Consider the following 55,096-nt stretch of genomic DNA (forward strand, 5'->3'; position numbering starts at 1 on the left):
GCCTGCTTTTGTGGGAGCGCGCTTGCGCGCGATGGGGCTTGCCGCAAGCACCCATCGCGCGCAAGCGCGCTCCTACATGGTTTGTTAGCCGCTCGTTTCGATGCGCTCGACGCGGCGCAGGCCGCGTGGCAGCACGCCACCACGGGTGGCGCGGTTGCCGCCGTATTCGACCAGGTCGGCCCACTTCAGCGTGAGCTTGCGGGCGCCGGCGTACATGGTGACCTCGCCCTTGCCCTCGGCCACGACCGCGACGCCCACCACGCGTTCCTCGCCCGAGGCCAGCTTGGCCTTGGGGATCTCGATCAGCTTGTTGCCCTTGCCCTTGTCGAGTTCAGGCAGTTCGGCCACCGAGAACATCAGCAGGTGGCCCTCGCTCGTGACCACGACGATGCGGTCGCGCGAAGGGTCGGCCGTGATGGCCGGCCCCAGCACGCGGGCACCGTCGCTGAGCGAGATGATCTGCTTGCCCGCCTTCTGCCGGCCCGTGAGGGCCTCGAAACGGGTGACGAAGCCATAGCCGAAATCGGTGGCCAGCACGATGCGGGTATCGTTGTCCGCGGCCACCACGGCGTCAAAGCGGGCACCGGATGGCGGGCTGAAACGGCCGGTGAGGGGCTCGCCATTGCCGCGCGCGGATGGCAGCGTGTGCGCCGGCGTGGCGTACGCGCGGCCCGTGGAGTCGATGAAGGCCACCTGCTGCGTGGTGCGGGCACGGGCGATGGCGAGCATGCTGTCGCCTTCGCGATACGACAGCGCCTCGCCGTCGATGTCGTGGCCCTTGCCGGCGCGCACCCAGCCCTTCTGCGAGACGACGACGGTGATGGGCTCGGACGCCACCAGGGCGCTCTCGTCCAGTGCCTGCGCCACGCTGCGTTCGATAAGCGGGGAGCGGCGTTCGTCGCCGTACTTCTCGGCGTCGGCGCGCAGCTCGTCCTTGATCAGGCTCTTGAGCTTGGCCGGCGACTTGAGCAGCACGTTGATGCGGGCACGCTCTTCCTCGAGCTTGTCGCGCTCCTCGTTGATTTTCATCTCCTCGAGGCGGGCCAGCTGGCGCAGCTTGGTTTCGAGGATGTAATCGGCCTGTTCCTCGTCGAGGCGGAAGCGGGCGATGAGCACCGGCTTCGGTTCTTCCTCGGTGCGGACGATGCGGATCACCTCATCCAGGTTGAGGTACGCGATGCGCAGTGCCTCGAGCAGGTGCAGGCGGCGCTCGACGCGGCCCAGGCGGTGGTTCAGGCGGCGGGTGACCGTATCGGTGCGGAAGCGCAGCCACTCGGTGAGGATGCTGCGCAGGTCCTTCACCTGCGGGCGATCATCCAGGCCGATCATGTTCATGTTGACGCGGAAGCTCTTCTCCAGGTCGGTCGTGGCGAAGAGGTGCTGCATCATCTCGTCGACATCCACGCGGTTGGAGCGCGGGACGATGACGAGGCGGATGGGGTTTTCGTGGTCGGATTCGTCGCGCAGGTCCTCGATCATCGGCAGCTTCTTCGCACGCATCTGCGCGGCGATCTGCTCGAGGATCTTGGATGGCGACACCTGGTAGGGCAGGGCGGTGATGACGATGTTGCTGTCGTCGCGCTCGTAGATGGCGCGCGCCCGCACCGAGCCGGTGCCGGTCTGGTACATGGCCACCAGCTCGCGGCGCGGCGTGATGATCTCGGCGGCCGTGGGGTAATCGGGGCCCTGCACGTGCTCGCACAGGTCGGCGATGGTGGCGTCCGGGTCGTCGAGCAGGCGGATGCAGGCGCTGGCCACCTCGCGCAGGTTGTGCGGCGGGATGTCGGTGGCCATGCCCACGGCGATGCCCATGGAACCGTTGAGCAGCACATGCGGCACGCGTGCCGGCAGCCACGTGGGTTCTTCCAGCGTGCCGTCGAAGTTGGGCGACCAGTCGGTGGTGCCGTGGCCGAGCTCCGAGAGCAGCACCTCGGCGATGGGCGTGAGGCGCGACTCGGTGTAGCGCATGGCGGCGAAGCTCTTCGGGTCGTCCGGCGAGCCGAAGTTGCCGTGGCCATCGACCAGCGGGTAGCGGTACGAGAATGGCTGGGCCATGAGCACCATGGCCTCGTAGCAGGCCGAATCGCCGTGCGGGTGGAACTTGCCGATGACATCGCCGATGGTGCGTGCCGACTTCTTCGGCTTGGCCTGGGCCCCCAGGGCCAGTTCGCTCATGGCGTAGATGATGCGGCGCTGCACGGGCTTCAGGCCATCGCCGATGAACGGCAGGGCGCGCTCGAGCACCACGTACATGGAATAGTCGAGGTAGGCCCGCTCGGCGTACTCCTTGAGCGGGATCTGTTCGTAATTGGCTTGCAAATTCATGGATTTAGCGGTCCGTCAGCGCGCCACGGCGCGTCATTAGCCGGACGATGTTGCCAGAAAGAAGTCTCAGGAGCGAAGACCGGCATGGTTCCAGGAGGTGGCCCCACATTCCTGTGGGAGCGCGCTTGCGCGCGATGGGGCCGCTCAGGGCCTGCCAGCATCAGTGTCTTTCAGGAACCCGATCAAGCCACTGAAGTAAGTCGCCTGGTCGTCATACATGGCCAGGTGCGCGCCCTTCGGGCACAACAGGAAATGCCCTTTCGGCAGCTTCTTCGCCATCACCGCCATGTACTTCGGGTCGATCGTGTCGTAGGTGGCGCCGATGACCAGCGTGGGCACGGTGATCTTCGCCAGGTCCTTGCTGCGGTCCCAGTTCAGCAACTTGCCGCTCGCACCGAGCTCGCTGGGGCCCTGCATCGAGACATAGATCTGCTCGTTGATATGGCCGAACGAACGCGTCACCGGCTCGGGCCACTGGGCGGCGGGCATGCGCAGCACGTGCTGCTCGTAATGCATGGGCATGAGGATGGCCATGTAGGCCGGGTCGCTGGTCTTGTGCTCGCGCTCCATGCGCTGCACCTGGGCCAGTTTCGCTGGGTCCATGGCCGGCATCAGCACCGTCTTCGCGTACTGGTTGTACGCCGGGATGCTGTCGACCATGTTGGAGATGACCAGGCCCTTCAGGTGTTGCTGGTACTTCAGCGCGTATTCGATGGCCAGCACGCCGCCCCACGAATGGCCAAGCAGGTAGAAATTATCCTTGTCCAGGTGCAGCGCCTGGCGCACCTGCTCCACTTCCTCGACGAAGCGGGGCGTATCCCAGAGGGATTCATCGGTGGGCTTGTCGCTGAAGGCCGAGCCGAGCTGGTCGTAGTAGTAATACTCGATGCCCGCGCCCGGGAAATAGCTGTCGAATGCTTCGAAGTACTCGTGCGTGGCGCCCGGGCCACCATGCAGCAGCAACACCTTGATGGTGGGGTTGTTGCCCACGCGCTTGGTCCAGACGCGGAATTTGCCCTTCGGCGTGTCGATGGTGATCATCTTCACGCCCCCGGCCAGCACGTCGTCGCGGCCGGTGTGGTCGAAGTACGCCGGCGGTGGGGGCGCGGCCTGGGCCACGAGCGCGGTGAAGGCCAGTAACAGCAAGGTATACAGGCGGCGCATGGCGTGGCTCCCCTCGGTTGGTGGGCTGACTATCGCGGGCCGTGCCATCGCCCGCAAGCGGCGCGTGCCACGCGCTCGCTTCACCCCATCAGCGACTGGTGCGCGCCCACGCCCGCGAGGGTGCCTGATGCCATGGCCAGGCTGGCGTTCTGCATCGCCTGCGTGGCATCGCCACCGGCATAGACGCCGGGAACGCTGGTCGCCTTCCACTCGTCCACCTCGATGTACGGGCCCATCGGCCCCTCGGTGATGGCGCAGCCCAGCTGTGCCGCGAGCGGGCTGGCGAGGCTGGTGCGCGGCGCGACGAACAAGGCGCCAAGCTCCACCACCCGCCCATCGGCGAGTTCCACCGCGTTGAGGCCGGGTGCGTCACCACGCAGCCCGACGACAGGCGTGCGCTCGATGCGGACGCCGCGGCGCTCCAGGATCGCGAGCTGCTCGGTATCGGGCTCGTACTCGCCCTGCGTGAAGAAGGTGGTCGGGCCCCAGTCGGGCAGCATCCTCGCCTGGTGCCACGAATGCGGCGAGCTGGCGAGCGAGCCGAGCGGGCGGTCGCGCACTTCGTATCCGTGGCAATACGGGCAATGGATGACCGTGCTGCCCCAGCGCTCCCACAGGCCGTCGATGTCGGGCAGGTGGTCTTTCACGCCGGTGGCCAGCACCAGGCGGTGGGCCGTCTCGCGGCGGCCATCGGCCAGCGTCACCTGGAACACGTCGTCGATGCGCTCGGCCTGCACGGCCTCGCCGTCGAGGAACCCCGCAGTGGGGTAGGCGAGTAGCTGGCGCGTCGCTTCCTGCACGATGGCCCGCGGCGGCTTGCCGTCGTGGCCCACCAGGCCGTGCGCGCCCCTGGCAAAGCGGTTGCGCGGCGCGGCCGCGTCGATGACCAGCACGCGGCGGCGTGCGCGGGCGAGCTGGATCGCCGCGGCCTGGCCGGCGAAGCTGCCGCCCACCACGATGACGTCGTATGGCATGTCAGGCTCCCTTGAGCTTGTGGCCGGTGACGGCCGAAATGTGCTGCACGCGGTGCGCGAGGTCGGCCAGGCTGAGGCGGGCAAGCCGTGCCTCCACGACTTTCTCCGCCTCGCGCAGGGCGTCGTCGACAGCCTCGACCACGGCGCGCTCCACGAGGCAGCCGGGCGACTCTTCGCGGAGCGAGAGGGGAACGATGGATTCGCCGAGGGCGCGCTGCACGTCGGCCAGGGCGATGTCCGCTGCTGGCCGCGCGAGGCGCCAGCCGCCACCGTGGCCCTTGTCGGAGGTGACGATGCCCGCTTCTCGCAGGCCGGCGAACGTGCGCCGTATGACGACGGGGTTTGTCTCGACGCAGGCGGCCATTTCGGCCGAGGTCATGGGGGCGCCGTTGCGCTCGGCCATGTGCAGGAGCACGTGCAGCGCGACGGACAGTCGGTCGTTCCGTTTCATGTAACTAAAACTATTACATGAAACGGAACGACGCAAGGGGCGGGCTTAGATCTTGAAGTCCGCCTGGACCGGGAAGTGATCCGACGGGTAGCGGCCGTCCTTCGAGATGGTGATGGTGCGGACGCTCTTCGGTTCCAGCCCGCGATAGAGGATCCAGTCGATGCGCTTGTCGGGGTTGCCGGTGAAGTTGTGGAACGTCTTGTCCGGGCCGGCCTTTTCCGGCGCGGTGTCCCAGGCATCCTTGAACGTGGCCGTGAGCGCCTTGTGCGATTCGCTATCGGGCCCCGTGTTGAAATCGCCCGTGATCACCACCGGCACGCCGGCCGGCAGCTTCTTCACCCACTCGGCCATTTCGTGCGCCGACTTCGACCGGGCTTCTTCGTCGCTATCGCGGTATGGGTAGTGCGTATCCAGCAGATAAAACTGCTTGTGGTCGGAAAGGCGCTCGAACAGCGCCCAGTTCACCATGCGCGGGAAAATGTTGCCCCAGGTGATGCTGCCGACCTTGTCCGGCGTATCGGAGAGCCAGAAATCCCCCGACTTGATGAGCTTGAGGCGGTCCTTCCGGTAGAAGATGCCCATGTGCTCGTCCTTGTGGCCGCCGAAGCGGTCGCGGCCGAACCAGGTGAACTGGGGCAGGCGGGCTACGGTGTCGTCGCCCTGCTGCTGGCCAAGTTCCTGCGTGCCGATCACGTCAGGATCCATCTGGCGGATCGTGTCGGCGAAGAGATCCTTGCGCATCTCCCAGCGGTTCGGGCCATCCGGGCCGGTGATGGTGCGGACGTTGAAAGTCATCACCTTGAGGTCGCCGGCGAGGGCCGGGCCGGTGAACGCCGCGGCCAGCGCGGCGAGGAGGGCGAGTTTGCGCAAACGGAACATGCGGGTCGGCTTCCTTCGTGAGAGCACCCGACTATAGCGACGTAACGCGGCAGGTGCCCGTTACCCGGGTCACGGTGCCGCAGGGCCCGCCCAACGCCCAAGCCTGAGGCACAATGGCCGCCTTGCCTTACCAGGAGCCCGCGATGGCGGAGCAGAACAACCCAGCCCGCCCCGCAGGCAACGGCCGCCGTACGGTGGCTATCGTGGTGGGCGTCGCTTTCCTCGCCTCCGTGACCACGCTGATCCTGGCGTTGACGGCATCGCATGGTGCGCGCCAGCGTGATGCCGTGGCTATTACCGAAGACAGCAATGACTTGCAGGGCGTGGTAAGCGACTGGCAGGCACAGGTGGCGCAAGCAAGCGCTTTGCCTGATGGCCAGCGTGATGCAGCCATCGACGGGTTGAAGCAGCGCGCCGATGCCGCAAGCGCCTGGAAGCCGCGCACACCGTGCGGGCAGGAAGCGCGCGATCGCCTCCGCGCCGCCATGGATACGCGCATCACGAGCCTGGCGCGCGTCACACCCGGTACCGTGCAGGACGAAATGGGCATCGTGGACGACGCGCTGCGCACCTGCGCTGCGCAAGCAGGCAGGGACGTGCCGGGCTAGCGATACTGGCGCTGTTTACTCAAACCACCGCGCCATGGCCTTCGCACCACCCTGGATCAGCCACGTCACGGACGTGGCCGACGCCGCCACCGTGGCCGCGGCCCCCGTGACAAGGCCACGCCAGGTGGGAATCGTGTTAATGCGGGCGGCGATTTCGCCAACACGCTGGTTGAGCTGAGCCGTTTGCATGCGCATTTCACCGAGTAGAACGAGGTGTGCTTGGGCATGCCCGACCCTTTCGCTCAAGCCGATGACGGTTTCGTTGAACCGATCAACCGCGGTTTCGACACGACAGGTACGAAATTCGAGGCCTTTCAGTTCGGAACCAACGCTTGCCACGGCGACATCAAGCGCGCCAAGGCGCGTCTCCACCCGCTCAAAGCGTTCATCCATTTTGTCGAAGCGGGCATCCATTTTCTCGAAGCGCGCATCCATCCGATCAAAACGTTCGTCCATCCGGTCGAAACGCTTATCAATGAGGTCGAAGCGCTTGTCCATACAGCCGAGGCGGGCATCGATGTTGCGCAGAAGTGTTTCGATCATGGGATTGTCGATCTCCAGACTCGGGTGGACGTGAGCGCCATGGTAGGTGCTGCAAAGCGGTCGCGGCATGAGATCGCCGGACAGTGTGTCGTGGAATGATGCGTGGCCGTCGGGCATGTGGCGTGCTCCTCTCTAGGTGGTCACGATCCCATGTTTCCAGCGTGCTGTATGTCAGCGTGACGCTCGACGTTAGCTCTCTTTTGTAGTCCTTGCCTGTCGGGTCGTTGTTTAGCCCAGCGGCAGTACAAGAACGGCGCGCAAGCCACCGTCGGGGCTATCGCCCAGCGTCACATCGCCGCCGTGGGCGCGGGCGGCGGAGCGTGCGGCTGCCAGGCCAAGGCCCACGCCGCCCGTTGCGCGATTGCGCGAGCGCTCAAGGCGGAAGAAGGGGCGGAAGACGGCTTCGCGATACTCCGCGGGAATGCCAGGCCCATTGTCGTCCACGCGGACTTCCAACCTTTCGTCGCGTACATCCACGTACACCCGCACCGCGTCACCGTACCTCACGGCATTACCGACAAGGTTGGCAAGGGCGCGGCTGAGGGCTACAGGCCTGCCGAAGTAAGCCACGCCATCGGGTATATCGTCGGCGATGGCGTAACCCTGGTCGCGGAAGTCGTCCACCACGGTATGCACCAGTTCGGAAAGCATGAACCGTGTGCTGCCTTCGGCTTCGCTTGAGTCGCGGAAGAAGGCGAGCGCCTCTGCGACCATGGCCTGCATCTCGTCCACATCGCGGAATAATTTGCGCTGCTGTTCCGCATCCTCGATGAACTCGCCGCGCAGGCGCATGCGGGTCAGCGGTGCACGCAGGTCATGTGAAATGGCAGCGAGGATTTCTGTTCGCCCCTCGACATAGCGCTGGATGCGCTCCTGCATGGTGTTGAACGAAGAAGCGGCCACGCGGAACTCTCGTGGCCCTTCGGCCGTCATGGCAGGAGCATGCACGTCGCGGCCAAAGAGCTCCGCCTGCGCGGCGAAGCGTTGCATGGGCCTGGCCAGTCGCCGGCCCGCGACGGCGGCCACGGCAAGGCTGGAGACGATGAAGAACGCCGATGTGAGCAGCAGCCGCGCATGGGCGGAAAGCCCCCAGCTGCGTTCCGTGGCGACGAAGCGTGTCCACGATCCATCGCTCATGCGGATAGCCAGCGCGTAGAACGTGATGGGCTGTCCATCAAGGCCCGGGTCGCCCGGTTCGAACGCGAGTACGCGCGCATCGGGCCGCCCGAGCAGGGTGCGCACCTTGTCCTGGCCGTTATGGAAGGTAGCGCCAAGCGTCGGCATGGGTAGGGCGGCATCGGATGCGAACCACTCCACGGTGAAGTTTGGCCCCGACGCGGCTGCCGCGAGGTGGGCACGCAGGCTGTCGGGGGCACCATCCAGCACGCGCGCCACGCCGGCCGCCTGATCGATGACGCCCACGGCCGTGAGGTTCGGCCTTGCCCATACGCCCGCCAACGCCATGAAGGCGGCGTTGGCGGCAGCGGCCGCGAGCACGGCGATAAGGATGTTGACGGCAAGCCAGCGGCCAATCGTGTCGGTTGCCCTCTCGATCATGAGCGCTGGACCTGCGTCGAAAAGATGTACCCGACATTGCGGACGGTGCGGATGATGTCCGGGTCGCTGGGGTCTTCCTCGATCTTGCGGCGGAGGCGGCTCACTTGCACATCGATGCTGCGGTCGAACGCATCGTGGTACCTGCCCCGCGCCAGGTCGATCAGCTGCTCACGCGTCAGCACACGCTGCGGATGCTGGGCGAAGGTGACAAGCAGGTCGAATTCCCCGGTCGATAGGGGCGTGAGCGTGTGGTCCGACGAACGCAACTCGCGCTTGAGGATGTCCAGGCTCCAGCCGCTGAAACGCAGTACGAAGCCAGGCTCTGCCGTCTTCGGTGATGCCGATGTCCGCCGGATGACGGCGCGCACCCTGGCCAGCAGCTCGCGCGCATCGAAAGGCTTGGTCACGTAATCGTCCGCGCCAAGTTCGAGGCCGACGATGCGATCGGTCGTCTCCGCGACGCCCGTTAGCATGATCACCGGCGTCTGCTGCGCTTCGCGGATGCGCCTGCAGATGCTGAAGCCATCCTCGTCCGGCAGCATCACGTCGAGGATGATCAGCTGGAATCCACTCCTCGCCAGTCGGGCATCCATCTCGGCGCCCGATGCGCAGCCCTCGACGTCGAAACCGTGCTTCTCGAGGAAGCGCGAGAGCAGGGCGCGGATGTCGTCGTCGTCATCGACGATCAGGATGCGTGGCATGGCTAGGCGTTCGTGGTGGGGCAGGCCGTAGTTATAGACCCTTGCTGGGCCCGGGTGGCGTTTGTGTCTGGCCGGAAACATTGTTGCGGGCGGCTCACCATGCCGACACAAGCGGTTTGCAGGGGGCGCGCAGGCTCGTCGCATCCACCCAAGGAGCCCTGCGATGCTGCCCATGCGATACCGTCCATCCCCCGCCACACCCGTGCGCGCCGCCGCGTTGTTGCTGGCCGTCGCCGCCGCCCCCGGTTGCTCGCATGCGGTGCGCAAGACGCACGACGAGCCGGTGAATCGGGCTGTGTTCAGCTTCAACCGAGGGCTCGATACCATCGCACTCAAGCCGGTCGCCCGCGGCTACAGCCACCTCCCCAGTGGCGTGCGGCGAGGTGTGCGCAACGTGGTGTGGAACCTGCAGGAACCGCTCGTTTTCGCCAACGACCTGTTGCAGGCGAACTTCACTCGTTCGCTGAACACGGCGGGACGGTTCGTCGTCAACAGCACCGTGGGCGTGGCCGGCATCTTCGACGTCGCCGGACATTGGGGGATGCCGCACCACGGCGCCGACCTGGGCCAGACGTTCGGCGTGTGGGGGATCGGCCCGGGCCCGACGGTGGAGTTGCCCGTATTCGGCTCTTCCAATGCGCGCGACGCGGTGGGCCGCGTGCTGACGATGGGCTTCTACAACCTCGGCGACAACTCCGACACTGTCGCCATGCTGGACACCGTGCGGACCGTCGGTGGCATCGTGGATGGCCGGGCGCGTGCGTTGCCCCTGACCGACCGTCTCGAACAATCGCCCGACTACTACGCGGCGCTGCGGGATGACGCGGCGAAACGCCGGGCAGCCCTGGTGGAGGAGGGGCGCGTTGGTGCGGTGAGGTCGGCCGATGAAAGGGCCGATGACCGTGCAGCCACCGGCTTGCCCGTTAACCCGTGAGGAGGCGCCATGTGGATCGCGTTGCGTCGTTTCGTTCCGATCTGGTGGCCGCGGCCGACCAATGATCCGCACCGCCTGCCGGCAACACTCATGGATATGCTGGCAGTGCTTGACCAGGCATCGCGCATCGACCCCGACCGCGGCCGCGTCTACCGGTGGTACGCGGACGACCCCATCGCGGGGTTGGGTGACCGCACGGCGGCCGACCTGGTGCGAGCAGGCGAGACATCACGATTGTTGGCGTTGTTGCGCGAGATCGAGGCCGCTGAACGTTCAGCCCGCCACGTGCGGGGCAAGTGACTCAAGGTAAGGCTTGGCGAAGAACTGGATGGCAAGCCACATGGCACTGATGACGGCGCCAGCCGCGACGGCGACGGTTCGCCACAGGTCGGCGCGCGTGGGCATGCCGCTTACGCGTTCCTCGATGGTCGATACCTCGGTGGCGACGTTACCGAGGCTGGCCTCGAGGCGGGCGACGCGCGCGGCGAGGTCGTTGACGAATTCGGCGTGCATGGCGGTTCCTTTGGAGCGCGTGCCCCTGTGGGTTGACGGGGGAGCACGATGGCATGTGGCAGCCATCCTGTATGTAGGCGCCGAGCGCGACATTCGTCGGAAAAAAGCCACAGGGACACGGAAAAAGAAAAAGCCCGCTCAAGGAGCGGGCTTCGAAAGAATGGTGGCTCGGGACGGAATCGAACCGCCGACACGGGGATTTTCAATCCCCTGCTCTACCAACTGAGCTACCGAGCCACGAGTGCCTGCAGTATCCCTTGCGGCGTGTGGAGCCGCGTATTAAATCGGGTAGCGGCCCCGGCGTCAAGCCCCTTCGGCAGGTGGGACGTAGCCGGCGGGCTGCACCACGTCGCCACCGAAAAAGTATTTCTCCATCTCGCCCGAAAGGAACGTGCGCGTCTTCGGGTCGAGGGGCGAAAGCCGCATCTCGTTGATCAGCATGGTCTGGTGCGACAGCCACGCGGCCCACGCTTCCTTCGATACGTTCTCGTAGATGCGCTTGCCCAGTTCGCCGGGCCAGGGCGCGAAATCGAGGCCTTCGGCGTCGCGGCCGAGCTTGATGCAATGGACCATGCGGGTCATGGGGTTATCTCCGGGAGGTTATCGAGCAGCGAGCGCACCGGGGCGGGCAGGCCGAGCGCGGCCAGGTCGGCCGGGGCGCACCAGCGCCGCTCGGTGCCCTCGGCCACGCGGGCGAGCGGGGCGGCATGGTCGAACAGGATGGGCGAAACGTCCAGCCGGTAGTGGCTGAAGACATGCGTGAACGCGGGCAGGGCATCGATGGAGCGAACGCGGGCGAGGCGCGCGGCCGCGGTGGGTGCCGCATCGGCGTCCGGTGCCTCGGGCAGGCTCCACAGGCCAGACCACACGCCGGTGGGCCCGCGACGCTCAAGCAGCACGCGCCCCTGCCTGTCGCGCAGCAACAGCATGGCGACGGCACGTGTAGGGATTTTCTTGCCCGGCTTCACCGTCGGCAGCACGGCCGTGAGGCCGTCACGATGCGCGACGCACGAGGCTGCTTGCGGGCACAACAGGCATGCTGGCTTGCTGCGCACGCAGACGGTGGCGCCCAGGTCCATGATCGCCTGCGTGTAATCGGCGGTGCGAACGGCCGGCGTGTGCTCGTCCGCGTGCACCCATAGCCGCTTCTCGATCGCGCTTTCGCCCGGGAACCCGGCCACGCCGTGGTAGCGCGCAAGCACGCGCTTGACGTTGCCGTCGAGGATGGGGAACCGCAGCCCGTGCGCCTGCGCGAGGATGGCGCCGGCGGTGGAACGGCCAATACCCGGGAGGGCCATCAAGGCGTCGAGTTCGCGCGGCAGTTCACCGCCGTGCCGCTCGATGCACAGCTTCGCCGCGGCATGCAGGAATCTCGCGCGGCGGTAGTAACCAAGCCCCGACCACAGGGCGAGGACGGTGTCTTCGTCGGCCGCGGCAAGGTCGCGCAAGGTCGGCAGCCGTTCGACGAACCGCTGGAAATAACCGATGACGGTGACCACCTGCGTCTGCTGCAGCATGATCTCCGATAGCCACACCCGGTACGCATCGCGTGGGTGTTGCCAGGGGAGATCCTTGCGGCCGTGGTGGTCGAACCAGCGCAGCAGCTCGTCGGCGAAACGGTTCACGGCGCGCCAGCGGGTGCCGCCGTGCTGGTGGCGGGCACGGGCACATTGGGCGTGGCGCGGATGCGCAGGCCCTTTACCTGCACGCCCGCCGCATCGATCGATTGCACGTCGGCGCTGCCCAGCAGCGGGGGAAGCGCGGGCGCGCCGCTACCATGCATGCCAGCCCACCAGTCGGCGAGTGCCAGCGGTGGCACGCGCAGGTCGGCGTGGCCTGCGTCGCCGTCGAGCTTCATGGCGATATACAGCGGACCGTCCTGGTTCGCCGGCGTGACATCGAGCACGACATCGAACGGCGACGCGGCCGCCCGATCGAGCCTGCCCGATAGCGACGCGCCCACGTCGGCAGCGCCGCGCCAGGTGGCGTCGCCCTTCAGCTTCGCCTCGAAACGACCGGTCGAAGCGATATCCAGCGCCACGTCTTCAAGCGTGAGCACGCCGTCGCGCAGCGTGGGCACCGTGGCCAGCATGACCTGGTACGGGCTGCCGTCCGCGGTGCTTGCCGCCAGCGACAGGGAAAAGCGCCGCCCGCTGGCGAGGCGGCCCGCATCGGCTTCCACGTTCGACAGCAGCAGCCGGTTGCCCCGCAGCAGCGTGCCGCGGCTGATGCGGAAGCCCGCGTCGATGGTCGGTAGCGTGGCCCCCGCGGTGCTCGGCCGCTGGGGCAGGGTATCAAGGTAGGCGGAAACGGCGTCGAGGTCGATGCGCGCGCCTTCGACCTCCAGGCGCGACATGCTGGTGTCGCGGCCCATGAGCGTGCGCCACGGCAGCACGAGCTTGCCGCGCGCCGCCACGATCAACGGGGCGCCGCCGCTGGCGCCGCGCACGGTGACGCCGTCGAGTTCCAGCGCGGGTTTGGGCCAGATGGTGGGCGTGGCGGGGCTGGCCAGCGAGAGCTGCAGCCCCACCGCCTTCGCCCGCGCCTGCAGCAGCGAGGTGAAGCGATCGGGCTGCAGGACGACATAGGTGGCGATGACGGCCGCGATGGCCAGTGCGGCGAGGAAGCCCCCGGCCGCGAGCAGGAAGGTGCGCAGGCGATGGTTCATCGTGCCGGCGGGCCCTTGCCGTCAGCCGCCGAGGGTGGCCGGGAGGAGGCCATCGACGAAGGCCTCCGCGTCGAACACGCGCAGGTCGGTGGCGGTTTCGCCGAGGCCCACGTAGCGGATCGGCAGGCCGAACTCACGGGCCAGCGCAAACATGACGCCGCCCTTGGCCGTGCCGTCGAGCTTGGTGACGACGAGGCCTGTCACACCCGCGGTTTCGCGGAACTGGCGTACCTGGCTGATGGCGTTTTGCCCGGTGGTGCCATCGATGACCATGAGCACCTCGTGCGGCGCCGTGGCATCGAGTTTTTTCATCACGCGGCCGATCTTGCCGAGTTCATCCATGAGGCCGCCCTGCGTGTGCAGGCGGCCGGCGGTATCGGCGATGAGCACCCTGGTGCCACGCGAGCGGGCGGCCTGCAGCGCGTCGAAAATGACGCTGGCCGCATCGGCGTCCTGGCCCTGCGAGACGACGGGCACCTTGTTGCGCTCGCCCCATGTCTTCAGCTGCTCGACCGCGGCCGCGCGGAAGGTATCACCCGCCGCGAGCATGACCGGGCGGCCTTCGTCGCTGTAGCGACGGGCCAGCTTGCCGATGGTGGTGGTCTTGCCCACGCCGTTGATGCCGACGGTGAGGATGACGAAGGGGGCGTGCGTGCCGACGTCGAGCGGTTTCTCCACCGGCTTGAGCAAAGCCACCAGCTCGTCGCGCAGGGCCTTGAGCAGGGCGTTGGCATCGGCGAACTCGCGCTTGTGCATGCGCTTGCGCAGGCCGTCGACAAGCCGGGTGCTTGCCTCGACGCCCACGTCGGCGGTGATCAGCGCGGTCTCGAGTTCATCGAGCAGGTCGTCGTCGAGCCGCGCGTTGCGCACGAACAGCGAAGTGAGGCTCCTGGCGAAGCCGCTGCCCGCGAGGCGCTCGCGCCAGCCGCGCTTCGCCGCGGGCGGGTCGCCCGCCTGGGCTTCGCTGGCCTGGGCGGCGATGGCGGTGTCTTCGGCTTCCGGCTCGACCTCGGGCGCCTGCGGCTCGGGCGCCGCGGTTTCGGCCAGCGCCTCGGCATTGGCTGGCTGGCTGTCGAATGCCACGGGCGCGGCCACGTGCTCCACGGGCGTGGCCGCGGGCGCCTCGGCGGGCGTCTCGGTGGGCTCGGCGGGCTTTTTCTTCCAGAACTTGAGCATTGAGCAGGGGATTCAAAGACAATAGGCGAATGCTAGCACCCCCGCCCCCTCTGGCCGCTGAGCGATGAGCGCCAACGGCCGTATCCGCATCATCGGCGGCTCCCTGCGTAACTCGCGCCTCGAGGTGCCCGACGCCCCGGGCCTGCGCCCCACGCCCGATCGCGTGCGCGAAACCCTGTTCAACTGGCTGCAGCCGGTCATCGGGGGCGCACGCTGCCTCGACCTCTTCGCCGGCACGGGCGCCCTCGGTATCGAGGCACTGTCGCGCGGGGCGGCCATGGCCACCTTCGTGGAGCGCGACGCGCGGCTGTCGGCCGCGCTGATAGCCAACCTCGCCCGGCTCAAGGTGCAGGCGGCCGTGGTGGGCGACGACGCGGCCCGCTGGCTGTCGGCAGGGGGCAAGCCTTTCGACATCGTCTTCATCGACCCGCCGTTCGCCGGCAACCTGTGGGACACCGCCGCGGCGGCCCTCGAGGCCCACGGCTGGCTGGCGCCCGCCGCGTGGGTGTACGTCGAGTGCCCGAAGGGCACGCCCATGGCCGTGCCTGCCACCTGGCAGGTGCACCGCTCGGGGCTGGCGGGCGAGGTGGCCTACACCCTCTATCGCCGCACCCCGGCCGATCCGCTAAGCTAGCCCGCGTTTTCCCCGACCCGTCCTTCCATGACTCATCCGCAGGTCAATCCGCGCCTCGCCGTCTACCCAGGCACGTTCGATCCGATCACGAACGGCCACGCCGACCTTGTGTCGCGCGCGGCGCCGTTGTTCGACCGCATCGTGGTGGCCGTGGCGGAGAGCCGCAACAAGGGCCCCGGCTTCAGCCTTGGCGAGCGCATCGCGCTGGCCCGCCTGGCCCTGGCCGACCTGCCCAACGTGGAAGTACGCGGCTTCGATTGCCTCCTCGCCGATTTCGTGTCGGAAATTGGCGCGGGCGTCATCCTCCGTGGCCTGCGCGCGGTGTCGGATTTCGAATACGAATTCCAGCTCGCCAGCATGAACCGGCATCTCATCCCCGGGGTGGAAACGCTTTTCCTTACCCCGGCGGAGCAATACAGCTTTATCTCCTCGTCGCTCGTGCGTGAAATCGGTCGCCTGGGTGGCGATATCTCCGGCTTCGTGCATCCGGCGGTGCAGCAGGCCATGCGCCAGCGCTGGCGCAACTCTTGAAAACAAAGGTGATCATCATGCGTAAGTTCGTCCTCGCCTCGTCCCTGGCCCTCACCGCCGCCCTTGCCCTGTCGGCCTGCAACAAGTCGGAAGACACCGACCAGGCTGCCACCCAGCAGGAAGCCGCCGTCGCCAAGCCGACCAACCCCACCGATACCAAGGCGTGGAGCCAGTATTTCGGCCAGATCGTGCGCAAGAACATGCAGGGCATGACCGCCGACCGCCCGTTCCCGTACTTCGTGCCGGCCGGTGACGACCAGGCTGGCCAGGACGGCCGCGCCCGCCAGCTCGAGAATGTCCAGGGCACCGTCGCCCGCGGCGTCACGCCGGGCAACATGCTCGTCTTCGGTGGCCCGGAGTCGGCGAAGACCGCCGACCTCATGGTCGAAGCCTTCAAGGGTGCCAACGCCGGCTCGTTCAAGAACGTGATCATCCTGTTCATCGGCGACCAGGCCGACCAGCAGCGCGTCGCCGACGCCCTGGCCCCCACGGGCGCCACGTACCGCTTCGTGGCCATGTAATACCCGCCAGCACCGCTGGCACGGGAAAGGGCGCCCCAGTGGCGCCCTTTTTTTCGCTAAAATCCGGGCCATGTCCCTGATGATCCTCGACACCTGCGTCAACTGCGACGTCTGCGAGCCCGTGTGCCCCAACAAGGCCATCTCGCTGGGCGAGCTCTACTACGTCATCGACCCGAACCTCTGCACCGAGTGCGTGGGCCATTTCGATAACCCGCAATGCGTGGAGGTGTGCCCGGTGGAATGCATCCCGCACGATCCTGACCACGTGGAGTCGCAGGAGCAGCTCATGCGCAAGTACGAGCACCTGATGGCCAAGGCGGGCCCGTAACCTCCCACCTCCCTTCTCCCGATGGGGTAATCTCGGTTATCTGAGATACTTCCCCAAGTGAGTTCCCCCATGGTCCATGCCCCGTCGTGGCGCGTGCTTGCCGCGAGCCTGTTCCTTGCCGCTGCCGCCGGCAGCGCCGCCGCCGACCAGCGCCCCCAGGCCGCTCCCGCCTCCGTCGCCACGCGCGGCCCGGGCCATGCCGCCATCGCCAGCGCCAACTTCCTCGCCACCAACGCGGGCCTCGAGGTGCTGGGCAAGGGCGGCAACGCGTTCGATGCCGCCATTGCCGTCGCATCGACGCTTGCCGTGGTCGAGCAGCAGAGTTCGGGCCTGGGCGGCGGTTTCATGGCCATGCTCCACGTAGCGAAGGAAAACCGCGACATCTTCATCGACGCGCGCGAGACCGCGCCCAAGGCCGTCGACATGAAGGTGTACGTCGGCAAGGATGGCAAGCCCGATCGCGAGGTTTCCACCAAGGGGCCGCTTTCCGCCGGCATCCCGGGCGAGCCCGCCGGCCTGGCCTGGATAGCGCAGCACTACGGCAAGCTGCCGCTCGCGCAGTCGCTCGCACCGGCCATCCGCGTCGCCACCGACGGTTACCAGCCCGATGAGCGTTTCATCGGCACCATCGCCGAGAACCAGAAAACGCTTTCGCGTTACCCGTCATCGGCCGCGATCCTGCTGCCGGGTGGCAGCGTGCCGGCGAAGGGTTGGACCCTGAAGCAGCCCGACCTGGCGAAGACCTTGCGGCTCATCGCCGACAAGGGCGCCGCGGGCTTCTACAAGGGCGAGACGGCGAAGCGGCTGGTCGATGCGTCGCGCAAGGAAGGCGGCAACTGGACGCAGGCCGACCTCGACGCTTACCAGGTGAAGGAGCGCGAACCGCTGCGCATCGACTACAAGGGCTACCGCATCGTCACCGCGCCACCGCCGTCGTCCGGCGGCGTGGCCATCGCCGAGGTGCTCAACATCCTCGCGGGCTACGACCTGGCGAAGCTGGACGCGGCGCACGCCACGCACCTCACCATCGAAGCGATGCGCCGCGCGTTCCGCGACCACAACGAATACCTGGGCGATCCCGATTTCGTGAAGATGCCGCTCGACATGCTGCTGTCGCGCTACTACGCCGATGGCCTGCGCGCCACCATCTCGCCCGACAAGGCCACGCCCTCCGACCTGCTGCCCACGGCCATGGCGCCGGAACCGGGCATGCACACCACGCACTTCTCGGTGATCGACAAGGACGGCAACATGGTCGCCTCGACGCTCACCGTGAACCTCGAGTTCGGCTCGGGCTTCGTGGCCGCGGGCACGGGCGTGTTCCTCAATGACGAGATGGATGATTTCGCCCTCGTGCCCGGCCAGCCCAACGCCTTCGGCCTGCGCGGCGCCGAAGCCAACAAGCCGGAGCCGGGCAAGCGCATGCTCTCGTCCATGTCGCCCAGCTTCGTGTTCGGCGCCGACCGCACGGCCGTCATCGGGTCGCCCGGTGGCTCCACCATCATCACCCAGGTGCTCGAGGGCATCCTCGCCTTCATCGATGGCAAGGATGCCAGCGGCATCACGGCGCAGAAGCGCTACCACCACCAGTACCTGCCCGATCGCGTGGACGTGGAGGATGGCGTGTTCGATGCGGCCACCACCAAGGCGCTCACCGACATGGGCCACGTGCTGCGCCAGCGCTCGCCGTGGGGCTTCATGAACGTGGTGACGTGGGACCACCGCACCAACACGCTCGATGCCGCGAGCGATCCGCGCCGCCCGTCGGGCCTTGGCAAGGTGCAGTAAGGTAGGCGCATGGAACTCTGGTCGCTGGTCGGTAATTCGCAGAAGCTCGATGGTGGCGCCATGTTCGGCAACGCGCCCCGTGCCATGTGGTCACGCTGGGTCCAGCCCGACGAGCAGAACCGTATCCCGCTCGCGTGCCGTTGCCTGCTGGTGAAGGGGCTCGATGGCCGCAACGTGCTGTTCGAAACGGGCATCGGGGCGTTCTTCGACCCGGCCATGCGTGATCGCTACGGGGTGGTCGAAGACCGCCACGTGCTGCTCGATTCGCTCGCCGCGGCGGGGCTCTCGCACGAAGACATCGACGCGGTGGTGCTCTCGCACCTGCACTTCGACCATGCCGGCGGGTTGCTGGCGCCGTGGGCGGAAGGGCAGGCCGCCACGCTGCTGTTCCCCAACGCCACCTTCCTGGTAGGCAAGGCGCACTTCGAGCGTGCACGCCACCCGCACCCGCGCGACAAGGCCTCGTTCATCCCCGACATCATCCGCCTGCTCGACGAAAGCGGCAGGCTCGAGCTGGTCGAGCCGGGCAGGCCCTCGTCGCTGGGCCATGCCGTGCGCTTCGAGTTTTCCGACGGCCACACGCCAGGCCTCATGCTCGCCGAGGTGGGTGGCGTCGTCTTCTGCGCCGATCTCATCCCGGGGCGTGCGTGGGTGCACCTGCCGGTGACCATGGGCTACGACCGCTGGCCCGAGAAACTGATCGACGAGAAGAAGGCCTTCCTCGACGACAAGCTCGCCCGTGGCATCCGCCTGTTCTTCACCCACGACCACGACTGCGCCATGGCGTCGGTGGCGGTGGACGATAAAGGCCGCTACCACGCTGCCGATATACATCCAACGCTCAGTGGTTGGGCGGCGTTGGGGGCGTGATGCGTTTCAGCAAACCAGACACCGGTGGCCGCATGGCCCTTGGCGCGCGCGTCGCTGGCGCCGTGCTGCTGCTGTGCGGCCTTGGCCTCGTCGCCTGGAACGAGCGCAGGGTGATGGACTACGCCGCGGCGGTATCGCGGCACGGTGCCCCGGTGCTCGACCTGGGCGCCGCGGGCCGCCCCGCCGCCGGCCAGTACGGCTCGACGACGCGCGTCAGCGGTACGCCCGAGGTGGTGGAGCCGCCGCGCGACGCCGAATTCAACGTGCGCAGCGATTCGCCCGTGCTTGTCCGCCACGTCGAGATGTTCCAGTGGCGCGAGATCACCGTCGCGGGCAACACCCACTACGAACTGGACTGGGTCGACCGGCCCGTGGACGCCAGCAAGTTCGCCAAGCCAGGCGGCCATGCGAACCCGGGCGCGTTCCCCGTGCAAGGGCGCCAGTTCGAAGCAGGCGAAGTAAAGCTCGGCCATTTCCGCCTGGCCACCGAGCTCGTGCGGGCCTTCCCGGGGCGGGTGGCCGTGCCCGTGGACGAAAAGGCCCTGCCGCCCAACCTCGCGGCCACGTTTACCGTGCACGACGGCGCACTCGTCACCAGCAGCAAGCCGGAGCACCCGCGCCTTGGCGACCTGCGCATCAGCTGGGAAGCCGTGCCACTGCAGGACATGACCGTGCTCGCCCAGATCGATGGCGACACGCTGGTGCCGTCGCGCTCGGCACCCGAGGGGCAGCCCGGGTTCGACGTGCAGGTGGGTGACCGCAGCCTGCTCGACGTGCTGCCCGCGCTACCCGAGCCGCCCGCGGCGGTGGTGCCGGTCCGCGCGGGGGCCTATGCGCTCGCCATCGCCGGCGTGCTGCTGCTCTGCTGCGGTGGCCGTTTCCGTAAAGACATCCTCTTCGCCATCGGCATGGGCGTGGTGGCCGTCTCGGCGGTCGCCGGTGCCATGTGGCTGGCTGGCGACGCCATGGCCGCCAGCGTATGGTTGCTGTTCGCCGTCCTCGGTGCCGGCCTGGCCATCTGGCGCGTCCAGCACCGGGCTGGCCACGCCCACCACTGAACCACCAGGAGCACGCATGCGCATCACGGGTCTCTACGCCGCCTTGCTGGCGTTGCTGATGCTTGGCATGGCGGTGCGCGTCATGCTGCTGCGGCGTAACACCAGCATCGGGCTGGGCGATGGCGGCAACCGCAAGCTCGCCTGCGCCGTGCGCGCGCATGGCAACGCCATCGAATACGTGCCGCTGGCCCTTATCCTGCTGCTGGTGCTCGAGCTCAACCAGACCTTGCCCGTGCTGCTGCACGTGTTCGGCATCGTGCTGGTCCTGGGCCGCATCACGCATGCCGTGGGCCTGTCGGCCACGCCGGGCATGTCGGCTGGCCGCGCGGTGGGCGCGGGGCTTACCCTTTTCGTGATGATCGCGATGGCGCTGATGCTGGCGTGGCAGTACGTGGTGATCCACGTCATCGCGCCAGGCGTAGCCTGACGCGCGCCAGGGTTACCTATTCCGCGAACGCGTACACATGGTCGGCCCAATCGGTGGCGTCGACATAGAGTGCCGCCATCTGCTGCATGTGCTGCTCGTCCTGCGCCGCGCCGCCTTCCACTTCGCCCTGTTCCCAGTGGCGGATCTGGTCGAGGATCGGCGCGAACGGGCCCGTGCCTTCGAGCAGGGCTTCGCGGATCTCGATGGCGAGCGGCAGGTGCTCGAGCACATAGGCCATCGAGACGTTCATCAGCGCGTCCAGCAGCGAGAACAGGCCGGCGGTGAAGGCCATTTCCTGCAGGTCGGGCTTGATCGAGCGTGCGAGCTTCTCGCACATGTTCGCGCGGATGAGCGCCTGGCGGAGCAGCTCGGGTGGCCGTTCGTCCATGCCCGACACGGCCATGGTGAAGATCCAGTTGCGCATGCGGTTGACGCCGAAGAACACCGCGGCCTGCTCCACCGATTTCAGCTGGCGGGGCAGGGCGAAGTACGCGGAGTTGACGCAGCCCAGCAGCTTGTAGCTGAGGATGGCGTCGTCGCGGATGATCTTGCCCAGTTCCACCGGGCCGTTATCCGGATCCTGCAGCGCGCCGACGAGGCGCAGCACGCCCAGCTTGCTTGGCGTGAGGCGGGGCATGTCCACGCGCTCGGGGCGCAGCAGGTACTTGCCCTGGAAGCCGTCCACGTCCTGGTCGGCGTAGTCGGCGAATGTTTCGTGGGTGTCGATGCCGGTGACGATGACCTTGACGCCGAAGGCGTGCACGTAATCCATGTGCGCCCGCGCGGCCACCGGGTGGCGGTGGTCCACCGCCACCTTGGCGAACTGCACGATGCGCAGCAGCGCGTCGACGCCGGCACGATGGGCCGGGTCGGCGGGCAGGTTGAAGTCTTCGAGCATCAGCAGGCAGCCGTGGCCCTTCAGCTCGCGCAGCTTGCCCAGCAGCTCGTCGTCGTTGCCGATGTCGGCGCTGATGCTGGCACCCAGGCGCGCGTTGTGGCGCAGGATGCCCGCGTGCTCGAGCACCAGGTCGCGCGTCATGTGCAGGAACGCGCGGTTGTCGCGGACGAGGCGCTTGAGGCTGCCGTCGGCGATGGCGCTGAGCGTGGCCTGCGTGTGCGCCGTGGCGGCGGCATCGGCGTCGGTGCCGGCCGGCCGCGGGAAGAGGAGCTCGTAGGCGAACAGTGCCTGCCTGCGGTCAAGGATGGGGACGCGGACGATGGGAAGGAAACCGTCGTCGTTCACCGCTGCCGCCTGGGGATTCACTGCCATTGCCTTCTTCTTGAGCCAAACGGTGGGCGGGATGTGTTGCGTGGATCAGGCCTGCGCGAGTGTCCCTGAGCGCAGCCGGACCTGGGTGGTGCCCCTTGGCCCGTAGGTGGCGGCGGTGCCACCCGTGGAATCGCCCGATATCAGCGCCAGCGCCTGGCGGACATGCCCGATGCGCTGGCTGACGATGCGTCCGTTCGTTTCATTGATGAGCCGGCACTCGCGGATGCGCTCGAACGTATGCGCCCAGCGGGCGTCGTTCGCGCTGTCGATGCCGCCAGCCTGGCTCAGCTGGCGGCGCTCGGTGTCGAGCCGGTCGATGCGGTCGAGCAGGTGGCCCTTGCTGCGCGTGGCGTTCTGCAGGGCATCGCTGTTGGCCTGGTCGAGCGCCATGCGCTCTTCGACCAGGCACGCGTGCAGCGCGTCGACCTCGCGGGCGAGGTCGCCCATCACGGCGCTGAGCGCGGTGTCGAAGTCGCGGCTGCCAGCGTTCACGCGTTGCCACCCATCTGGGCTTCCATGGCCAGGAACTTGCTGGCGATGGCCTGGGCGTCGGGCTTGTAGCTGCCGTCGGCGATCTTGGCGCGGAGTTCCTCCACGCGCTTGCTGTCGATGCCATCCGCGCGGCTGGCCGCGTCCAGGGCCTTGGCGGAATCGGTGAGCTTCACGCTGTCGTCGGTCGGGCGCACGGACGCGGCGCCATCGGCCTTGGCGGAAGCGCCCGCGGCCTGGCTTTGCGTACGCAGCTGCACCGGCGGCTGCTGGGGCTGGATGCCCGGTTTAATCGGGGTCGTCATGGGTGTATCCCTCGGAGCTTGTGTCCTTCGAGACCTGTATCGGCCCTCGGGACGCAAACTTTAACTGGCGCTATCCGGCGAAATGTGACCGGATTCGTACTTTGTTCATGGCAGGACGGCGACAGCCCCCGGCCCGCTGACGACCGCGTCGAGGATCTTCCCTGACGACGCATTGCGGACCTTGACCCTGGCACCGGCATCGCCGGCACCCATCGCCACGCCATCGGCGCGGATGACCACGCCGTCCACGCTGGCTTCCATGCTGACCGCATCGCCTACCCGCACGGCCTGGCGGCCCGCGAGCATGCCCGGCGTCAGCACGGTGCCGGCATTGAGGGGGCGCGCCAGGGCGCGCCCGTCGATCTGGTCCAGCCCGGCCACGTAGCCGTAGGCCAGGCTGGCGACATCGCGTTCCTCGGCGCGGACATCGCCCGCGCCCAGGCCGTCGCCGCGCGCCAGCGGGCGCGTGGTGACCAGGACGTTGGTGAACATCTGCACCCGCACCGGCACGCGGGCCGTCCAGCCGCCCGGTACGGGGCAATGGACGACGACGCTGACCCTTGCCCCCAGGGGCCGGTTGCCCGGCAGGGAAACATCGAGCGGGGCGCCGCAATCGGCCAGCCGCAGGCGGCTGTCGAGTGGGTCGGCCTCGGCCACCATGCGGGCGCCGGGCAAGGTGCGGTTCTGTTGCAGCCACGCCACGGCGGATGACCGGATGGCCTCCAGCGACTGCCCGGCGGCCGCGGCAAGCGGGCAGCAGAGCAGGCCGGCCACGACGGCACCCCGGGCGAGGCGGTGGATCATGCCGCGCGCACCGCCAGGGCGGCGGAGAGGCCCTGGACGATCGCGTCGAGTTCCTTCAGCAGGCCAGCCACCATGTGGCTGGCATCCGCGTGGCGGCCCTCGCCCAGCACGATGGCGTACTGCGACGCCTGCGCGCCGAAGCGTTCGGCGGCGGCATGCACGGCGTCGGCCGAGCCATCGGCCCGTCGCACCCGCAGCTGCTCGATGCAACGCAGTAGCGGGGTGGTGTCGAGCCAGCGGCGGTCGAGGCCGGCCGGGTCGCGCGAAGCCAGCTCCACCGCGAAGCGCAGGCCCTGGCAGGCCTCGCGGATCATCTGGCTGAGCGTGGCGGCGTCGAGTGAACCTTCGGTTTCGAGCTTGGCGAGACCCAGGCGGTGCGCGAGCACGGTGGCACGCGCCGCCGCATCGGCCTGGCGGCGGGTTTCCTGCGCCACGCGGGCCAGGGTGGCCTGGCCCGACTGCACGGTGGCCACGCGGCCCTGCAGCGCGCCAAGGCCCTGGCGGGCGGCATCGAGGCTGCCACGCGCACCGCGCACCACGTCGTCGATGCGGCCCATGGCGGCCTGCATGCCCGCCACGCCGGACTGAGTCATGTCGATGCGGCGCAGGCTGCCCTGCACGGCGTCGTCGAGCTGGTGCGAGAACTCGCCCACCGCGTGGGTCACCTGGTCGATCTCGGCCGTGGCCTGGGTGGTCTTCTCAGCGAGCTGCTTCACTTCGTCGGCCACCACGGCGAAGCCGCGGCCGGCTTCGCCGGCGCGGGCCGCTTCGATGGCGGCGTTGAGCGCCACGAGGTTGGTCTGGTGGGCGATATCCTGCACCGCCGCGGTGAGCTTGCGGATGGCGGTGAAGTAGTCGGAAAACTGGGCGTGGTTGCGGCTCATGCCGGCCAGCGCGGTGCGCAGCAGGCGGAGCTGGCCATCGAGGTCGCCGGCGGTGGCGACACCTTCGCTGCCCACGCTACCCATGGAGGCCACGCCCGCATGGGCCTGCTCCACTGCCGTCGAAATTCCGGCGCTCGCTTCCGTCAAACGGCTGGCGGCGTCACGCCCGGCATCGACCGACGCGCCCAGTTCCTGCAGCGTAACGCCAAGGGCCTGGGCGTTGGTCAGCGCCATGCCCTGCTGCTCGATGGCCTGGATGGTGGTAGCGGCCGCCGTGCGCGGTTCGGCCTTCGGCGGCGTAAGCAGCGCGCCCAGCGCGCTGGCGGCCGCCGGGTACTGCGCCGACAGGGCGCGGACGCGCGCGGCGTCGCCCGAGGCGGCGGCGTGGGCGAGGAGGCGGACGTGCTGGCTCCAGAGCAGGGTCATGTCGTGCTTACGCTCGTTAGATAGGGTCGCCCCACTTCATCGGTCGGGGGCTTCGGGACTTGAGTTAAGCAAAGCCCGTGCCATGAGTGGGGCCGACACCCTGTGGGAGCGCGCTTGCGCGCGATGTACTTGCCGAAGGCCCCATCGCGCGCAAGCGCGCTCCCACAAATGAGGGGCGCCGATGGGTCAAGGAAACGGACAAGGCGTCGATAACCCGGGAACACCTTTACCTATGCAGCCAACGCACCATGGCCCGTCCGCTCCTCGATACCGTGGAAACCTTCACCCGCCTGGCGGGCCATAACCGCGTGGCCATGCTGCTGTTCCGGCTGGGCGACAGGCAGGCGTTCGGCATCAACGTGTTCAAGGTTCGCGAGGTGCTGCGCCGCCCGCGGCTCGAGCGCATGCCCAGCATGCATGAGCTGGTGGCCGGCAGCTTCGATTACCGCGGCCAGACCATCCCCGTGATCGACCTCGCCGCCGCCATGGGCTACCCGCCGCTGGCCGCGGCGGAGGGCGCCCACCTCATCGTCACCGAGTTCAGCCGCTCCGTGCAGGGTTTCCTCGTCTCCGACGTCGATCGCATCGTGCACGTCGACGGCGGCCAGATGGCCGCCCCGCCGCCGGCGCTGGGCTATGGCGCCCGCGTTAACGCGGTGACCCGCCTCGACGGCGACCTGATGGCGGTGGTGGACGTGGAGCAGGTGCTCGCCGCCGTAAACCCGCAGCAGGTGGAGCTCTCCGACAAGCTGCAGCAGGCCGCCCATGTGCAGCATGCCGGCACCCGCCGTGTGCTGGTGGTGGACGATTCGCTGGTGGCCCGCACCCAGCTGGCCGACCTGTTCCGCAAGCTCGACCTGGAATGCGTGGTGGCAAAGGACGGCATGGAGGGCCTGGACATGCTCCGTCGCCTGGCCACCGGCCCGGCCGACGATCGCGTGAACCTGGTGGTGTCCGACATCGAAATGCCCTCGATGGATGGTTACGCGCTCACCCGCGCCATCCGCGAGGATGCCGCCCTGCGCAAGCTGCCGGTGCTGCTGCACAGCTCGCTCAGCGGCGTGTTCAACGAGGCCATGGTGGCCCGCGTGGGCGCCGACCGCTTCATCGCCAAGTTCCAGCCCGAAGTGCTGGCCACGGCCGTGCTGGAGCTGCTCCCGGCCTGACGCCCCGCGACGGCCCTACGTCGCCCCGGCGCCGTCCGGTGGCGTCGGAAAACCGGCGCCCCGCAACAGGTCGCCGCTCAGAAACCCCGCAAACGGCGCCACGGCGCCGTTTCGCGTTCCGGGGCAGGGCGTGGCACGCCTCTTGCTGATCCCCACGGGCCAGAAACCCACGGGGGCCCAAGCCCATGATCGACAAACCGGATCCGCTGCTCGGCATGCACCCACAGGCGCTGAACCTGTGGCAGCGCCGTGCGGAAGTCATTTCGTCGAACCTCGCCAACGCCGATACCCCGGGCTTCCTCGCCCGCGATGTCGACTTCCGCAAGGCCCTCATGGCCGCCACCGGCGCCCAGGACGGCAACCAGCTGGCCATGGCCGCCACCGAATCCGGCCACATCGGCGGCAACCCGGCCTTTGCCGGCGCCGATGCCAACCAGCTTGCCTACCGCGTCGCCACGCAGCCGTCCATGGACGGCAACACCGTGGATACCCAGGTCGAGCAGGCCCAGTTCGCCGGCAACGCCATCCATTACCAGGCGTCGCTGAGCTTCATCACCGCGCAAATCAAGATGATGCGCACCGCCATCACCGGAGGCAGCTCATGAGCCTGCTGAAGATCTTCGACGTCGCCGGCTCGGGCATGGCGGCGCAGTCCGCCCGCCTGAACACCACCGCCAGCAACATGGCCAACGCCGACAGCGTGGCCAGCAGCGAGGCAGGCGCCTACCGCGCCAAACAGCCCATGTTCTCGACCGTCCAGGCCCAGGTGAACGGCCAGATGGAGAACGAGGGCGTGCGCGCCATGGGCATCACCGAAAGCCAGGCGCCCGTGCAGGCCCGCTACGAGCCCTCCAACCCCATGGCCGACGCCAACGGCAACGTGTGGCAGAGCAACGTCAACCCGGTCGACGAGCTGGTCAACATGATCTCCGCGTCGCGCTCCTACCAGAACAACGTCGAAGTCATGAACAGCGCCAAGCAGCTCATGCAGAAGACGCTGGACCTCGGCAAATAAGGCCCCCTCCCATGGTCGATTCCGTCAGCTCCACCAGCAACACCACTACCACGGGTTCATCGGGCCAGCTGCAGCAGCAGACCCTGAGCCAGTCCGATTTCCTGAAGCTGATGGTCACCCAGATGACCAACCAGGACCCGACCAAGCCCATGGATTCCACCCAGATGGTGGCCCAGATGGCGCAGTTCTCGCAGGTCGCGGCCACGCAGGAGCTCCAGTCCTCGTTCGACAGCCTGTCCAAGAACCTCACGGGCGACCAGTTCGTCCGCGCGGCCTCGCTGGTGGGCAAGGAAGTGCTCGTGCCGTCGTCGGCCGGCCAGCTGACCAGCGGCGAGCTCGATGGCGCCGTCAACGTCGGCACCTCGGGCACGTACGTGAATGTCCAGGTCAAGGATTCGGCCGGCAACGTGGTCCGCACCATTGGCCTCGGCCAGCCGGATGCGGGCCTCACCAAGTTCACCTGGGATGGCAAAACCGACGACGGCACGCAGCTGCCCGACGGCGTCTACCAGATTTCCGCCACCTCTGGCACGGACGCGATCGATACGTTCGTGCGCGGCAAGGTGGAAGGCGTCGGTGCCTCGGGCACCGACGGTACCTACGTGCAGGTAGCCGGTTACGGCGGTGCCCTGCTCAGCCAGATCGCGCAAATCCTGTAATTCCAGAGGACTCCACCATGCCTTTCGATATCGCCCTCAGCGGCATCAACGCGGCTTCTTCCGACCTGGAAGTGACCGCCAACAACATCGCCAACGTCAACACCGTGGGCTTCAAGGGCTCGCGCGCCGAGTTCAGCCAGATCTACTCGGTGGCCGGCGAGAACCTCTCCGCCACGGCCGCCGGCAGCGGCGTGCGCCTCACCAACATCGCCCAGCAGTTCGGCGACGGCAACATCACCCAGACGGGCAACTCGTACGATTTCGCCATCAGTGGCGCGGGCTTCTTCACGGTCCGCGACGGTGCCGGCTATTCGTATACCCGCGCCGGTAACTTCCACCCGGATGCCAACGGCAACATCGTGAACGCCACGGGCGCCACGGTGCAGGTCTACCCGCCGACGGCCTCGGGCGGCTACGACATGTCCACGCTTCAGGACATGAAGATCATCAATGGCTCCAGCGCGGCCAGGGCCAGCGCCAACGTCGGCCTCACCGCCAACCTGCCGGCCAGCGACACGGCCCCCACGGGTGGAGCGTTCGACCCGACGAACGACCAGACCTACAACCACATGTCCACGTTCCAGGCCTACGACTCGCTCGGTGCCTCGCACACCGTGAACGTCTATTACGCCAAGGACGCCACCAACCCGAACACCTGGAACGCCTACATGACCATGGACGGCACCCAGGTGGGTACCGCCCAGCAGGTGGCCTTCAGCTCGGGCGGCTCCATCACCACGCCGGCCGGCGGCAAGCTCAATTTCGGCGCCGCGTCGCCGAACCCGGGCGCCAACCCGGTGAACATCACCCTGGACCTGAACAAGGTCACCCAGTTCGGTGATACCTACGCCACCACGGCGGTGACGAACGACGGCTACGCGGCGGGCAAGTTCTCGAAGATCGACGTGGCGAAGGACGGCACCGTCTCGGCCATCTACTCCAACGGCGTGAGCACCCCCATCGGCCAGCTGGCCATCGCCACCTTCGCCAACAACGAAGGCCTGCGCCAGCTGAACGACACCAACTGGGTGCCGTCGGCCGAGTCGGGCCAGCCCATCCGTGGCGCGGCCAATTCGGGCGACGTGGGCCAGATCCAGTCCGGCTCGCTCGAGGCCTCGAACACCGCCGACCTGACGGCCCAGCTGGTGAACATGATCAAGGCGCAGCGCAACTACCAGGCGAACGCCCAGGTCATCTCCACCGACGACAAGCTGACCCAGACCATCATCAACATCCGTAACTAAGACGGGAAGCCGCCATGGACCGTTCCGTATACATCGCCATGACCGGCGCCACGCAGACCATGCGGGCGCAGGCCGAAGTCGCGCACAACCTGGCCAATGCCAACACCACCGGCTTCAAGGCCGAGCTGTCGGCATTCCAGGCCATGCCCGTCCAGGGCGATGGCCTGCAGTCGCGCATCAACGGCGTGGCGCAGGGGATCGGCTGGGATACCACCCAGGGCCACCAGATGGAAACCGGCAACGACCTGGATGTCTCCGTCCAGGGCAATGGCTGGATCGCGGTCCAGACCCCCGACGGCGTCGAAGGCTACACGCGCGCAGGCAACCTGCGCGTCGACGCCGACGGTCTTTTGACGGATGCGCGTGGCAATGCCGTCATGGGCGGCGGCGGTCCCATCACCATCCCGCAGGCTTCCAGCCTGAAGATCGGCTCGGACGGCACTATTTCCATCGTGCCGCTCGGCCAGTCGCCGAATACGCTTACCGCCGTCGACCGCATCAAGCTGGTGAACCCCGGCAACGACCAGCTCACCTACGGCGATGACGGCCTCATGCATATGCGTGACGGCAGCACGGCCGAGGCCGATGCCAACACCCGCGTGGTCTCCGGGGCCCTGGAAGCCAGCAACGTCAACCCTTCCGACGTGCTCGTGAAGATGATCTCGCTCTCCCGCGAATACGAAATGCAGGTGCGATCGATCAAATCGGCGGACGAAAACGCCCAGTCGGCATCGAAATTGCTACAGGTGGGGTAACCACCGCCGCGCGACGCAAAACCGTCGCCGGCACAGCAAGCGCAAACCGCGCGGGAGTCAACGATGTTCACGTCCCTCTGGATCGCCAAGACCGGCCTCGATGCGCAGCAGACGCGCATGGATGTCGTCTCGAACAACCTGGCCAACACGAACACCACGGGCTTCAAGCGCGCCCGCGCCGAGTTCGAAGACCTGGCCTACCAGAACCGCGGGCAGGCCGGCGCCCAGGTCACCGAGCAGAACACCTCGCCCACCGGCTTCATGATCGGTACCGGTGTCCGCGTCGTCGGTACGCAGAAAATGTTCGAGCAGGGCGGCTCCCAGCAGACCGATAACCCGCTCGACGTCCGCATCGACGGCCGCGGCTTCCTGCAGGTGACCCTGCCGGACGGCACCGTGGGCTACACCCGCGACGGTTCGCTCAAGCGCGACCAGGATGGCCAGCTCGTCACCAGCGACGGCTACCCCCTCGAGCCCGCCATCACGCTCCCGGCCAATGCCTCCACCGTGTCCATCGGCAAGGACGGCACCGTCAGCGTCACCACCACGGGCAGCTCGGCCTCCACCCAGGTCGGCACGATCCAGCTCGCCGATTTCGTGAACCCCGCCGGCCTCGAGCCGCGTGGCGACAACCTCTACCTCGAAACAGCGGCCAGCGGCACGCCGCAGACGGGCACCGCGGGCCTGAACGGCCTCGGCACGCTCCAGCAGAACGCCCTCGAAACGTCGAACGTCAACGTGGTCGAGGAAATGGTGAACATGATCGAGACGCAGCGCGCCTACGAAATGAACTCGAAGGCGATCTCCGCGGCCGACCAGATGCTGCAGTTCATCACCCAGCACACCTGATGACCACCGCCATGACCCGCCCCTTCGCCCGCCTCATCCTCGCCGCGCTGCCCATCGCCAGCCTCGCTGGTTGCGCCATCGTGCCGCCGACGCCGAAGCCGATGTACAGCGCCACGCTGCCGGTCGCCCCGGTCGCGCCGGCGCAGGCCACCGGCTCCATCTATGCCGACCAGCAGAACATGGAGCTGTTCGCCGACCCGCGCGCGCACCGCGTGGGCGATATCCTCACCATCACGCTGGTGGAAAGCACGCAGGCCAGCAAGAAGGCCGCCACCGCCACGAACAAGAAGAACGGCAACAGCATCACGGCGCCGTCGATCCTCGGCCACGGCCTGAAGATCGGTGGCCGCACCGCCGACAGCAGCCTCGCCTCCAACAACTCGTTCGCCGGCGACGGCTCGTCGACCCAGAGCAACCAGCTCAACGGCGAGATCACCGTCACGGTGGCGCAGCGCCTCTCCAACGGCGCCATGATCGTGCAGGGCGAGAAGTGGCTCACCATCAACCAGGGTGAAGAGCTGGTCCGCATCTCCGGCATCGTGCGCCCGCAGGATATCGGCAACGACAACGTCGTGCTGTCCAGCCGCGTGGCCGATGCCAAGATCGAATACGTCGGCAAGGGCACGCTCGCCGATTCGAACACGCGCGGCTGGCTGTCGCGCTTCTTCGACTCGAAATGGATGCCGTTCTGATGAAGACCATCCTCCGCACCGCCGCCGCCGTCCTGGCCCTGTTCGCGATCCTGCCGGCCCATGCCGACAAGATCCGCGACCTGGCCCAGGTGGGTGGCGTGCGCAGCAACCAGCTCGTGGGCTATGGCCTCGTCGTGGGCCTCGATGGCAGCGGCGACCAGACCAGCCAGGCTCCGTTCACCACGCAGAGCCTGGAGAACATGCTCCAGCAGTTCGGCGTCAACGTGCCGGCGAACGTGCGCCCGCAGCTGAAGAACGCCGCGGCCGTCACCATCACCGCCGAGATCCCGCCGTTCGCCAAGCCTGGCCAGAAGATCGACGTCACCGTGGCATCCATCGGCAACGCCAAGAGCATCCGCGGTGGCGAACTGCTCATGTCGCCGCTGAAGGGCGCCGATGGCCAGGTGTACGCCATCGCGCAGGGCAGCGTCATCGTCGGCGGCGTCAGTGCGCAGGGCAAGAGCGGCAGCAGCGTGCAGGTGAACATCTCCGCCAGCGGCCGCATCCCGGGCGGCGCCAGCATCGAGCGCAGCGTCGCCACGTCGTTCGACAAGGGCGGCGACATCATGCTCAACCTCAACACCGCCGACTTCATGACGGCCAACCGCGTGGCGCAGGCCGTGAACCAGAACTTCGGCGCGGGCACCGCCAACGCCGTCGACTCGGGCACCATCGCCGTGCGCGCCCCGCAGGACCCGTCGCAGCGCGTATCGTGGCTCGCCACGATCCAGCAGCTCGACGTCACCCCGGGCGATGCCCCGGCACGCATCATCGTCAACTCGCGCACCGGCACCGTGGTCATCGGCTCCGACGTGAAGGTCGGCGCCGCCGCCGTGGCCCATGGCTCCATCCAGGTCACCATCAGCGAGCAGCCGCAGGTAAGCCAGCCGGGCGCCTTCAGCCGCGGCCAGACAGCCGTCGTGCCGAGCAGCCAGGTGGCTGTCAGCGAAAACGGCGGCCACATGTTCAAGTTCGGCCCGGGCACCAGCCTGGATTCGATCGTGCGGGCGGTGAACCAGGTCGGCGCCTCGCCGAGCGACCTCATCTCGATCCTGCAGGCCCTGAAGGAATCCGGTGCCCTGCGCGCCGAGCTGGTGGTGATCTGACATGGCTACCTCGGTCGATACCCAGGCGCTTGGCAACTACGCGGACATGTCCGCGTTCGCCGGCCTGCGTTCGGCCGCGCAGAAGGATTCCAAGGGCGCGCTGCCCACGGTCGCCAAGCAGTTCGAATCCATCTTCACCCAGATGATGCTGAAGTCGATGCGCGACGCGAACGCCGCCATCGGCGACGACATCATGGGTTCGTCGGCGGCCAACTCGTACCGCGACATGCTCGACCACCAGCTCTCGGTCACGCTGTCGCAAGGCAAGGGCATGGGCATCGCCGACATGCTCATCCGCCAGCTGGGCGGCAGCGCAAGCACCTCCGGTACCGATCGTGACAACGGCCTGTTCGATGGCGTCAGCGGCTCGGCGTCCACCGTCGATGCCGTGTCGTCCAAGTCGGACCAGGACAGCGGCCTCATGAACTCGCTCGAGCACATCCTCGGCAGCGCGGGGCGTGCCGTGGGGCAGGGCGCCTCGGCCGTGGCCAACGCCGTCGGTTCCATCGACAGCCCGCAGGACTTCGTGCAGAAGTTCGCGCCGCACGCCATCGAAGCCGCGAAGAAGCTTGGTGTCTCGGTGCGTGCGCTGCTGGCGCAGGCGGCGCTCGAAACCGGTTGGGGCAAGCACATGCCGGCCCAGGGCAACACCAACAGCTTCAACATGTTCGGCATCAAGGCCGGCAGCAGCTGGGACGGCAAGCGCGTCAACGTGCCCACCCTCGAATACGAAAACGGCGTGGCCGTGCGCAAGAAGGATAGCTTCCGCGCCTACGACTCGCCGTCGCAGTCGTTCAGTGATTACGCCGACATGGTCGCCAGCAGCCCGCGCTACGCGCATGCGCTCGGCCGCGGCGACGATATCGCCGGCTTTGCCAAGGCGCTGACCCAGGGCGGCTACGCCACCGACCCCAGCTACGCGCAGAAGCTCACCGATATCGCGAATGGCCCGGTGATGAAGCAGGCCCTCGAGGCCCTGAAGCACATCGCGGCGGATCTGTAAAAAAGGATAGGAAACGACGATGGCCGACCTGCTCTCCACCGGTGTCTCCGGGCTGCTTGCCTCGCAAGTGGGCCTCTCCACCGTTGGCCACAACATCAGCAACGTCAACACGGCTGGCTACACGCGCCAGACGACGTCGTTCAACGCCCGCGCGCCGCAGTACAACGGCGGCATGTACATCGGCCAGGGCGCCGATGCCGTCAGCGTGCAGCGCAGCTACAGCCAGTTCCTCACCCAGCAGGTGTGGTCGGCCACGTCCAGCCAGAGCCGTGCCTCGCAGTACGCCACGCTCACCGCTTCGGTGAACAACGTCGTCAGCGGGTCGGCCAACCTGCAGACGGCCCTCGATGGCTTCTTCGGCGCGGTGAGCGACCTGTCGAATTCGCCGGTGGATACGGCCAGCCGCCAGGCCATGCTCGGCAAGGCCAGCTCGCTCGTGGCCACGTACCGCTCGCTGGCCACCCAGTTCCAGCAGATCGACCAGCAGACGAACCAGCAGATCACCAGCGCGGTCGCCGACATCAACTCGCTCGCCAAGAGCATCGCCGACCTCAACGGCCAGATCCAGAAGGCCTACGCGGGCGGTGCCGAGCCGAACGACCTGCTCGATACGCGCGACCAGGCCATCGCCAAGCTGTCGTCGATCATCGGCGTCAGCACCACGACCAACACCGACCACATGGTGACGGTGACCATCGGCAACGGCCAGCCCCTGGTCAGCGCCACCAGCAGCACGCAGCTGGGCACGGCCACCAACCAGTACGATTCCTCGCGCCTCGAGATCACGGGCCCGGGCGGCAGCGTCATCACCAGCCAGGTGGGTTCCGGCTCGCTCGGGGCCACCATCGATTTCCGCACCAACGTGCTCGACCCGGCGCGCAACCAGCTGGGCCGCTCGGCCGTGGCGCTCACCACCGCCTTCAACCAGCAGCACGCCCAGGGCCTCGACCTCAATGGCGATGCCGGCGGCAATTTCTTCAACATCGCCGACCCGGCGGTGTTCAACAGCACCAACAACAAGGGCACGGGCAGCATCACGGCCACCTTCGGCGACGTGGGCAAGCTCTCCGCCAACGACTACACCGTGCGCTTCGACGGCGTGAACTGGTCGGCCACTAACTCGCAGGGCGTCACCACGCCCATGACGGGCACGGGCACGGCCGCCGACCCGTTCGTGCTCGACGGCATGAAGCTCACCGTGGGCGCGGGCGCCGTCGCGGGCGATAGCTTCCAGATCCAGCCGACGCGCAACGCCGCCTCGGCCATCAGCGTGGCCGTCACCGATACCAACAAGATCGCCGCGTCGGGCCCGCTTTCCGCCACCAAGGGAGCGGGCAACACCGGCAAGGCCGTGCTCGGCAACCTCACGGTCACCGACGTGGGTAACGCGAACTTCAACACGCCGGTAACCATCCAGTTCACCTCGCCAACGACGTACACCATCAACGGTGGTGCGCCGCAGGCCTACGCCGATGGCGACACCATCACCGGCAACGGCTGGACGCTGAAGCTCACCGGCGCGCCGGCGGCCAACGATTCGTTCTCGGTCAAGCCCGCCGGCTCGCAGAGCGGCGACAACGGCAATGCGCTGGCGCTGGCCTCGGTCAACAACAAGGGCGTGCTCGATAACGGCGTCACCAGCGTCAACAAGTCGTACAGCCAGCTCATCTCGCAGGTGGGTACCGCGGGTGCGCAGGCCAACACCGCGCTCGATGCCCAGCAGAGCATCCTCGACAACGCCAACGCCGCGCAGCAGAGCCTGTCGGGCGTGAACATGGACGAGGAAGCCGCCAACCTCCTGCGCTTCCAGCAGGCTTACGCGGCTTCCGCCCAGGTCATCAACGCGGCGAACACCATCTTCGATTCCCTTCTTTCCGCGGTGCGAGGCTAACCATGCGCATTTCCACTTCCTGGGGCTCGCAGCAGGCCGTCAACGCCATGCTCGACAGGCAGTACCAGCTGTCGCAGACGCAGCTGGCGCTCGGCAACGGCAAGGCCATCCAGTCGCCGTCCGACAACCCGGCCGCCGCCGCGCGCGCCGTCGACGTCAGCTCGGCGAGCGCGCAGAACGACCAGTACACGCGCAACATCGGCATGGCCAACACGCGCCTCTCCACCGAGGAGACCGCGCTGTCGTCGGCCAACGACATCCTCGACCGCATCCGCACGCTGACCCTGCAGGGTACGAACGGTACGCAGACCGACGAGTCGCGCCAGTCCATCGCCACCGAGCTGCGCCAGACCATGCAGCAGCTGGTCAGCCTCGCGAACACGAAGGACGGGCAGGGCGAATACATCTTCGCCGGCTCGCGTACCACCACGCAGCCGTTCTCGCAGACCAACCTTTCCGTCAGCTACAACGGCGACCAGGGCCAGCGCATGGTCGCGGCCGCGCCAGGCATGCAGGTGGCGACGGGCGATAACGGCGCCGATGTGTTCATGGCCATCCGTGGTGGCAATGGCACGTTCACCACCACGGCGGGCGCGAACACGGGCACCGGCGTCATCGGCAGCACCTCGGTCACCGATGCCTCGCAGTGGGATGGCAAGACGTACTCGGTGACGTTCACTTCGCCGACCACGTACGAAGTGCGCGACGTCAATGCCGATCCGGCCGACCCGCCGGTATCCACGGGCACCTATGACGGCGCGAGCGGCGCCATCAGCTTCAAGGGCGCGCAGCTCAATGTCACCGGCAACCCGGCGGCGGGTGATTCGTTCACCGTCGCACCGTCGTCGTCGCAGGATGTGTTCTCCACCGTGGCGAACATCATCAACGCGTTCGAGACCCCGGGCGGCGGCGCCGGCATGACGAACACCATCAACGCGAACCTGCAGAACCTCGACCAGGCGCAGACCAGCTTCCTCGATACGCGCACCAAGATCGGCGCGCGGATGAACACGCTCGACCAGCAGACCCAGATCGGCGCCGACCAGAAGCTAGGCTACGACAGCACCCTCAGCGACCTGACCGAGCTCGACTACGCCAGCGCCATCAGCAAGTTCTCGCAGCAGCAGACGGCCCTGGACGCCGCCCAGCAGGCCTACGTGAAGATGCAGAACCTCACCCTGTTCAGCTACCTCAAGTAACCCGCTTCATAGGGAAGGGCCCCCCAGAGGCCCACCCAGGTAATGGTTTTGCCGGGCGGTCGCCACCACGCCACGGTTTCTTGCGACACCTTCGGTTGCCCTTTTTTGCGTGGAAGAAAGCCTAAACCCCGGCGCAGCCGTGCCGATACCCAGCCAGCAGTCAAAAAATAACTGTTGACAGGTAGAAAAAGTTCTCAAGTTTCCTCCCGGCGTGCCGTAAACCTCTCTGAGGCGGAAGGCTTCCCTTTCGGAACCCCGCCGGACTACGCCGCAACTAATCCGGCCCAACGGTTCCGTTAAACACAGGATCAAAACCATGTCTCTGACCATCAACACCAACGTGATGTCGCTGAATGCCCAGCGCAACCTCAGCACCTCGCAGACCAAGCTGTCCTCGGCCATCGAGCGCCTGTCGTCGGGCAACCGCATCAACAGCGCGAAGGACGACGCCGCCGGCCTCGCCATCTCCACCCGCATGACGACCCAGATCAACGGTCTGAACCGCGCCGTGCAGAACGCCAACGACGGTATCTCGCTGTCGCAGACCACCGAATCGGCCCTGGACGAAGTCACGAACAACCTGCAGCGCATCCGCGAGCTGGCCGTGCAGTCCACCAACGCCTCGAACTCCTCGAGCGACCGCGCCGCCCTCGACGCCGAAGTGCAGCAGCGTCTGTCGGAAGTGACCCGTATCGCCACGCAGACCAACTTCAACGGCATGAAGGTGCTGGACGGCTCGGCCAACCAGCTCAGCTTCCAGGTCGGCGCCAACGTCGGTGAAGTCATCACCGTCGGCCTCGACAAGGGCATGAAGGCCAACCAGGTCGGCCAGCTGGCCGTCGGTTCGGCTACGCCGACCTTCACGGGCAGCGCCGCTGTCGCGGGCACCAAGGGTACGACGGTCGCCGGTTCGGCCACCACGAACTTCGACTTCTCGACGACCAACGCCTCGTTCACCGTTGCTGGCAAGACCGTCAACCTGACCGGCAACTACAACAATGCCGCCGGCCTCGCCACTGAAATCAACAACCAGCTGTCGGCCGCCGGCGCGGGCGTCACGGCCAGCCAGACGGGTGGCACGTTCACCTTCACGAACGATGCCAATGGCGCGACCTCGCCGACCGTTGCCGGTACGGACGCCGCCACGCTGTTCGGTACGACGACCTCGACCGCCGGCACCGCCGATGTCCCGGCCGGCGCGGCCAGCAGCCTCACCCTCGCCGCTGGCGCCCTGACCCTCAAGGTCGGTGACAACGCCGCGTTCGATATCTCGGGCACCTTCAAGAGCACGCAGGACCTGGCCGATGCCATCAATGCCAAGTCGGGCGAGGGCGTCAACGCCTACGTCGCGCAGGATGGTTCGCTCAAGTTCGCGTCCTCGCAGAAGATGACCGTGGGCGGCACGGGCGCCGCTGGCGCTGGCTTCACGGCCGGTGACGTCGCGGTCTCGACGACCAGCACGCTGGCCGACGCGAGCGTCAAGACGGTCGACGGTGCCAACGACACCATCAACCGCATCGACGCGGCCCTGCAGTCGGTGTCCGACCTGCGCTCCACCCTCGGCGCGGTGCAGAACCGCTTCGAGTCCACCATCTCGAACCTGCAGAACATCTCGCAGAACCTGACCTCGTCGAAGTCGGCCATCACCGACGCCGACTTCGCCCAGGAAACGGCGAACATGTCCTCGGCGCAGATCCTGCAGCAGGCCGGTGTTTCGGTGCTCGCCACCGCGAACCAGTCGCAGCAGATCGTGACCAAGCTCCTCGGCTAATCGCCCGGAGCTCCGCCTCCCCCGGGGCCAGGCCCCGGGGTTGGCAGGCTAATTGCTTAATTGTCACGGGTGGCCCTGCTTGCAGTGCCGCCCGTCGACAAATTGGCGCCCAGGGCAGTGAGGCGTCTTCAAGGAGAGCTTCATGGCCACCACTACACCTACCTTGGGTTCCAGCTCCATCGACGTCGCGTCGATCGTGTCGAACCTCGTCGCCAACAAGCGCGCGGCGAAAGACAAGCAGCTCTCGGCCGCTGTCACGGCCAACACCACCCAGATTTCCGCCGTCGGCAATTTCACCTCGTCGCTGACGAGCCTGCAAAGCGCCATCAAGGCGCTGACCGACGGCACGGCGTTCACCACCCAGAAAACCTCGGTGGGTGACTCCACCATCCTGAGCGCCACGACCGACGCCACCGCGCAGCCGGGCAGCTATAACATCGTCGTCAGCAAGCTCGCCACGGCGCAGAAGAGCACCTCAACCGCTGTCACCGACGCCAAGACGGCCGTCGGCACGGGCACGCTGACCGTCTCGGTCGGCGGCAAGTCCATGAACCTGGACATCGATTCCTCGGCCAACGCGCTGCAGGATATCCGCGACAAGATCAACAAGGCATCGGATAACCCCGGTGTCTCGGCCGCCATCGTGACCGGCTCGGATGGCGCCCACCTGGTGCTGACCTCCACTGCCACGGGCGCGGCCAATGCCTTCACCGTCAGCGCCAGTGGTGGCGACGGCGGGCTATCGAAACTGGCCTTCGACCCGGCGACGGATACCGCCACGGTCAAGGCGCAGGATGCCGAGTTCACCATCGACGGCACCGCGGCCACCAGCGCCACCAACACCGTGGCCACGGCCATCGACGGCGTGACCCTCACGCTGGCGAAGGAAGGCACCAGTAGCGTCAACATCACGAACGATACCTCGGCGGTCACCAATGCGATGCAGAGCATGGTCACGGCCTATAACTCGTTCATTTCCACCTACCAGACCCTGACCAAGTACGACGCGACCAACAACCAGGTCGGTGCCCTTATCGGCGACGCCACGGTCATGGGCATCAAGAGCCAGGTATCCACGCTGCTCGGCTCGCAGGTCGCTGGCGGCGCGGCGGGCGCGCCCAAGTCGCTCAGCGACCTGGGCGTGTCGTTCCAGGTCGATGGCACCCTGAAGTTTGATTCGACCAAGCTCACCAAGGCGCTGGCGACGAACCCGAAGGACACCCAGAACCTGCTTAGCGGCACCAACGGCCTCGCGCCGAAGCTCGACAAGCTGATCACGGGCTGGACCTCGTCGACGGGCATCCTCACCCAGCGCACGGCCAACCTCAACACGAAAGCCAAGGATCTCTCCGACCAGCAGGACGCCTACGACCTGCAGATGACGGACTACACCACGCGCCTGACCAAGCAGTACACGGCGCTGGACACCATGATGACCAAGCTCAGCAGCACCAGCAGCTACCTCCAGCAGCAGTTCGACGCGCTGACCAACTCGAACAAGTAATTCCAGCAGGAACGACACGACATGGCATTGGGATACTCCCGTGGCGCAGGCGCCTACCAGCAGGTCCGTACCGGCGGTGGCATCGAGGCCGCCGACGCGCACGGCCTGATCACGCTCCTGATGGACGGTGCCCTCGAGCGCATCCGGCTGGCCGTGGCATGCATCGCCACGGGCAACATCGCCGCCCGCGGCGAGGCCATCTCCAAGGCCATCGAAATCATCGGCGGCCTGCAGGGCGGCCTGAACCACGACGTGGATCCGTCGCTCACCGAGCGCCTGGACGCCCTTTACGACTACATGGCCCGCCGCCTGCTGCAGGCCAACCTGCACGCCGACGCCGCGGCGCTCGATGAAGTGGCCGGCCTGCTGGGCCAGATCCGCGACAGCTGGGTGGCCATTCCGGCGGAAGCCCGCCAGGTGCCCGCGGCAGGCGTTGGCGCATGAACGCCGCCTTCTGCGACCTCGACGCGGTGATGACCCTCACCGAGGCCATGCACGCGGCCGCCACCGAGGGGCGCTGGGACGACCTGACCGACCTGGAGGCCCGGCGCGATCCGGTGCTTCGTTCGGGCACCATGCGCCCGGCGCCGGAAACGCTCGAGTCGCTCAAGTCGATCATGCTGATCGACAACCTCATCAAGGACCTGGTCTCCGCCGCCCGCGACGAAGCCGCCGTGGCGTGGGATGCCTCGCGCCGCGTCCGCCGCGCGGTGGCTGCGTATACTTCGTTCTGATCCCCCTATGAGCGGTGGCAGGCCCATGAGCGAAGCAACATGGAAGGCCTTTTCCGAGCGCGTCACGTGGGACGCCCGGTTCCATGCCACCGTCGAGGCCGGCGAGCGCCTCTCCGCCGATGCCCTGGCCTCGGTCAACGACCGCAACGCCAATGTGCTGGTCGCCGTCGCCGCCCTCATGGATCGCCGCGTCGATACCGGTGAGGACGACAACGCGCTGGGCCAGGAAGTGGCCCGGCTCGATGCCAAGCTCAACGTCCTCATGGAGATCGTCAACCGTCTCCTCCTGCCACAGTCCTCGCTGCCGCCCCGCATCGCCGTCCGCTTCAATGCCCTGGGCATGGTGCTGCCCTGGGACGGCCTGCCGCCCGTCGGCCAGCCCGTGCTGGTGAAGCTGCACTTCGACGTCTGCCGCGCGCTGCCCCTGGAGCTGCCGGGCATCCGCGAGGCCGGCCCGGCCGATGGCAAGGGCTTCGTGGGCTTCGAGGGCCTCACCGAGCCGGTACGGGACGAGATCGAGCGCCTGGTTTTCCGGCAACACCGCCGCCAGGTGGCCGAGGCGCGCGCCAACGCCGCCCAGGGGTGACCTTTTACGTCACGTGACGTAATGCCGGCGCGTGGCACCCAGCGTCACATTCGTGACGCGTGTCGTCAGGATTGACACTGGCGGCCCAATTCACACTTTCACGACTTGCCGGAAAGGTTTTCCTCACACGGCGAATCGGCGTGCGCTGACATGAATTTCAGGCAATGTCCGTCGGAATTCCGGCGTTGGCACGATGCTTGATTGATACCTTGCAACGAAGGCGACGGGATTCCATCGCGGAACCCGCCGACGGGCCTTCGATCCACTGCAACGGGGTATCTCCAGTGAAGTCCTCCAACTTTCTCATCGTCGAATCCGATGCCGCCCGCGCCGATGCCGTGAGCTCGGCCCTGGCCTTCATGGGCTACCGCCCGGTGCAGGCCGGCCGCATGCAGCCGGAGGAAGCCGCCGAAGGCTGGCGCGGCGCATGGGTGGGCACGGTGGAGGACGAAACCGAGCTGGAAGGCTACCTCGCCGCCCTCGGCCGCCAGGCCCGCAACCTCCCGATGCTGGTGGCCGCCGATTCCCCGATCGCCACCGCCCTCATCGCCGACGACGCGAACCAGAACGTCGAACTCATCGACATGCCGCTGCGCTACGAGCGCCTCCAGGAAGCGCTCCGTGCCCTGCAGGCCCGCGTGCAGCCGCCCGCGCAGTCCAACCTCCGCTTCGTGGGCCAGTCCGGCCCCATGCAGCGCGTCAACGCCCTCATCCGCCAGGTGGCCCCGTTCGATTCCAGCGTGCTGGTGCTGGGCGAATCCGGCAGCGGCAAGGAACTGGTCGCCCGCACCATCCACGATTGCTCGCCGCGCCGCGACAAGCCGTTCGTCGCCATCAACTGCGGCGCCATCCCCGCCGAGCTGCTCGAGAGCGAACTGTTCGGCCACGAGAAGGGTGCCTTCACCGGTGCCATCAGCACCCGCAAGGGCCGCTTCGAGCTGGCCGAGGGCGGCACGCTGTTCCTCGACGAAATCGGCGACATGAGCCTGCCCATGCAGGTGAAGCTGCTCCGCGTGCTGCAGGAGCGCGTGTTCGAGCGGGTCGGCGGCAACCGCGCGCAGCGCTGCGATGTGCGCATCATCGCCGCCACCCACCGCGACCTCGAGGGCGCCATCGAGCGCGGCACGTTCCGCGAAGACCTCTTCTACCGCCTGTCGGTGTTCCCGCTGGAAATGCCGGCGCTGCGCCAGCGCCTGGAAGACCTGCCCGCGCTCATCGCCGAGTTCAACCAGCGCCTCGTCCAGCGTGGCCTGTCGTCGGTCCGCTTTACCCCCAGCGCCATGAACGCCCTGTGCCAGCACACCTGGCCGGGCAATGTCCGCGAGCTGTCCAACCTCGTGGAGCGCATGGCCATCCTCATGCCGCAGGGCGATATCCGCGCCGCTGATTTGCCGGAAAAGTACCGCGGTGCGGTGGCCGTCGAAGAAGTCACCGGCGCAGCCCTCATCGCCATGATGGAAGCTGAGCCGGAGATCACGGAAACCTTCCGCTACGGTGGTGAGGATGATCCCTCGGTGCTCCCGCAGGGCGGCCTCGACCTGAAGGACCACCTCGCCGGCATCGAGATCGGCCTCATCCGCCAGGCGCTCGACTCGGCCAATGGCGTCGTCGCCCACGCCGCCAAGCTGCTCCGCGTCCAGCGCACCACGCTGGTCGAGAAGCTGCGCAAGTACGGCCTGTCGGAAGCCGCGCAGGCCGGCTAAAAGGCAAGGCCATTGGCATGGGTCGTGCTTGAAGTGTCGGTAAGACGATTACGCGTTGGAAAACCGTCATGACCACGATCGACGTCAACAGCCTCCTGCTCCAGATGCGCCGCATCAGCGCGCAGACCGAGATGCCCGCCATCCGCGGCGTGGGCGAAGCCGCTCCCGCGCAGAAGGGCTCGTTCGGCGACCTGCTCAAGCAATCGATCGACGGCGTCAACGAAACACAGCAGAAGGCCGGCCAACTCTCCACGGCCTTCGAGCGCGGTGATCCGGGCGTCGATCTCGCCCAGGTGATGATCCAGGGCCAGAAAGCCGACCTCGCCTTCCGCGGCATGACCGAAGTGCGCAACAAGATGGTCGATGCCTACAAAGAAATCATGAACATGTCGGTCTAACGCCGGCTTGCCACGAACCCAGGATTGAATGCCCCCCATGGCTGATAACGGCGTCGCTACCACGGATACGAGCTCGGCCGCGCGCATGCACTCGCTGAAGTCGCTCGCGCAGACGCCGGCGGCGCGCCAGCTGTTCATGCTGGCCGGTGTCGCCGGCGCCGTCGCCATCGGCATCGCCGCGGTGATGTGGTCGCGCGCGCCGAACTACGGCCTGCTGTATGGCGGCCTCGAGCAGAAGGATGCCGCCGCCGTCACGCAGGCGCTGCAGACCCAGAACGAGCCGTACACCCTCAGCGGTGATGGCAGCTCCATCTTCGTGCCGGCGGCCGATGTCGCCGCCGTGCGCCTCAAGCTTGCCGGCCAGGGCCTGCCGCAGGGCAGCGCCAATGCGCAGCCGCAGGCCGATTCGCCGTTTGGCATGAGCGACATGGCCGAGCGCTCGCGCTTCCAGTCGTCGCTCGAAGCCGACCTGGGCAGCACCATCGCCGGCCTGCAGTCGGTGCGCGCCGCCCGCGTGCACCTGGCCATGCCCAAGCCCTCCGCCTTCATCCGCGACAACAAGCCGGCCAGCGCGTCGGTGGTCGTCACCCTATACCCGGGCCGCACGCTCGACCAGGGCCAGGTGGCCGCCATTGTCCATCTCGTGGCCGCCAGCGTGCCCGAGCTCGATACGCGCAATGTCTCGGTCATCGACCAGGGTGGCAACCTGCTCACGCAGAACGACCCGGATAGCCTCGCCGCGCAGGGCGATAACCGCCTGCGCCTGTCCAACCGCATCGAAGCCACCTACACGCAACGCGTCGAGGATCTGCTGGCCCCGCTCGTCGGCGCAGGCAAGGTGCGTGCGCAGGTGTTCGCCGACCTCGACTTCTCGTCCACCGAGAAGGCCAGCGAAACCTTCAACCACGACAACCCCGCGCTGCGCAGCGAACAGACCAGCAGCGATACGCGCACCGACCCCGCCGCCAGCAACGGTGGCGTGCCGGGCGCCCTGAGCAACCAGCCGCCCAACACGGGCGGCAACGCCACGGCCGCCAACCCCGCCGCGGGCAAGCCCGCCACGCCGGGCGCAGCGGGCCAGGCGGCCACCACGCAGACCGCGCAGACGCCGTCGCAGCAAACGCAAAGCGCCACGCGCAACTACGAGCTCGACCGCACCGTCAGCCACGTCACCGACCCGGCCGGCAAGGTCTCGCGCCTCACCGTCGCCGTCGTGGTCGACAACAAATCCGTGCCCGACAAGGATGGCAAGACCAAGAGCGTGCCGTTCACGGCGGAGGAACTGCAGCGCCTCACCGACCTCACCAAGAACGCCGTCGGCTTCAGCGCCGCGCGTGGCGACAGCGTCAGCGTCATCAACGAACCGTTCCACGGCGTGGCCGCCGACGATGCGCCGGAAAGCCCCGCCTTCTGGGAGCGCCCCGGCATGCTCGACCTGATCAAGCAGGGCCTGGGTGTCATGGTGGCTCTCATCGTTGGTTTCTTCGTGCTGCGCCCGATGCTGAAGGGCCTGCTCAAGCCGGCGCCTGCGATGCACCAGGGCATGGCGCTTGCCAGCCCGATGCCCACCGTCTCGGTCATGGTCGACGACAACGACATGGCGCCCGACCGCGTCAGCACCTCGTCCCAGGCCCAGATCGGCGGCCCGGCGCTGCTGGCGTACGAACAGAAGGTGGGCCTTGCCAAGCGCATGGCCGCCGAGAATCCGAAACAGGTGGCGCAGGTCGTGAAGAGCTGGGTGGGCGACGATGGCGGCTGATAAAGAAATCCTCACGGGCGCGCAGAAAGCCGCGATCCTGCTCCTTACCCTGGGCGAGGAAGACGCGGCCAGCATCCTGAAGCACCTCGGCGCGCGCGATGTGCAGGCCGTGGGCACCGCCATGGCGCAGCTGAAGAACGTGTCGAAGGAACAGGTCGACTCGGTGCTGACCAAGCTGCAGGAAGACGTCGGACAGCACACGGCCATCGGCGTGGGCACCGAAGACTACATCCGCCGCATCCTGGTCAACGCGCTGGGCGAGAACAAGGCCGGTGGCCTCATCGACCGCATCCTCCTGGGCCGCAGCAGCAAGGGCCTGGAGTCGCTGAAGTGGATGGAGAGCCGCGCCATCGCCGAGATGATCGGCCAGGAACACCCGCAGATCATCGCGCTGGTCATGGCACACCTCGAGGCCGACCAGGCCGCCGAAGTCATCGGCTACCTGCCGGCGCGCACGCGCAGCGACGTGGTCATGCGCATCGCCACGCTCGATGGCGTGCAGCCGCATGCCCTCAACGAGCTCGACGAAATCATGGAGCGCCAGTTCTCCGGCAACTCCAGCAAGCTCAAGTCGGCCACCGTCGGTGGCCTCAAGGCCGCGGCCGACATCCTCAATGCCATGGAGACCTCGCGCGAGGCCGAGCTCATGGGCGCCATCCGTGGCGTCGACTCGAGCCTCAGCGAGCGCATCGAAGAACTCATGTTCGTGTTCGACGACCTGGCCGAGCTCGACGACCGCAGCATGCAGGTGCTGTTGCGCGAAGTGCCGTCGGCGCGCCTCATCACCGCGCTCAAGGGCGCGGATGTCTCCATCCGCGAGAAGATTTTCGCCAACATGTCCAAGCGTGCCGCCGACATGCTGCGCGACGACCTGGAAGTGAAGGGCCCCGTGCGCCTGTCCGAGGTGGATGCGGCGCAGAAGGAAGTGCTTGCCACCGCGCGCCGCCTGGCTGACGCGGGCCAGATCAATCTCGCCGGCGGCGGGGAAGAGTTCGTCTGATGAGCCTTACCTCCATCCTCTCGCGCGAGCGCGTCGAACAGTTCGAGCGCTGGGAGCTGCCGGTCGTCGGCATGCCCGGCCACGTCGCGCACAACGACGAGCCCGAGGAAGACGACGCCCCGCACCGGCCGACGGTCGCGGAGCTCGAGGCCATTGAACGCCAGGCGCGCGAGGAAGGTTTCAACGCCGGCCTGAACGAGGGCCGTGCCATGGCCCGGCGCGAGCTGGCCGCCCAGGTGGCACGCCTCGACGCCCTGTTCGCCGCGGTGGAGCGCCCCTTCGCCGAGCTCGACAACGACGTGGCGGGTGATCTCGCCGCGCTGGCCACGCTCATCGCCGAGCGCGTGCTGGGCTACGACATCGCCGCGCGCCCGGAGAAGATCCTCGACGTGGTGCACCAGGCCGTCGACGCGCTGCCGGCGGCGTCGCGCCATATCAAGATCCACCTGAATCCCGCGGATGCCGCGCTGGTGCGCGAGCACCGTTCGGGTACCGACCACGAGGGCACGGTGGTCGATGACGCCGCGCTCGAGCGCGGCGACGTGCGCCTGGAAAGCGAGCACTCGCGCCTTGATGCGCGCGTGCGGACCCGTCTCGCCGCCGTCATCGACAGCGTCATGGTGGGGCAGGGTGCGGCTGACGACACCGCCGACGACGACGCGGCTGCCGCGCCGTGAGCGCGGATAACCACAAGGCCACGCGCAACGCGCACTGGCGCGATGCCCTCGCGGTGCAGCGCGCCAGCGTCGAACGCGTGCGCCCGTTGCAGGCCGAGGGCAAGCTGCGCCGCGTGGTGGGCCTTACGCTCGAGGCCGTGGGTTGCGAAGCGCCCGTGGGCTCGCGCTGCATGGTCGCGGGTGCCGATGGCAAGCAGCTCGAAACCGAGGTGGTCGGCTTCTCCGACGGCCGCCTGCTGCTGATGCCCACCGGCGAAATGCATGGCGTGCTGCCCAACGCGCGCGTCACGCCCGTGGCTTCCGTCTCCGGTATCCCGGTGGGTGATGCGCTGCTGGGCCGCGTCATCGGCCCCGATGGCGTGCCGCTCGACGGCATGGGCCCGCTGCTGGCGCGCGACCGCGCGCCGCTGCGCCGCGACCCCATCAACCCGATGCTGCGCCAGCCCATCGATACGCCACTCGATACGGGCGTGCGGGCCATCAATTCGTTGCTCACCGTGGGCCGTGGCCAGCGCATCGGCCTGTTCGCGGGCTCGGGCGTGGGCAAGTCCACGCTGATGGGCATGATGACGCGCTTCACCAATGCCGACGTGGTGGTGGTGGGCCTCATCGGCGAGCGCGGCCGCGAAGTGAAGGAATTCGTCGACCACACGCTGGGGGAGGAAGGCCGCCGCCGCGCGGTCGTCATCGCCGCGCCGGCCGACGCGCCGCCGCTGTCGCGCCTGCGCGGTGCGCAGGTGGCCACGGCCGTCGCCGAACATTTCCGCGACCAGGGCCTGCGCGTGCTGCTGCTCATGGATTCGCTCACCCGCTATGCGCAGGCGCAGCGCGAGATCGCGCTCGCCATCGGCGAGCCGCCCGCCACGAAGGGCTACCCGCCGTCGGTGTTCGCGATGCTGCCCGCGCTTGTCGAGCGCGCCGGCAACGATGCCGAGGGGCGTGGTTCCATCACGGCGTTTTACACCGTGCTCACCGAAGGCGACGACTACCGCCACGACCCCATCGCCGATTCGGCGCGCGCCATCCTCGACGGCCATATCGTGCTATCACGCGACCTGGCCGAGGCGGGCCATTACCCGGCCATCGATATCGAGGCGTCGATCAGCCGCGTCATGCATTCGGTGGTGAGCAAGGACCACATGCGCGCCGCGCAGCGGTTCCGCCAGGTGTACTCGGCGTACCGCCAGCAGCGCGACCTCATCGCCGTGGGCGCGTACCAAAAAGGCAGCGACCCGCGCACCGACGAGGCCATCGCGCTATACCCCAGGCTTTCGGCGTTCCTGCAGCAGGAAACCGATACGCCCGTCTACCTCGACGAAGCCGAAGCCGGCCTCGTTGACGCCGCCAGGGCCAACTGATGCCCTCGCGCGCCGACCGCCTGCAGCCCGTGGTGGATCTCGCTGCCGAGAAAGCGGAGGAGGCCACGCGCGCGCTCGCACTGCACCAGCGCGCGCTGGCGGAGTCGGAGCACCAGCTCACCGAGCTGCGCCGCTACCGCAACGAATACGCCGAGATGCCCTCGGGCATCGGCGTGCAGGAGCTGCTGAACCGCCAGCAGTTCCTGCAGAAGATCGACCTGGCCATCGTCCAGCAGCTGGGCGAGGTGCAGCGCCGCGAGCGCGCGCTCACCGAGGCCCGCACCGGTTGGGCTGACGCACGCGGCCGTGCCAAGGCTTTGGATTCGGTCACGGCGAAATACCGTGAACAGGAGCGCAAGTCGCAGGATCGCCGCGAGCAGGAGCAGGCTGACGAACGCTCGCAATACCGCCGCAACCGCTCTTCGAACGACCCCATCGAGTGAAACGCATGAACAACGCCTCGCTGCTCCTCAACGTCGCCCGACCGTCCACCGCTGCCACGTCGGCGACACCCGTCGCGGGTAGCACCGCCTCGTCCGGCACGCCGTCATCGAAGGGCTTCGACCACGCGATGGATGCCGCGCACGCGGACGCTCGCAAGGACGACGCCGCGAAGAAGGACGATGCGTCGTCCAGCAACACCGCGAACGGCGCGACGAACACGCCCGCCGGCAAGGCCGCTGGCGACAAGGCGGGTGCGAAAGACGCGAAGAAGAGCGACGACACCGCGAAGAAGGAGGACAAGGCGACGGACGATACGTCGATCGCCGCCTCCGTGCTCGCGCTGATCGGCGTGCCGACGCAGGTCACGCAGGTGGCCGCCAAGGCACTCGGCGTCGCCAGGGACGTGGCCACCGGCCACGCGGGCGATGCGCTCGCCACGCTAACGGGCGTTGGCAACGCCGGCGATACCGCCGAAGGCGTGGCCGCCGCGAAAGACGGTGGCCTCGGTGCCCTCGGCCTCGCCGCGCAGGGCGCCGCCGACGCGAACGCCAGCGCCCCCGCCGCCAACCCCTTTGCCGCGCTGATGGCGGCCGAAGGCGCGGGCACGGGTGCCGCCACGGGCAGCGACAAGGACGATGGCAAGGGCACCGACCTGTCGCTCGCCGGCCCCATGCCGTTCGCGCACGCGCCGGGCGCCACGCCGCTGGATGGCCCCATACAACTGCAGGCCACGCAGCCGGCCACCACGCCACAGTTCACGCAGGAACTGGGCGAGCAGATCGCGTGGATGGGCAGCGCGGCGGGCAGCATTAAGGAAGCCCGTATCAAGCTGCACCCGGAAGAACTGGGCAGCATGGATGTGCGCGTCAACGTCGACGGTGGCAAGGTGAATGTCGCGATCATGGCGCAGCACCCCGCGGCCGTGCATGCCGTGCAGCAGACCCTCGCCAACCTCGACAGCATGCTGGCCCACCATGGCCTTTCGCTCGGCCAGGCCGACGTGAACCAGGGCGGCGCGCAGCAGGGTGGCAACGGCGGTGCGCCGGGGCAGGGCCCCGGGCAGGGCGGCGCGGGCGGCCATGAGGGCGAGGCCCTCTCGGTCGCCAGCACCTCGCGCGTCTCCCGCGGCCTCGTCGACGAAACGGCGTGACGCGGCACTGCGCGACGTACTGACGTCGCGCGTCAATTTTCCGCCAAGCGCGGCACAAGCCGACGTTTGCCGGAAACTCCTTGAAAAGCGGCCTCTGGAGCATCCCAAGGGCATGGCCCCGATGGCACGCCGCTTGCAACAATACCTGCGGGGCCCGCATGGGCCGGAACCACACCGCATTTGAATCCACGAGGTCGCGCTGGCATGGCCGCAGCAAAGAAAGAAGCCGCTGAAGAGGGTGGCAAGAAAAAAGGCAAGGGCAAGCTCCTGCTCATCGTCGGCGCGCTGGTCGTGCTGGCTGCCGGTGGCGGCGGCGCCTTCTTCATGCTCAAGGGCAAGCACCCCAAGAGCGCCGAGCAGGCCGCGGCCGAGGCCGCCAAGGCCAAGCCCGCGCTGTACCTGCAGCTCGACCCGGCGTTTGTCGTCAATTTCCAGGACGACACCGCCCTGCGCTTCCTCCAGGTGGGCGTCAACGTCATGTCGCACGACCCGGAAGCCATCAATGCCACCAAGGAAGCCGACCCGGAGATCCGCAACGCCCTGCTCATGCTGTTCTCGGCGCAGGACGTGAAATCGCTTTCCGATATCAAGGGCAAGCAGAAGCTCCAGGCCGCCGCGCTGGCCGAAGTGCAGCGCGTGCTGAAGGAAAAGATCGGCAAACCGGGCGTCGACGCCCTGTATTTCACCAGCTTCATCATGCAGTGACGGGAGCCGTCCAGCCATGAGCGACATCCTTACCCAGGAAGAAATCGACGCCCTCCTCGCTGGCGTGGAGGGTGGCGCCGTGGAGACGGACGAGGCCCCGCCGCCGCCGCCCGGCTCGGTGCTCGACTATGATTTCACCCAGCAGGACCGCATCGTCCGCGGCCGCCTGCCCACGCTCGAGATGGTGAACGACCGTTTCGCCCGTTATTTCCGCGCCAACCTGTTCAATGTGCTGCGGAAATCGTGCGAGGTCTCGGTGCTTGGCGTGAAAATGACCAAGTTCAACGAGTACGTCCATTCGCTGGCCGTGCCGAGCAACCTCAACCTCATCCGCATCAAGCCGTTGCGCGGCACCGCGCTGTTCGTGTTCGAGCCGCGCCTGGTCTTCACCGTCATCGATAACTTCTTCGGTGGCGATGGCCGTTACCACGCCCGCATCGAGGGCCGGGATTTCACCCCGACCGAAAACCGCGTCATCCAGATCGTGCTGGCCGAGGCGTTTTCGGCCATGGCCGAGGCGTGGGCGCCCGTGCTGAAAATGCAGTACGAGTTCCTCAATTCCGAGATCAACCCGCAGTTCGCCAACATCGTGAGCCCCACCGAAACCGTGGTGGTATCGCGTTTCCACGTGGAGCTCGACGGCGGTGGTGGTGAAATCCACCTCACCCTGCCGTACTCGATGGTGGAGCCCATCCGCGAACTGCTGGATGCCGGCGTGCAGAGCGACCGGGCCGAGCGCGACGAGCGCTGGATCCAGAACCTGCACGAGGAAATCCTCGACGCCGAGGTGGAGGTCACCTCCATGCTGGCAGAGGCCCGCCTCACCATCGGCGATTTCCTGCACCTGCGCAAAGGCGACATCATCCCCATCAACCTGCCTGACCTGGCCACCGTCTTTGCCGAAGACGTGCCGATCTTCCGCGGCCGCATGGCCAACGCGGCGGGCAACAAGGCCGTGCAGTTCGAATCGCACATGCGCCGGCCGGCGCTGGCGAAGGCCGCGCTGCCTGCCCCCGCCGAAGAGCCCGCCTAGCAGCCGGGGCAGCAGGGCGGCAGCACAAACCATGTGGGAGCGCGATTGCGCGCGATGGGTGCTCGCCGCAGACCCATCGCGCGCAAGCGCGCTCCCACAGTTCTCACAGGCCTCCCATGGTTTTTTGCTGACGGGTCATTCACTGACGTCAAATGACCGTCATGGTGACTAACTGCCGTCGTGCGTCAGGTTTCCGCCATGAGCCCCTGCCTGCCAAAAACAGGTAGGGGCTAATTGCTTGATAAGTAGGTAAAAATCGTCTCTCCGCCACGCGCCAAATCCATGGCACGCCGTTTGCTTCCATGGGGATGTCATCCCAGCAACGCATCGGACCCCCGGACATGAACGAACCCAGCCTGCTCGAACCCGTCGACGGCGCCGCCGACCTCACCAAGTCCATGGGCCTTGGCGCTGATGTGAACCTCGACGTCATCCTCGATGTCCCGGTCACCATGGCCATGGAAGTGGGCCGCACCAAGATCAGCATCCGCAACCTGCTCCAGCTCAACCAGGGCTCGGTGGTCGAACTCGACCGCGCCGCTGGCGAGCCGCTGGATGTATTCGTCAACGGCACGCTCGTGGCCCATGGCGAGGTGGTGGTGATCAACGAGAAGTTCGGCATCCGCCTCACCGACGTGATCAGCCCCGCCGAACGCGTCCGCAAGCTCCGCTGAGGGCCCACCCATGCGCCGTATCGTCGCTGCCCTGGCGGGTGGCCTCCTTCCCTGCGCCCTGCTGGCGGCCCCGGCACCGGTGGCCGCCCAGGCGGTGGATTCGGGTGCGGAGATCGTCCGCGTCCTGGTCAGCCTGCTGGGTGTGGTGGCGCTCATCTTCTTTGTCGGCTGGCTTAGCCGCCGCGCCCAGGCCCGCGTGCGCCCGGGTGGCCGGAAAATCCGCGTCATCGAGACCCTGCCGGTGGGCATGAAGGAAAAGGTGGTGTTGCTGGAAGTCGGCGGCACGCAGCTGCTGGTCGGCGCCTCGCCCACCGGCGGCCTGCGTACCCTGCACGTGCTCGATACCCCGGTCCAGGACGACGCCACGCCACCGTCGGCCACGCCGGCGATCCGCGGTTTCCGCGACATCCTCAGCCAGTGGAAGCGTCCATGAAGTACCTGAAGTGGGGGCTGTGCCTGCTGCTGCTCGCCGCCCCGTTCGCCGCCCTCGCCGCCGAGCCGCAGGGCATCCCGCTGGTGAACGTCCAGCCGGGCGCCAACGGCGGCCAGCAGTGGTCGCTGTCCATCCAGATGCTGGCGCTGATGACAGCGCTGACGGTCCTCCCGGCCATCTTGCTGATGATGACCTCGTTCACCCGCATCGTCATCGTCCTGGGCTTCCTGCGCCAGGCGCTGGGTACCAACAGCACGCCGCCGAACCAGGTGATCCTGGGCCTGTCGCTGTTCCTCACGCTGTTCGTCATGAGCCCGGTGCTGAACAAGGCCTACGACGCCGGCCTGAAGCCCTACATGGACGGCCAGATGAGCGTCCAGGACGCGCTGCCGGCCGCCGCGGCGCCGTTCAAGCATTTCATGCTGGAGCAGACCCGCGAGCCCGACCTGCAGCTCTTCACCAAGCTGGCCGGTGAGCAGCCGTATGCCGACAAGGAAGCCGTGCCGTACCGCGTGGCCCTGCCGGCCTTCGTCACCAGCGAGCTGAAGACCGCGTTCCAGATGGGCTTCCTGCTGTTCATTCCGTTTTTGATCATCGACCTGGTCGTTGCCTCGGTGCTCATGTCCATGGGCATGATGATGGTGTCGCCCATGATCATCTCGCTGCCGTTCAAGATCATGCTCTTCGTGCTCGTGGACGGCTGGACCTTGCTGCTCGGCACCCTCGCGGGGAGCTTCTTCCAATGACGCCCGAATCGGTCATCGGCTTCGGCCAGCAGGCCCTGCACATCGCCATGCTCATCGGCGCGCCGTTGCTGCTCACCGCCCTGGCGGTGGGCCTCATCATCGGCATGGTGCAGGCCGCCACCCAGATCAACGAGCAGACCCTCAGCTTCATCCCGAAGCTGATCTGCATGGCCCTGGTGGCCATCATCACCGGCCCGTGGATGCTGCGGACCATGGTGGATTTCACCCGCAACCTCATTGAAAACCTGCCCCAGGCGGTGCGTTGATGCCCCTGGACCTCGGCCAGCTCGAGGGGTGGGTGGGCAGCGCCTGCTGGGCGCTCGCCCGCATCAGCGGCCTGATGCTGGTGGCGCCCGTGCTGGGCGCCAACACCATCCCCATGCGCATCCGCCTCGGCCTCACCGTGCTGCTCACGGTGGTGCTGGCGCCGCTCGCGCCGCTGGACATCCGCCCGCTCTCGGCCGCCGGCGTGGCCACGCTGGCCCAGCAGGTGCTGCTGGGCGCCGCCGTGGGCTTCGTGCTGAAGCTGGTGTTTGAGGCGGTCTCGTTCGGTGGCCAGTTCGTCTCCCAGGCCATGAGCCTGGGTTTCGCCGAGGTGGTGAACCCCGGCGTGGGCGGTACCACGCCCGTGCTCAGCCAGTTCTACACGATGCTGGTCACGCTTATGTTCCTGGCCATGAACGGCCACCTGCAGCTCATCGACCTGCTGGCCCAGAGCTTCCGCACGCTGCCCGTGGGGCAGGGTGGCATCGGCGCGGACGGCCTGTGGGGCGTGCTCACGTTCGCCAGCCACCTGTTCGCCGGCGCGGTGCGCGTGGCGCTGCCGGCCCTCACCGCCGTCCTGGTCGTGAACCTGGGTTTTGGCGCCATCAGCCGCTCCGCGCCGTCGATGAACCTGTTCGCCGTCGGCTTCCCCATCACGATCTGCCTGGGCATGGTCGCCGTGTGGCTGGCCCTTCGCGGCCTGCCCAGCGCCTTTGATTCGCTCACCACCGACGCCTGGGAAGCCATGCGCGGGCTCACGGGGGGCACGCCGTGAGCGAGGGTGCGGACAAGGAAGACAAAACCGAAGCCCCTAGTGAAAAACGCCTTCGCGAAGCGCGTGAAAAGGGCGAACTACCACGCTCGCGCGAGCTGTCCACGGCCATCGTGGTGCTCGCCGGCGTGGCCATGCTGCTGGCCTCGCACGAGCAGATGGCCATGCACGCGGCCAACATCATGCACGTGGGCCTGCAGTACGGCCGCGACGACCTGTTCGCGGCCGACGGGTTCCGCCGCGCCCTGATGACGGCCCTCATCGAGGCCCTGCGCATGCTGGCCCCGCTGTTCGCGGTGACCATGGCCGCCTCGGTGGCCGCCCCGGCGCTCATGGGCGGCCTCAATTTTTCGTTCCAGGCGCTGGCGCCCAAGTTCGACCGCCTGAACCCGGTGCAGGGTTTCTCCCGCCTGGTGTCGAAAAACGGCCTGGTGGAACTGGGCAAGTCCCTGCTCAAGCTGGCCTTCATCGGCGGCGCGCTGGCCTGGTACCTGCGCAAGAGCACCTCGGAGATGTACGCCGTGGGCTCGGGCCCCGTGAAGGAGGGCATCGCCCACGCGTTTGGCCTGTTCGGCAGCGCCTCGCTCATCTTCGCCTGCGCCCTGGCCGCCATCGGCCTCATCGACGCGCCGTGGCAGAAGTACAGCTTCACCTCGAAGATGAAGATGACCAAGCAGGAAGTGAAGGACGAGCACAAGGAGAACGAGGGCTCGCCGGAGCTGAAGTCAAAAATCCGCCAGATGCAGCACCAGATGGCCCGGCGCCGCATGATGGAGGACGTGCCCACGGCCGACGTCATCATCGCCAACCCGACGCACTTCTCGGTCGCCCTCAAGTACGACGAAAACCGCATGGGAGCGCCCCGCGTGGTGGCCAAGGGCATGGATGTCATCGCCCTGCAGATACGGCAGATCGGCTCCGATGCGAAGGTTCCGGTCGTGGAAGCGGCCCCGTTGGCACGAGCCTTGTATCACACGA

General features: G+C 67.5%; 62 protein-coding genes and 1 tRNA gene (1 of these 63 cut by a window edge). 44 read left to right on the forward strand and 19 right to left on the reverse strand.

Features of this window, described 5'->3' with window-relative positions:
• Positions 1–84: 84 nt before the first annotated feature.
• The 5 genes from parC to VI08_RS05205 form a co-directional block, all read right to left on the reverse strand.
• Entirely contained in the window at positions 85–2,325 is a 2,241-nt protein-coding gene (gene parC, locus VI08_RS05185) for a DNA topoisomerase IV subunit A (RefSeq protein ID WP_045828499.1), read from the reverse strand.
• Between the two features lie 144 nt (positions 2,326–2,469).
• On the reverse strand, positions 2,470–3,489 hold the full coding sequence (locus VI08_RS05190) for a proline iminopeptidase-family hydrolase (RefSeq protein ID WP_045828500.1): 1,020 nt from the start codon (positions 3,487–3,489) through the stop codon (positions 2,470–2,472).
• 80 nt (positions 3,490–3,569) lie between these two features.
• A complete protein-coding gene (locus tag VI08_RS05195) occupies positions 3,570–4,463 on the reverse strand; it encodes an NAD(P)/FAD-dependent oxidoreductase (RefSeq protein WP_045828501.1) in 894 nt (297 codons plus the stop codon).
• A gap of 1 nt (position 4,464) precedes the next feature.
• On the reverse strand, positions 4,465–4,914 hold the full coding sequence (locus tag VI08_RS05200) for an RrF2 family transcriptional regulator (protein ID WP_045828502.1): 450 nt from the start codon (positions 4,912–4,914) through the stop codon (positions 4,465–4,467).
• Between the two features lie 45 nt (positions 4,915–4,959).
• A complete protein-coding gene (locus VI08_RS05205; protein ID WP_045828503.1) occupies positions 4,960–5,793 on the reverse strand; it encodes an endonuclease/exonuclease/phosphatase family protein in 834 nt (277 codons plus the stop codon).
• Positions 5,794–5,936: 143 nt separating this feature from the next.
• Between VI08_RS05205 and VI08_RS05210 the strand changes: the two genes are divergently transcribed.
• The gene (locus VI08_RS05210) at positions 5,937–6,401 is read left to right on the forward strand and encodes a hypothetical protein (protein WP_045828504.1); all 465 of its coding nucleotides are present in this window, start codon (positions 5,937–5,939) and stop codon (positions 6,399–6,401) included.
• A gap of 15 nt (positions 6,402–6,416) precedes the next feature.
• Here the strand turns inward: VI08_RS05210 and VI08_RS20750 are convergent, their stop codons facing one another.
• The 3 genes from VI08_RS20750 to VI08_RS05225 form a co-directional block, all read right to left on the reverse strand.
• Complete coding sequence (locus VI08_RS20750; RefSeq protein ID WP_052697703.1) at positions 6,417–7,061, reverse strand: hypothetical protein; 645 nt, start codon at positions 7,059–7,061, stop codon at positions 6,417–6,419.
• A 111-nt stretch (positions 7,062–7,172) separates the two neighbouring features.
• A complete protein-coding gene (locus VI08_RS05220; RefSeq protein WP_045828505.1) occupies positions 7,173–8,501 on the reverse strand; it encodes an ATP-binding protein in 1,329 nt (442 codons plus the stop codon).
• Positions 8,498–9,202: a response regulator gene (locus VI08_RS05225; RefSeq protein WP_045828506.1), complete on the reverse strand. Its 705-nt coding sequence runs from the start codon at positions 9,200–9,202 to the stop codon at positions 8,498–8,500. The genes VI08_RS05220 and VI08_RS05225 overlap by 4 nt, the downstream gene beginning before the upstream one ends.
• A 163-nt stretch (positions 9,203–9,365) precedes the next feature.
• Here VI08_RS05225 and VI08_RS05230 point away from each other — a divergent pair, with 163 nt between their 5' ends.
• The gene (locus VI08_RS05230) at positions 9,366–10,136 is read left to right on the forward strand and encodes an MlaA family lipoprotein (RefSeq protein ID WP_157006343.1); all 771 of its coding nucleotides are present in this window, start codon (positions 9,366–9,368) and stop codon (positions 10,134–10,136) included.
• A 9-nt stretch (positions 10,137–10,145) separates the two neighbouring features.
• On the forward strand, positions 10,146–10,436 hold the full coding sequence (locus VI08_RS05235; protein WP_157006345.1) for a hypothetical protein: 291 nt from the start codon (positions 10,146–10,148) through the stop codon (positions 10,434–10,436).
• Here VI08_RS05235 and VI08_RS05240 read toward each other — a convergent pair.
• The 6 genes from VI08_RS05240 to ftsY form a co-directional block, all read right to left on the reverse strand.
• Positions 10,410–10,649, reverse strand: coding sequence for a hypothetical protein (locus tag VI08_RS05240; protein ID WP_045828508.1), 240 nt, complete (start codon positions 10,647–10,649; stop codon positions 10,410–10,412). The two genes, VI08_RS05235 and VI08_RS05240, sit on opposite strands and share 27 nt — an antisense overlap.
• A 161-nt stretch (positions 10,650–10,810) precedes the next feature.
• Positions 10,811–10,886, reverse strand: a tRNA-Phe gene (locus tag VI08_RS05245).
• A 66-nt stretch (positions 10,887–10,952) separates the two neighbouring features.
• Complete coding sequence (locus VI08_RS05250) at positions 10,953–11,231, reverse strand: oxidative damage protection protein (RefSeq protein WP_045828509.1); 279 nt, start codon at positions 11,229–11,231, stop codon at positions 10,953–10,955.
• Complete coding sequence (gene mutY, locus VI08_RS05255) at positions 11,228–12,274, reverse strand: A/G-specific adenine glycosylase (protein ID WP_045828510.1); 1,047 nt, start codon at positions 12,272–12,274, stop codon at positions 11,228–11,230. The genes VI08_RS05250 and mutY overlap by 4 nt, the downstream gene beginning before the upstream one ends.
• A complete protein-coding gene (locus VI08_RS05260) occupies positions 12,271–13,317 on the reverse strand; it encodes a hypothetical protein (protein WP_045828511.1) in 1,047 nt (348 codons plus the stop codon). Before VI08_RS05260 ends, mutY begins: the two co-directional genes overlap by 4 nt.
• A 21-nt stretch (positions 13,318–13,338) precedes the next feature.
• Positions 13,339–14,493, reverse strand: coding sequence for a signal recognition particle-docking protein FtsY (gene ftsY, locus VI08_RS05265; RefSeq protein ID WP_084621285.1), 1,155 nt, complete (start codon positions 14,491–14,493; stop codon positions 13,339–13,341).
• Between the two features lie 64 nt (positions 14,494–14,557).
• On the opposite strand from ftsY, the gene rsmD reads away from it, so the two are divergent.
• From rsmD to VI08_RS05305, 8 genes are all read left to right on the forward strand, one after another.
• A complete protein-coding gene (gene rsmD / locus VI08_RS05270; RefSeq protein ID WP_045828512.1) occupies positions 14,558–15,127 on the forward strand; it encodes a 16S rRNA (guanine(966)-N(2))-methyltransferase RsmD in 570 nt (189 codons plus the stop codon).
• 27 nt (positions 15,128–15,154) lie between these two features.
• The gene (coaD, locus tag VI08_RS05275; RefSeq protein ID WP_045828513.1) at positions 15,155–15,658 is read left to right on the forward strand and encodes a pantetheine-phosphate adenylyltransferase; all 504 of its coding nucleotides are present in this window, start codon (positions 15,155–15,157) and stop codon (positions 15,656–15,658) included.
• A gap of 17 nt (positions 15,659–15,675) precedes the next feature.
• On the forward strand, positions 15,676–16,179 hold the full coding sequence (locus VI08_RS05280; RefSeq protein ID WP_045828582.1) for a hypothetical protein: 504 nt from the start codon (positions 15,676–15,678) through the stop codon (positions 16,177–16,179).
• Between the two features lie 70 nt (positions 16,180–16,249).
• Positions 16,250–16,507 (forward strand): YfhL family 4Fe-4S dicluster ferredoxin, encoded by a 258-nt coding sequence (locus VI08_RS05285; protein ID WP_045828514.1) that lies wholly within the window; start codon positions 16,250–16,252, stop codon positions 16,505–16,507.
• A 69-nt stretch (positions 16,508–16,576) separates the two neighbouring features.
• Positions 16,577–18,295 carry a gamma-glutamyltransferase gene (gene ggt / locus VI08_RS05290; RefSeq protein ID WP_045828515.1) on the forward strand — a complete coding sequence of 573 codons (1,719 nt, stop codon included), beginning with the start codon at positions 16,577–16,579 and terminating at the stop codon, positions 18,293–18,295.
• A 9-nt stretch (positions 18,296–18,304) separates the two neighbouring features.
• A complete protein-coding gene (locus VI08_RS05295) occupies positions 18,305–19,165 on the forward strand; it encodes an MBL fold metallo-hydrolase (RefSeq protein ID WP_045828516.1) in 861 nt (286 codons plus the stop codon).
• A complete protein-coding gene (locus VI08_RS05300; protein WP_045828517.1) occupies positions 19,165–20,223 on the forward strand; it encodes a TMEM43 family protein in 1,059 nt (352 codons plus the stop codon). The genes VI08_RS05295 and VI08_RS05300 overlap by 1 nt, the downstream gene beginning before the upstream one ends.
• A 16-nt stretch (positions 20,224–20,239) precedes the next feature.
• Complete coding sequence (locus VI08_RS05305; protein WP_045828518.1) at positions 20,240–20,650, forward strand: MAPEG family protein; 411 nt, start codon at positions 20,240–20,242, stop codon at positions 20,648–20,650.
• Positions 20,651–20,666: 16 nt separating this feature from the next.
• Here VI08_RS05305 and VI08_RS05310 read toward each other — a convergent pair whose 3' ends face one another.
• The 5 genes from VI08_RS05310 to VI08_RS22175 form a co-directional block, all read right to left on the reverse strand.
• Complete coding sequence (locus VI08_RS05310) at positions 20,667–21,920, reverse strand: EAL and HDOD domain-containing protein (RefSeq protein ID WP_045828519.1); 1,254 nt, start codon at positions 21,918–21,920, stop codon at positions 20,667–20,669.
• 45 nt (positions 21,921–21,965) lie between these two features.
• Positions 21,966–22,412, reverse strand: a complete 447-nt coding sequence (locus VI08_RS05315; RefSeq protein ID WP_052697704.1) for a flagella synthesis protein FlgN — start codon at positions 22,410–22,412, stop codon at positions 21,966–21,968.
• Positions 22,409–22,714 (reverse strand): flagellar biosynthesis anti-sigma factor FlgM, encoded by a 306-nt coding sequence (gene flgM, locus VI08_RS05320; RefSeq protein ID WP_052697705.1) that lies wholly within the window; start codon positions 22,712–22,714, stop codon positions 22,409–22,411. The genes VI08_RS05315 and flgM overlap by 4 nt, the downstream gene beginning before the upstream one ends.
• Before the next feature lie 105 nt (positions 22,715–22,819).
• The gene (gene flgA / locus VI08_RS05325; protein ID WP_045828520.1) at positions 22,820–23,518 is read right to left on the reverse strand and encodes a flagellar basal body P-ring formation chaperone FlgA; all 699 of its coding nucleotides are present in this window, start codon (positions 23,516–23,518) and stop codon (positions 22,820–22,822) included.
• Positions 23,515–24,828, reverse strand: a complete 1,314-nt coding sequence (locus VI08_RS22175) for a methyl-accepting chemotaxis protein (RefSeq protein ID WP_045828521.1) — start codon at positions 24,826–24,828, stop codon at positions 23,515–23,517. Before VI08_RS22175 ends, flgA begins: the two co-directional genes overlap by 4 nt.
• 248 nt (positions 24,829–25,076) lie before the next feature.
• On the opposite strand from VI08_RS22175, the gene VI08_RS05335 reads away from it, so the two are divergent.
• The 33 genes from VI08_RS05335 to flhB form a co-directional block, all read left to right on the forward strand.
• Positions 25,077–25,994, forward strand: coding sequence for a chemotaxis protein (locus VI08_RS05335; RefSeq protein WP_045828522.1), 918 nt, complete (start codon positions 25,077–25,079; stop codon positions 25,992–25,994).
• A 185-nt stretch (positions 25,995–26,179) separates the two neighbouring features.
• A complete protein-coding gene (gene flgB, locus VI08_RS05340; protein ID WP_045828523.1) occupies positions 26,180–26,599 on the forward strand; it encodes a flagellar basal body rod protein FlgB in 420 nt (139 codons plus the stop codon).
• Positions 26,596–27,009 carry a flagellar basal body rod protein FlgC gene (gene flgC, locus VI08_RS05345; protein WP_045828524.1) on the forward strand — a complete coding sequence of 138 codons (414 nt, stop codon included), beginning with the start codon at positions 26,596–26,598 and terminating at the stop codon, positions 27,007–27,009. Before flgB ends, flgC begins: the two co-directional genes overlap by 4 nt.
• Before the next feature lie 11 nt (positions 27,010–27,020).
• Positions 27,021–27,668, forward strand: coding sequence for a flagellar hook assembly protein FlgD (locus VI08_RS05350; RefSeq protein WP_045828525.1), 648 nt, complete (start codon positions 27,021–27,023; stop codon positions 27,666–27,668).
• 17 nt (positions 27,669–27,685) lie between these two features.
• On the forward strand, positions 27,686–28,912 hold the full coding sequence (gene flgE / locus VI08_RS05355; protein ID WP_045828526.1) for a flagellar hook protein FlgE: 1,227 nt from the start codon (positions 27,686–27,688) through the stop codon (positions 28,910–28,912).
• A 14-nt stretch (positions 28,913–28,926) separates the two neighbouring features.
• The gene (gene flgF / locus VI08_RS05360; RefSeq protein WP_045828527.1) at positions 28,927–29,667 is read left to right on the forward strand and encodes a flagellar basal-body rod protein FlgF; all 741 of its coding nucleotides are present in this window, start codon (positions 28,927–28,929) and stop codon (positions 29,665–29,667) included.
• A gap of 63 nt (positions 29,668–29,730) precedes the next feature.
• A complete protein-coding gene (gene flgG / locus VI08_RS05365; RefSeq protein ID WP_045828528.1) occupies positions 29,731–30,516 on the forward strand; it encodes a flagellar basal-body rod protein FlgG in 786 nt (261 codons plus the stop codon).
• Between the two features lie 11 nt (positions 30,517–30,527).
• Positions 30,528–31,208, forward strand: a complete 681-nt coding sequence (flgH, locus tag VI08_RS05370) for a flagellar basal body L-ring protein FlgH (protein ID WP_045828585.1) — start codon at positions 30,528–30,530, stop codon at positions 31,206–31,208.
• Positions 31,208–32,314, forward strand: a complete 1,107-nt coding sequence (locus tag VI08_RS05375) for a flagellar basal body P-ring protein FlgI (RefSeq protein WP_269745826.1) — start codon at positions 31,208–31,210, stop codon at positions 32,312–32,314. Before flgH ends, VI08_RS05375 begins: the two co-directional genes overlap by 1 nt.
• Position 32,315: 1 nt before the next feature.
• Entirely contained in the window at positions 32,316–33,317 is a 1,002-nt protein-coding gene (gene flgJ, locus VI08_RS05380) for a flagellar assembly peptidoglycan hydrolase FlgJ (protein WP_045828530.1), read from the forward strand.
• Between the two features lie 19 nt (positions 33,318–33,336).
• Positions 33,337–35,208, forward strand: a complete 1,872-nt coding sequence (gene flgK / locus VI08_RS05385; RefSeq protein ID WP_045828531.1) for a flagellar hook-associated protein FlgK — start codon at positions 33,337–33,339, stop codon at positions 35,206–35,208.
• 2 nt (positions 35,209–35,210) lie between these two features.
• Positions 35,211–36,407 (forward strand): flagellar hook-associated protein FlgL, encoded by a 1,197-nt coding sequence (flgL, locus tag VI08_RS05390; RefSeq protein WP_045828532.1) that lies wholly within the window; start codon positions 35,211–35,213, stop codon positions 36,405–36,407.
• Positions 36,408–36,723: 316 nt separating this feature from the next.
• Positions 36,724–38,178: a flagellin gene (locus VI08_RS05395; protein ID WP_045828533.1), complete on the forward strand. Its 1,455-nt coding sequence runs from the start codon at positions 36,724–36,726 to the stop codon at positions 38,176–38,178.
• A 142-nt stretch (positions 38,179–38,320) separates the two neighbouring features.
• Positions 38,321–39,682, forward strand: coding sequence for a flagellar filament capping protein FliD (fliD, locus tag VI08_RS05400; protein ID WP_045828534.1), 1,362 nt, complete (start codon positions 38,321–38,323; stop codon positions 39,680–39,682).
• 21 nt (positions 39,683–39,703) lie between these two features.
• Positions 39,704–40,126 (forward strand): flagellar export chaperone FliS, encoded by a 423-nt coding sequence (gene fliS / locus VI08_RS05405; RefSeq protein WP_232309474.1) that lies wholly within the window; start codon positions 39,704–39,706, stop codon positions 40,124–40,126.
• Positions 40,123–40,416 carry a flagellar protein FliT gene (locus VI08_RS05410; RefSeq protein ID WP_045828535.1) on the forward strand — a complete coding sequence of 98 codons (294 nt, stop codon included), beginning with the start codon at positions 40,123–40,125 and terminating at the stop codon, positions 40,414–40,416. The genes fliS and VI08_RS05410 overlap by 4 nt, the downstream gene beginning before the upstream one ends.
• Before the next feature lie 25 nt (positions 40,417–40,441).
• Entirely contained in the window at positions 40,442–41,002 is a 561-nt protein-coding gene (locus tag VI08_RS05415; RefSeq protein WP_198148842.1) for a PilZ domain-containing protein, read from the forward strand.
• 284 nt (positions 41,003–41,286) lie between these two features.
• A complete protein-coding gene (locus VI08_RS05420) occupies positions 41,287–42,705 on the forward strand; it encodes a sigma-54 dependent transcriptional regulator (protein WP_045828537.1) in 1,419 nt (472 codons plus the stop codon).
• 68 nt (positions 42,706–42,773) lie between these two features.
• Positions 42,774–43,103: a flagellar hook-basal body complex protein FliE gene (gene fliE, locus VI08_RS05425; protein ID WP_045828538.1), complete on the forward strand. Its 330-nt coding sequence runs from the start codon at positions 42,774–42,776 to the stop codon at positions 43,101–43,103.
• Positions 43,104–43,140: 37 nt separating this feature from the next.
• Positions 43,141–44,862 (forward strand): flagellar basal-body MS-ring/collar protein FliF, encoded by a 1,722-nt coding sequence (gene fliF / locus VI08_RS05430; RefSeq protein ID WP_045828539.1) that lies wholly within the window; start codon positions 43,141–43,143, stop codon positions 44,860–44,862.
• Positions 44,852–45,862: a flagellar motor switch protein FliG gene (gene fliG / locus VI08_RS05435; protein ID WP_045828540.1), complete on the forward strand. Its 1,011-nt coding sequence runs from the start codon at positions 44,852–44,854 to the stop codon at positions 45,860–45,862. The genes fliF and fliG overlap by 11 nt, the downstream gene beginning before the upstream one ends.
• Positions 45,862–46,539 (forward strand): flagellar assembly protein FliH, encoded by a 678-nt coding sequence (locus tag VI08_RS05440; RefSeq protein WP_045828541.1) that lies wholly within the window; start codon positions 45,862–45,864, stop codon positions 46,537–46,539. The genes fliG and VI08_RS05440 overlap by 1 nt, the downstream gene beginning before the upstream one ends.
• Complete coding sequence (fliI, locus tag VI08_RS05445) at positions 46,536–47,897, forward strand: flagellar protein export ATPase FliI (protein ID WP_045828542.1); 1,362 nt, start codon at positions 46,536–46,538, stop codon at positions 47,895–47,897. Before VI08_RS05440 ends, fliI begins: the two co-directional genes overlap by 4 nt.
• Entirely contained in the window at positions 47,897–48,340 is a 444-nt protein-coding gene (fliJ, locus tag VI08_RS05450; protein WP_045828543.1) for a flagellar export protein FliJ, read from the forward strand. The genes fliI and fliJ overlap by 1 nt, the downstream gene beginning before the upstream one ends.
• Positions 48,341–48,345: 5 nt before the next feature.
• A complete protein-coding gene (locus VI08_RS05455) occupies positions 48,346–49,491 on the forward strand; it encodes a flagellar hook-length control protein FliK (RefSeq protein ID WP_045828544.1) in 1,146 nt (381 codons plus the stop codon).
• A gap of 204 nt (positions 49,492–49,695) precedes the next feature.
• Positions 49,696–50,196, forward strand: coding sequence for a flagellar basal body-associated FliL family protein (locus VI08_RS05460; protein WP_045828545.1), 501 nt, complete (start codon positions 49,696–49,698; stop codon positions 50,194–50,196).
• A 16-nt stretch (positions 50,197–50,212) separates the two neighbouring features.
• On the forward strand, positions 50,213–51,229 hold the full coding sequence (gene fliM, locus VI08_RS05465) for a flagellar motor switch protein FliM (RefSeq protein WP_045828546.1): 1,017 nt from the start codon (positions 50,213–50,215) through the stop codon (positions 51,227–51,229).
• Between the two features lie 398 nt (positions 51,230–51,627).
• On the forward strand, positions 51,628–51,903 hold the full coding sequence (fliN, locus tag VI08_RS05470; RefSeq protein WP_198148848.1) for a flagellar motor switch protein FliN: 276 nt from the start codon (positions 51,628–51,630) through the stop codon (positions 51,901–51,903).
• A gap of 10 nt (positions 51,904–51,913) precedes the next feature.
• On the forward strand, positions 51,914–52,336 hold the full coding sequence (gene fliO, locus VI08_RS05475; protein ID WP_045828548.1) for a flagellar biosynthetic protein FliO: 423 nt from the start codon (positions 51,914–51,916) through the stop codon (positions 52,334–52,336).
• Positions 52,333–53,082, forward strand: a complete 750-nt coding sequence (gene fliP / locus VI08_RS05480) for a flagellar type III secretion system pore protein FliP (protein WP_045828549.1) — start codon at positions 52,333–52,335, stop codon at positions 53,080–53,082. The genes fliO and fliP overlap by 4 nt, the downstream gene beginning before the upstream one ends.
• The gene (gene fliQ / locus VI08_RS05485; protein WP_045828550.1) at positions 53,079–53,348 is read left to right on the forward strand and encodes a flagellar biosynthesis protein FliQ; all 270 of its coding nucleotides are present in this window, start codon (positions 53,079–53,081) and stop codon (positions 53,346–53,348) included. The genes fliP and fliQ overlap by 4 nt, the downstream gene beginning before the upstream one ends.
• Positions 53,348–54,121 carry a flagellar biosynthetic protein FliR gene (gene fliR, locus VI08_RS05490; RefSeq protein ID WP_045828551.1) on the forward strand — a complete coding sequence of 258 codons (774 nt, stop codon included), beginning with the start codon at positions 53,348–53,350 and terminating at the stop codon, positions 54,119–54,121. Before fliQ ends, fliR begins: the two co-directional genes overlap by 1 nt.
• Positions 54,118–55,096, forward strand: the 5' portion of a protein-coding gene (flhB, locus tag VI08_RS05495; RefSeq protein ID WP_045828552.1) for a flagellar biosynthesis protein FlhB. It continues 167 nt past the right edge of the window; the window shows 979 of its 1,146 coding nt (coding positions 1–979); it begins with the start codon at positions 54,118–54,120; the stop codon falls past the right edge of the window. The genes fliR and flhB overlap by 4 nt, the downstream gene beginning before the upstream one ends.

Source organism: Luteibacter yeojuensis (assembly GCF_000964085.1).
In the GTDB taxonomy this organism is placed as follows: Bacteria; Pseudomonadota; Gammaproteobacteria; order Xanthomonadales; family Rhodanobacteraceae; genus Luteibacter; species Luteibacter yeojuensis_A.

Coding starts and splice junctions, on each gene's coding strand:
- VI08_RS05240 (WP_045828508.1), bottom strand. CDS start 10,649: ATGCACGCCGAATTCGTCAACGACCTCGCCGCGCGCGTCGCCCGCCTC.
- VI08_RS05200 (WP_045828502.1), bottom strand. CDS start 4,914: ATGAAACGGAACGACCGACTGTCCGTCGCGCTGCACGTGCTCCTGCAC.
- VI08_RS05395 (WP_045828533.1), top strand. CDS start 36,724: ATGTCTCTGACCATCAACACCAACGTGATGTCGCTGAATGCCCAGCGC.
- flgF (WP_045828527.1), top strand. CDS start 28,927: ATGGACCGTTCCGTATACATCGCCATGACCGGCGCCACGCAGACCATG.
- VI08_RS05410 (WP_045828535.1), top strand. CDS start 40,123: ATGAACGCCGCCTTCTGCGACCTCGACGCGGTGATGACCCTCACCGAG.
- flgC (WP_045828524.1), top strand. CDS start 26,596: ATGAGCCTGCTGAAGATCTTCGACGTCGCCGGCTCGGGCATGGCGGCG.
- VI08_RS05260 (WP_045828511.1), bottom strand. CDS start 13,317: ATGAACCATCGCCTGCGCACCTTCCTGCTCGCGGCCGGGGGCTTCCTC.
- fliG (WP_045828540.1), top strand. CDS start 44,852: ATGGCGGCTGATAAAGAAATCCTCACGGGCGCGCAGAAAGCCGCGATC.
- flgL (WP_045828532.1), top strand. CDS start 35,211: ATGCGCATTTCCACTTCCTGGGGCTCGCAGCAGGCCGTCAACGCCATG.
- VI08_RS05235 (WP_157006345.1), top strand. CDS start 10,146: ATGTGGATCGCGTTGCGTCGTTTCGTTCCGATCTGGTGGCCGCGGCCG.
- VI08_RS05335 (WP_045828522.1), top strand. CDS start 25,077: ATGGCCCGTCCGCTCCTCGATACCGTGGAAACCTTCACCCGCCTGGCG.
- fliJ (WP_045828543.1), top strand. CDS start 47,897: ATGCCCTCGCGCGCCGACCGCCTGCAGCCCGTGGTGGATCTCGCTGCC.
- fliQ (WP_045828550.1), top strand. CDS start 53,079: ATGACGCCCGAATCGGTCATCGGCTTCGGCCAGCAGGCCCTGCACATC.
- flgB (WP_045828523.1), top strand. CDS start 26,180: ATGATCGACAAACCGGATCCGCTGCTCGGCATGCACCCACAGGCGCTG.
- flgH (WP_045828585.1), top strand. CDS start 30,528: ATGACCCGCCCCTTCGCCCGCCTCATCCTCGCCGCGCTGCCCATCGCC.
- VI08_RS05350 (WP_045828525.1), top strand. CDS start 27,021: ATGGTCGATTCCGTCAGCTCCACCAGCAACACCACTACCACGGGTTCA.
- VI08_RS05190 (WP_045828500.1), bottom strand. CDS start 3,489: ATGCGCCGCCTGTATACCTTGCTGTTACTGGCCTTCACCGCGCTCGTG.
- fliR (WP_045828551.1), top strand. CDS start 53,348: ATGCCCCTGGACCTCGGCCAGCTCGAGGGGTGGGTGGGCAGCGCCTGC.
- parC (WP_045828499.1), bottom strand. CDS start 2,325: ATGAATTTGCAAGCCAATTACGAACAGATCCCGCTCAAGGAGTACGCC.
- VI08_RS05250 (WP_045828509.1), bottom strand. CDS start 11,231: ATGACCCGCATGGTCCATTGCATCAAGCTCGGCCGCGACGCCGAAGGC.
- VI08_RS05280 (WP_045828582.1), top strand. CDS start 15,676: ATGCGTAAGTTCGTCCTCGCCTCGTCCCTGGCCCTCACCGCCGCCCTT.
- VI08_RS05375 (WP_269745826.1), top strand. CDS start 31,208: ATGAAGACCATCCTCCGCACCGCCGCCGCCGTCCTGGCCCTGTTCGCG.
- flgG (WP_045828528.1), top strand. CDS start 29,731: ATGTTCACGTCCCTCTGGATCGCCAAGACCGGCCTCGATGCGCAGCAG.
- fliF (WP_045828539.1), top strand. CDS start 43,141: ATGGCTGATAACGGCGTCGCTACCACGGATACGAGCTCGGCCGCGCGC.
- coaD (WP_045828513.1), top strand. CDS start 15,155: ATGACTCATCCGCAGGTCAATCCGCGCCTCGCCGTCTACCCAGGCACG.
- VI08_RS05285 (WP_045828514.1), top strand. CDS start 16,250: ATGTCCCTGATGATCCTCGACACCTGCGTCAACTGCGACGTCTGCGAG.
- VI08_RS05205 (WP_045828503.1), bottom strand. CDS start 5,793: ATGTTCCGTTTGCGCAAACTCGCCCTCCTCGCCGCGCTGGCCGCGGCG.
- fliN (WP_198148848.1), top strand. CDS start 51,628: ATGGGCCTTGGCGCTGATGTGAACCTCGACGTCATCCTCGATGTCCCG.
- VI08_RS05295 (WP_045828516.1), top strand. CDS start 18,305: ATGGAACTCTGGTCGCTGGTCGGTAATTCGCAGAAGCTCGATGGTGGC.
- fliS (WP_232309474.1), top strand. CDS start 39,704: ATGGCATTGGGATACTCCCGTGGCGCAGGCGCCTACCAGCAGGTCCGT.
- fliE (WP_045828538.1), top strand. CDS start 42,774: ATGACCACGATCGACGTCAACAGCCTCCTGCTCCAGATGCGCCGCATC.
- VI08_RS20750 (WP_052697703.1), bottom strand. CDS start 7,061: ATGCCCGACGGCCACGCATCATTCCACGACACACTGTCCGGCGATCTC.
- VI08_RS05460 (WP_045828545.1), top strand. CDS start 49,696: ATGGCCGCAGCAAAGAAAGAAGCCGCTGAAGAGGGTGGCAAGAAAAAA.
- fliO (WP_045828548.1), top strand. CDS start 51,914: ATGCGCCGTATCGTCGCTGCCCTGGCGGGTGGCCTCCTTCCCTGCGCC.
- VI08_RS05455 (WP_045828544.1), top strand. CDS start 48,346: ATGAACAACGCCTCGCTGCTCCTCAACGTCGCCCGACCGTCCACCGCT.
- VI08_RS05305 (WP_045828518.1), top strand. CDS start 20,240: ATGCGCATCACGGGTCTCTACGCCGCCTTGCTGGCGTTGCTGATGCTT.
- VI08_RS05300 (WP_045828517.1), top strand. CDS start 19,165: ATGCGTTTCAGCAAACCAGACACCGGTGGCCGCATGGCCCTTGGCGCG.
- VI08_RS05415 (WP_198148842.1), top strand. CDS start 40,442: ATGAGCGAAGCAACATGGAAGGCCTTTTCCGAGCGCGTCACGTGGGAC.
- VI08_RS05195 (WP_045828501.1), bottom strand. CDS start 4,463: ATGCCATACGACGTCATCGTGGTGGGCGGCAGCTTCGCCGGCCAGGCC.
- ftsY (WP_084621285.1), bottom strand. CDS start 14,493: ATGCTCAAGTTCTGGAAGAAAAAGCCCGCCGAGCCCACCGAGACGCCC.
- VI08_RS05230 (WP_157006343.1), top strand. CDS start 9,366: ATGCTGCCCATGCGATACCGTCCATCCCCCGCCACACCCGTGCGCGCC.
- fliM (WP_045828546.1), top strand. CDS start 50,213: ATGAGCGACATCCTTACCCAGGAAGAAATCGACGCCCTCCTCGCTGGC.
- fliD (WP_045828534.1), top strand. CDS start 38,321: ATGGCCACCACTACACCTACCTTGGGTTCCAGCTCCATCGACGTCGCG.
- VI08_RS05225 (WP_045828506.1), bottom strand. CDS start 9,202: ATGCCACGCATCCTGATCGTCGATGACGACGACGACATCCGCGCCCTG.
- VI08_RS05440 (WP_045828541.1), top strand. CDS start 45,862: ATGAGCCTTACCTCCATCCTCTCGCGCGAGCGCGTCGAACAGTTCGAG.
- rsmD (WP_045828512.1), top strand. CDS start 14,558: ATGAGCGCCAACGGCCGTATCCGCATCATCGGCGGCTCCCTGCGTAAC.
- flgM (WP_052697705.1), bottom strand. CDS start 22,714: ATGACGACCCCGATTAAACCGGGCATCCAGCCCCAGCAGCCGCCGGTG.
- ggt (WP_045828515.1), top strand. CDS start 16,577: ATGGTCCATGCCCCGTCGTGGCGCGTGCTTGCCGCGAGCCTGTTCCTT.
- VI08_RS05220 (WP_045828505.1), bottom strand. CDS start 8,501: ATGATCGAGAGGGCAACCGACACGATTGGCCGCTGGCTTGCCGTCAAC.
- VI08_RS05210 (WP_045828504.1), top strand. CDS start 5,937: ATGGCGGAGCAGAACAACCCAGCCCGCCCCGCAGGCAACGGCCGCCGT.
- VI08_RS22175 (WP_045828521.1), bottom strand. CDS start 24,828: ATGACCCTGCTCTGGAGCCAGCACGTCCGCCTCCTCGCCCACGCCGCC.
- VI08_RS05310 (WP_045828519.1), bottom strand. CDS start 21,920: ATGGCAGTGAATCCCCAGGCGGCAGCGGTGAACGACGACGGTTTCCTT.
- fliP (WP_045828549.1), top strand. CDS start 52,333: ATGAAGTACCTGAAGTGGGGGCTGTGCCTGCTGCTGCTCGCCGCCCCG.
- flgA (WP_045828520.1), bottom strand. CDS start 23,518: ATGATCCACCGCCTCGCCCGGGGTGCCGTCGTGGCCGGCCTGCTCTGC.
- flgE (WP_045828526.1), top strand. CDS start 27,686: ATGCCTTTCGATATCGCCCTCAGCGGCATCAACGCGGCTTCTTCCGAC.
- flgJ (WP_045828530.1), top strand. CDS start 32,316: ATGGCTACCTCGGTCGATACCCAGGCGCTTGGCAACTACGCGGACATG.
- flgK (WP_045828531.1), top strand. CDS start 33,337: ATGGCCGACCTGCTCTCCACCGGTGTCTCCGGGCTGCTTGCCTCGCAA.